Below are 57671 nucleotides of genomic sequence, written 5' to 3'. Positions count from 1 at the left end.
GTGTCCGTTTAGAAGATGCGATCCTCATGGTAACAGAGGCGTCCAGAGATATTTCCCTGCATGCTTCTGATATTGTAACCATTTATGAGAAAATGCCTATTTTTGAATATACTTATTTCTGTTTCTACGCTTATGATAGTGCAGCCTTATTCGAATTTATGCTCGGCATCGATCCCAAACAATATAACTCATTCTCACTGGATGCACCGGATTCTTTCTTCTATGCATTGTACGGCGGGATGGCAGCTTTATACGACGTAGCTAAACAACTTCATCCAGTTGAAATTTAAGCTTACGCTTCCGATGTGAGTTTTCACGAAGTTCAATCAGGAAGTGAGGCTACAAAACTTTTAGCTCATGCTTCCGATGTGAGTTTTGCGAAGTTCAATCAGGAAGTGAGGCTACAAAACTTTTAGGAGATGATGTGACATGGATCATACAGGACAGACGGTAGAGTTAGATGTTCGACCCTATTTACGTAAAAAGGTAGAGCCCTTTAAAGTTATTATGGATACAGTAAAAGCGTTAAATAAGGATGATATCTTTGTGCTACACGCTACTTTTAAACCGACGCCTCTCTTTGGATTAATGAAAACCAAGGGGTACACTCATAAAGTTGAGAAGATAGAGTCCGATCACTGGATCATCACATTTATACACAAAAATAGCGGACATGAACTAGATGCCATAGAAGACTACCAAGATGTACAGCAGTCTCACGATGCGCCTGAATGTCCGGCCGATTCTCCCCCTTCTCAAATCTATGAGTTGGATAATCGCGGATTGGAGCCTCCACAGCCTATGATACGTACTTTGAAGAAACTCGAAGAGGCATCACCCGGGGATGAGGTTATCATTCACAACGATCGAGTCCCTGTGTTTCTTATCGAAGAACTTAATACGTTAGGGTATGACTATGACGTTGAAGAGCAACCTGACGGATCAGCAAGAATTCATATTTACAAAAAGTAAGGTGGTGTTTGCCCATGTTTCGCCTGCCGTTTCTGTTCATTATTACCGGTCTCATCAGCTTCGCGCTATTCCAGCTATTTTCCTTATTCGATTTCGCAACATGGCTAACCATGTTTAGCGAGGAGCCTAGGTACCCAACTGGATGGTTCCGCGTCCATCTACTCGTGTTAGGTTGGGCAACGATGATTGCGATGGGCGCTGTGTATCAACTCACCCCTGTCGTACTGCAAAACCACAGCTTATTCAGTAGAACACTCGGTTATCTTCATTATGGTTTTTTTGCAGTCGGAACGGCAGGATTACTCATTGGCTTTCAATCGATGCAGGTGATGTGGATCGCGGGATTCGCCACCGTTGCTTTCATTGGTATTCTGTTGTTCGCCATTAATATCGGTGTGACGCTCGTTCGCGCTAGGAAATGGAGTACGATAACCGTAAGCCTTGCCTGTTCTGTCACCTATCTCGTACTTACCGGAATCTCAGGTATGCTCATGGGGTTAAACTTTTATTTCGATCAGTGGGGTGACTTCCACGAACAATTACTTGGCGCTCATATCTGTTTTGCAGCGTTTGGCTGGTTCGGAATGCTCATTACAGGCTTCAGCTATAAAATGTTCCCTATGTTCTATCTATCTCATGAATATCCAGAGTGGTTGCAAAAAGTCGTGATTGCGCTATGGAATGCAGGCGTACTTGTCGGCGCTTTATCATTTCTGTTTAATGGACCTGCATGGTTGAAATGGTCAGGGTTACTATTAGTTGTACTCGCCATGATCGCTTATTCCATTCATCTATCTCAAATTGTTAAGCATCGACACAAACCTAATCCTGGCATGGGTATGAAATGGACTCTTGCTCTAACACATTCTTTGACAGTGATTGGGATCTCCATCCTTATCCTCTCTCCTTTCATGCCAGACATGATGGTGCAATCCCGGATGGTCGTCATCCTTGGTTGGCTGTATTTATGGGGATGGGTCGGACTCACGCTTCTATCTTATTTATCCAAAATCGTTCCATTCCTATGGTGGACACATAAATATGGTCCTTTAATAGGCAAAAAGAAAATACCAACCATGTCCGATTTAATCAATGATCGTCATGTTCATATTGGATTAACCGTCATCGTCAGCTCATTATTTATACTTATGATAGGTCTGAGTTGGAATCAGCCGTGGGTCACATCCATCGGAGGAAGTATACTAGCTTTAAGTTCGCTCCTCTATATAAGTCTGATTGCCAGTGTATTTACGAAATAGGAGGGATTAAAGTGGAATTTATTAGAGAATGCCTCAAAGAGGTGTATGATCCGGAGCTTGGTGTCAACATCGTTGATCTTGGACTTATTTATGACCTTCAGTTCGTAGATGGAGTCGTGTCTGTCGTGATGACACTAACGACACCAGGCTGTCCTATGCACGATATGATCGTCGGTGGTGTGAAGAGGGCACTCGAAGTAGAGCCTGGGGTTCTATCTGTCGAAGTCGAGGTCGTATGGGAACCGGCTTGGTCGCCAAGTCTCATGTCCGATGAAGCGAAAGAAGACCTCGGATATATGTAATCTCAGATTGGAGGCTGTTTACAATGTTCAACTGGAAGTTGTATCTCATTGTTGTAATCGGATTTGCTATTATTATAACTGGCTTCTACGTCAATCCTGTACCTGTCCTTGAAGATGAAGACGAGTTTATTGTGGAAACAGTGAATCAGCCTCCAGTTGAGCCTGTTATCGTTCGCGAAGGCAATATCGTTCATATCGAAATGACTGCGCAAGTAACCGATGTGGAAATTTCTTCTGGTGTTTTCTATAATGCTTGGACATTCAATGGTACAGTACCCGGTCCTGTCCTTCGAGTGAAAGAAGGGGATACGCTTAACTTCACTCTGAATAATATCGACCCTACCATGCCACACTCCATGGACTTCCATGCTGTCCAGACTTCTCCTAGCACGAACTTCGTGGACATTATGCCACTTGAGCATGGTAGCTTTACTTACTCAGCTAATATGCCAGGTGTATTCATGTACCATTGTGGCACAGACCCGATGTTAGAACATATCGCCAATGGTATGTATGGTGTCATCATCGTTGAACCGAAAGATGGTTATCCGACGGATAATGAAGTCGATCGTGAGTATACTATTGTACAGAGTGAGTGGTATGCAGAACATGATTTCAATGCCTTTTTAGATGGTGCACCTGAGTATGTCGTATTTAACGGAGATGACTTTACCTTGAAGGAACATCCTTTACTGGCTAAGGTTGGGGATCGGGTTCGAATATATGTTAACAATGTCGGTCCCAATAAAGTATCCTCTTTCCACGTCGTCGGGGCCATTATGGATGTAGTGTATACGGACGGCAATCCGAAGAATATGTTATATGGTCTACAAACCGTCATGATCCCAGTTAGCGGCGGTGCCGTGGTAGAATTCGTCGTAAACGAAGTGGGGGATTACCCCATTGTAACCCATCAACTCAACGATGCTACCAAAGGAGCCATTGCCATTCTCCGAGTCACTTCCGACGGCTTGGATCCGGGAGAAACCCCGACGCCAAATTGAGATTGGTACACTGTAAGAAGTTGTTCAAAAGGTGACCTTTTGAAAACGCACTATAACCACTTTGTTCATAAAGAATATGGTGGTTTTTGTGTTTTATTGTGTTTTCAAGTCATTTTTCACATCTTTATCGTGATAAATGTCATTGCTAAATTCAGCTTGTTCACAATTTAGCAATTTTTCATGTGATGAAAAGCACACTTTCACCCCCGCCACTTCTATACGCTTTATAAGTAGCAAATATCTGATTGTAGGAAAGAGGTAATATATATGTTAGATCAACGTACCATTGAGATTATTAAATCAACCGTTCCTGTATTGCAGATTCATGGAACAACGATCACAACTGCCTTCTACGGTATGTTATTTGAGAACCATCCTGAACTATTAAATATATTCAATCATGCCAACCAACGCCAAGGCAAACAACAGACAGCCCTTGCCAATGCAGTATTAGCTGCGGCAGTAAATATTGATCAACTAGGAAATATTCTCCCTGTGGTGAAACAGATTGCAGAGAAGCACCGCGCATTGGGTGTATTACCTGAACATTATCCGATTGTCGGTGAAACCTTATTAGCTGCTATTGCCCAAGTTCTTGGTGATGCAGCGACTCCAGAAATTCTGAATGCTTGGGCTGAAGCCTATGGCGTAATTGCTGATGCATTCATCGGTGTTGAAGTAGAGAAGTATCGTGAAGCTGCGGAAGCACCAGGTGGCTGGAGCGGATTCAGAAACTTCGTTGTCAGTCAGAAAATAAAAGAAAGTGAATTTATTACTTCGTTCTATCTCACCCCTCAGGATGGAGGTGCTATTTCCTCTTATTTGCCGGGACAATATATCACCTTGCGTGTTCAACCAGAAGGTGAGAAATACACTCACATTCGTCACTATAGTCTGTCAACTGCATCGGGACAACCTTATTATCGCATCACCGTCAAACGAGAAGACGAAGCAGATAACAAGCCTGCGGGAGTCGTATCTACTTACCTCCACGAGGAAGTTAATGTAGGTACAGTACTGGAAGTGAGTGCTCCAGCTGGAGACTTCACACTAGATCGCAGTACCGATATCCCGGTAGTCCTGATTAGCGGCGGTGTCGGACTCACTCCAATGGTGAGTATGCTTGAGACGTTAGCAGCTGAACAACCACAACGTGAAGTAACATATATTCACGCCGCTATCAATGGTAGACTGCATGCTATGAAAGGATTAATTGAGGAATTGGAGCAATGCCATCCCCATCTGAAATCCTATGTGTGCTACGAATCTCCAAATGAAGAGGATGTCTGCCATAAATCTGGTTATATTGATCTCCCTTGGCTTCAAGGGGTCGTAGATCAACAAGCTGATTTCTATTTCTGCGGACCTACTCCTTTCATGAGTGCCATATTTAAGGCGCTATTAGAATGGAAAGTGCCAGCGGAAAGAATTCATTTTGAATTCTTCGGGCCTGCGGGTAGCTTGACAGATTAATACAGAGAGTCCGTTCCGCAATTGCGGTTGACCTCATCAAATACGAGGGACTAATCCTTAAGTCAATATTGACCTAAGGATTAGTCCCTCGCTGTATTACTCATTATTCATTATTTCAATCGCAACAAACGATTGACCGTCTCTCTCCGAACTCCGATCAATTGTCCAATCTCCTCTTGTGTCAACAATTCCGTCACATCCACTCCATGAGAGAAATCATCCAACCATTCCGTGAGTAGCTCCAAGCGCTCCGCCGGAGTACCAACGGTCAGATGATCCAGTCGCTGTTGCATAAACCGTAGCTTCGCCTGTAGTAATAGGGCTATCTCCATTGGCTTGTTAGGCTCCTCTTGCAATTGACGATACCATTCGTTAGCAGGTATAACTTCCACCTCACTACGCATCAATGCAATAGCTGTACCATGCATTTCTTTAGGCGTAATGAGTGAGTGATGCGGAACCGTTTCTCCCGAATATAAAATATTGAACAATACCATATTTCCATTCTCGTGCAGTCTAGTTACTTTAAATAGCCCGCTTTTAACATGGTATAGGTATTCCCCAGTATCTCCTTGACGGAATAAAATTTCCCCTTTATGTACAATCATTTCCGTTCCTCCATTATGTTATAGGCCTTCAAAGAAGCCTTGGCCAACCTCATTGAATCTATTATAACAGAAGATGATACCTTACTTCCAAGAAATACACTTGCATAACGAACCCATGTTCGGTATATAATACAATAAGAATATACGTTCTCATTGTGGTGGTGTGAAAGATGAGTATTAATCCAAGCTTAGAAACAGAAGAAGATATCCAAATTATTAAAGAGTATACCTTGCTACCCATTCTACTGGATATGTTAGCAAGGGATATCGATCATTTAACGATCTATCAAGATAAGATCATATACCATTATGTTATTCATCATCTGAAAGAGGTCGAGCAATCCATATATCCTGTATTACAGATTCTTAAGAATAGGATGAAACAACGACAGATTATCATCTTGAGCACGGACATGAATACGCTCGGTATTGAGGTTGAGTATAAAGTACGTGGTTATATCCACCATTTCAATATGTTACGAGGTCTAATAAAGGCAGAAATATACACCATGCTTATGAGCATACGCGGAGGTGATTGGCATGAACGGTAAACGAGAACGGGTTATTTTCCTAGCAGATTGCCAGAGTTTCTACGCCAGCGTCGAAAAGGCGGACTACCCACAATACAAGAATAAACCTCTTGTTGTGGCTGGGGACCCGGCGCGTCGCTCAGGTATTATTCTAGCAGCCTGTCCTCTAGCTAAGAACTTCGGAGTGACTACAGCAGAAAGATTAGGCGAGGCCTTGAGCAAGTGCCCTGACCTCATTGTCATGCGCCCCAGAATGCAGCATTATATTGATGTTTCGCTTATGATCACACAAATTTACAAGGAGTATACCGACCTCGTCGAGATATTTTCCATAGATGAACAATTTCTGGACGTATCCGGAAGTCTACGTATGTACGGAGATCCTATCACGATGGCACAATCCATACAACAGAAGGTCATTAAACAGACAGGCGTGAAAGTACGGGTAGGCATCAGCTCTAATAAAATACTTTCCAAAATTGCCACAGACATTTGGGCCAAAAAGAATGAGAATGGCATATTCACCTTACCTAAGTCGGAAGTTGAATCCTTATTATGGCCGCAGCCTGTAAACAAAATGTTCGGAGTAGGCTCTAAGATGACGGCACACTTCTCACGTCTCGGAATGCATACGATTGGTGATATCGCTAGAACGCCCTTACCCCGATTAAAGGAACGATTTCGAGCGCGTTTCGGCAAACAAAGCGATATTCAGGCCGAGGTGATGTGGAGAACGGCTAACGGTTGGGATGACTCCCCTGTTACACCGGGCACTTTTAACACAGCACCTAAATCAGTCGGTCATATGATCACATTGCCTAAAGATTATGTTGATGAAGATCAGATCAATACGATACTTCTGGAGCTCACAGAAGAGGTATGCCGCGATTGTCGTCGCAAGGGATATATGGGTTCTGTCATTTCAGTAAGTTGTACGTGTAGTCCTTACGAAGATCCTACGAGTTTCTCTCGGCAAATGAAGATGCCTGATCCAACTAATAACACCAACGTTGTCTACGAAGCAGCCAAGACACTCTTTTACCGTTACTGGAACACACTTCCTGTTCGTCGAATCGGATTAATCCTTAGCAACTTAGAGAATGATCAGGAATACCAGATGACACTGTTTGATGATCAGATTAAGTCCCGAGCTTTAGATAAAGTCACGGATACGATTAAAGAACGTTATGGTAGCATGGCTATCGTAAGAGCTTCATCTATCACCACTTCGGGCCAGGCATTAGAAAGATCACAAAAAATTGGAGGCCATTATAAATGAGTAAAAAACTAGAGGGCAATGGCTTATGGGAGTCCAGTCGAATGATGCTCCCCCAGCATAGAGAACAATCGTTATCCATGTCCATACACAATAGCGGCTCGCTTCAATCGAAAGAACCCCCGACAAGACAGGAGTTCGAAATGATGCGGGAATACATCCTTCTTCCGGTCATGCTCCATATTGTAGAGAAGAAAATCTTGGAGGTTGAGAGGTCTCCTCAAATGCTTAAGTTATTGTATTCCACAGCTGCAAAGGTACTGGCTAACCATATACGAGAGGACATGCAGAAATCCAAAAAGCTTCTTCACGAGAGAAATATTCGCGTATTCGAAGATACCAAGAATGATTCCGAACTCACGTATCTCTATACTTGCCGCGGCTGTGAGGATCAATTCACGATGACAAGAGACTTTATGCGGGCTGAGATCAGCGTGAGGATTGGGAGATATGTGGGAAGCTTGGCTGTGGATATGAAACTGGAGCTAGTATGAAGTAGTGGACACAAGATGGAGGACTGCTAAAATAATAATGAAAAGTTGTGTCCAGCTATGGGAGCTAAGCAAGGAAGATATAGTGATGAGTTCAAAACCATGATCGTTGAACTCCATCGTAAAGGGAAAACAGCTTGGAGAGGAAAACGAGATCCTAAAAAAAGCTATGACCATATTCGCCAAATGATAAGTAATCGTGAGGTTACGAATGTGGTCGTATCCCAGTCTGACAAACATAGCAAAAGAAAATTGTGTAAGATGCTAGGAATTGGGCGTAACAGCTACTATTACTGTACTCAAAAGCGTCCTAATGGTCGATATTATCATCACTCAATTCGTTCGGATTAGGCTAGTACATTGATCGTCCTCCCTAGATTGTTTTTCAATAGAACTTGATTTCTTCATAATCGATCATATCGATAAGATTCTCAATAGACTTGATCTGGTCTGGACTCAACCCCTGCATAAATTCAATGTAGTGTGTCTTCCATTCATCTTCGCTTCCGTCGTGGTCTGACACTATGATTTGAAAATCGAGGAAATCGCTCCGCAGTTCCTCGTAAAAAACAATCTTGGACAAGATCGCCAGCTCAATGTCCCCGAACAGGGCAAAAAGCGCACCATATTCGTCTCCGTAAAGGCTGTCAGATTCAAAAACATCCAAATAATCGTGAAGTGAATACAGTCGGGATTTGATAAGCTGAGCCTTGTCCTCTTTCTTATCAGTTTCCATAACTTCAGCTAGCAATTTCCGCAGTTCAATATCCCTCATACGATCTTCGGGATTCAAAGAAATTTCAACAGACTTTATTCTTTCTTCCTGCCGGATAATAATAACGGCATGAAGGCTACGGGATTTTGCCGCATTAACGATCCGCTGCACCAATTCAGTCTTGCATTGATCCATGTAATCTCTCATTTGAAGATCACTTATATTCAAATCATTCTGAAGACGCTCTATCGCTTCACCGACGATAAAATCAACTTTATCAGGAGTCGCCTGAGTCAATGCCCGCTCCAACTGCTCGAATTGATAAGACGAAATCTTGACTTGACCTACTTCCCCACCTGACAAAATCGAAAAAACCGCATTTTTTAACATCAATTCATAAATATTGAACAATTCGATTCTGTAATCAAACCTACATGCCTTTCCAAAGTTCACCAAAGTATCGAGAAGATCTTCGTGACTGAACAACTGACAAAATTTTGTTTCAATGTGAAGACGCTCTAAATATTGTCTAATATAAATGACGCCCTGAAGTCGCATATCATCAATCGCGAGAGGATAATCAATGCTGGCCATCGTATTATGAGCGTCAAAGATAATTCCATATTTTTTCATAAAAATAGGCAGGGATTCGTCAATGGTCATGTTGTAGGCATCTATAGGAACATCCAGCTTATTTTTTTTAACTTCATTATAAAGCTGTTTCGTTTCTTCAAAGCATGCATTTACAAACTGAACCCCTTTTTCATAGATATATTGAATATCATCCATTTTTAGCTGAATCAGCGCCTTCTCGGGTGTCTCCACGCTCTGAAAATAAACATCCACTGCATATAACATTGAGGTGAAGATACTTTCCGCTGTTTCCGAAGTAACCGATGAACTCTCTCCTTGTGTATAGCGCTTGATTAGGTTTTGCAAGACGAGCATCAGCTTATTTTGCATTCCGTAAACTTCCTGACTGTTCAACACCCCAGTACGAAGCCCTTCATTCATAAGAGATACCGTATACTGGTGTCGTTTGAGATTCTTTCTTTTAATGTTTCCTTGGGCAACCAGTGATTGAAAATCATCGTAGTCCGCTGTTCCCACTAGTCATCATCCCTTTCAAGTAAAGCCTCGTTCTGCTGTATCTCTCTTCGGAAGACCTCTGCATACTCTTCCAGCTTACTTTTCAGTAAATCTAGAGAACCTCCACAATCTTCGTCAAAGAGTTCCCTCATCTTTTCGATCAACTTGTAGTCACTGATTTTGTCCTCAGTTTCGTTTTTGAGATAGTAAAAAATCTCGTGCAACTCATTCAATATATAGGCATAATCATCTTCATGGGTGTAAGGGGACGCGGAAAAAACCTCAATTAAATCCTTGGTCACTTCAATACTCAGTTCCACGCGTCCATAGTTGTGAAGTACCTGATTTCTGGAAAGAATCATTTGCCTCACTTCTTCAGGAGACAACACCAGCCCATACTCTTTGGTCTTCTCATTCAGCTCAAGGATCTGGACCACAGCCTGTTCCTGCATCGAAGTATTCAAGGAGTTGAATATACGTGATAAAAACATAGGAGTTCCTCCCTCTCTCAACTTGTGCTATTTACCAGGGAAAAAGATGTTATCCTCAACATCCACCTCCCCCTTAAATAATTTCAACAATTCCGATAAACAACACTTGACTTCCAATATTTTATGTGGTATGATTATTAGTTGAGTGTATACTTTATAATTCAGATTCAATGATATATATTAATCCTTTTTTTGTCAAATAGATTTTGTTTTTTTCTGATATTGAAATTTAAAGCGGCCTTGCATATGCAAGAGCCGCTTTTTTATGCATCTACATAGAACTTGCAATATAAAATCTTCTTTCAGAGACGATCTAACGAATAGCCATATACATAGACTCAGCTTCCTCACTTCCCTCTTGCGCGGCCTTTTTTGACGATGCGGCAGGATTCTCTTCATGTTACGACCTGGTATGTTGCTCGCTTTGTCTGCGACAAAGACTTTTGTCGATACGCTTCTACGTACAGATTTCGCCATACGTAGGTATCCTAGCTACGAAGGTGGCTTGGCCTCTTCTTCGGTTGGACTTTCACCAACTAGATAATGCGTGTCTCTGGGCACGCTATACTAAAAAAGCCATCTTTTGCACAAGTAAATTGCACAAAAGATGACTCTGAACGAAATATAGTACTTGCAAAAAAAATGAATAAAGTTCGAAGTAGCGAAGAGGACGGAATTGGCCTGAAGAAGCGGTAGCGTTCGCCTACAAGCTTTCCTACGGAAAGCTACTTCGAAAGCATATGCTTTGCCCTCTGGTTTCAACCGCTATGTGGTATACAACCAAGAAATCAGAGGGCAACAGCGATCGTAAGGACAACCCGTTATCATAGCGGCATCCCACACACAAGTTTGCTAACTTATAGAACCCCCGGGGCATCCCCCGAGGGCTCTCCAACCTAAGTATGAACTACCGAAACATACCCCACAGCTTAATCAGATGGAAGGTATTGTTAGGATCAATACGCTGACCTAACACAAAACGGACGAATTTCTCTTCTTCTGCAGAAGTGAATTTCTCATTTAGCACTTTGGCTGTCGACCTAACCAAGCGCTGTACCTTGGGAGCATTTTGCAAGTCCTGTTTCGTGACACCGTCAACGAGGCCCTTGATACGCTCTTTGGTCGCTGGATTTTTCATTTTAAGTTTAATCCGCTCTACTAACTGCGGGCTGATTCCATACTGCTGATAACTCAACATCGGCACCTCCCGTCAAATACAATCTTCCTCAGTATATGACGCGAGAGTTGTCCAATGTGCCTAGTCAATCAAGTTTTCTTGAAAAATCTGCTCCTGTTGTAGATAATGCCGAAGTGGTTCATACGATATGGATGTCCAGAAGGTAGGCTCTGCAATCAGTTCTGAGACATCATCACGCGCTTGTTCTAACACTGCAAAGTCAGCCACCATGTCCGCCAATCGGAATTCAGGTAGACCACTCTGCTTCGTCCCGAAGAAATCTCCGGGCCCACGTAGTTCGAGGTCTCGACGTGATACCTCGAATCCATCATCTGTCTCCGTCATGACCCTCATCCGCTCTTGCCCAACCTCAGACTTCGGATCAGCAATCAACACACAATAAGAAGCATGTTGTCCTCGCCCGACACGCCCTCTTAGCTGGTGCAACTGCGACAGTCCGAATCGATCTGCATCCATAATGATCATGAGTGTAGCATTAGGAACGTCTACCCCTACTTCCACCACTGTAGTCGATACGAGTAGCTGCACTTCATTCCGGTTAAAAGCTTGCATCGCCTCTTCCTTCTCAGCTGGTGTCATTCGACCATGTAATAATCCCACACGATAGGTCGGAAAGGCTTGTTGCATCTGAATATGCAGATCAATCACATTTTGCACGTCTAGCTTCTCCGATTCCTCAATCAACGGGCAGATGAGATAAGCCTGCCTACCTTGATCTACTTCTTTGGAAATGAATCCAAGCACACGCTCCATCATACTATGTTTCACCCAGTACGTAGAGATCGGTATACGGCCCTTAGGACGCTCCGTGAGTGTAGAGACATCCATATCACCAAAAGCCGTTATAGCGAGCGTACGAGGTATCGGTGTCGCTGTCATCGTCAATACATCAGGATTGTAACCTTTACGGCGAAGCACACTTCGCTGATTGACTCCGAAGCGATGTTGCTCGTCCGTAACGACTAGTCCAAGATTGCGGAAGAATACCTCTTCTTGAATCAGAGCATGTGTACCGACAACGACGTCGATCATCCCCATCTGCAATGATGCCAGTAGATCCTTACGCTTACGTCCCGTCACACTACCTGTGAGTAAACCGACCGAGATGCCCAAAGGTTCAAACAAACGTACCAATGATCGCAAATGTTGTTCTGCTAATATCTCCGTAGGTACCATCAGCGCACCTTGAAATCCCGAGCGTACCGTTGCATAAAGAGCGATGGCCGCGACAATCGTTTTTCCAGATCCAACATCCCCTTGAAGCAATCGATTCATACAGTAAGACGCCCGCATATCGCGCAAAATTTCCAGTTCTACTTTCTTCTGGGCATCCGTCAGTTCAAAAGGAAGGCTTCTTACAAATTCACGGATCACGGAATTCTCTACGGTATGTATTACGCCATCCATACGTCCTCTACTCAAAGATCGGAACGCTTGCATTTTCAATTGAAATAGAAATAACTCTTCATACACCATCCGTTGTCTACCCCGTTGTCCTTCCTCGGTATCCTCTGGTTTATGAATGATAGTAATAGCTTTCTTACGCGATAAAAATTGATATTTCTTCAACAAGTCCTGCGGTAGTATTTCTGGGATCATCTCCCCATACTGCGTCAGTGCTTGTCCTATCGTCTTACGAATCCATGCCTGCGTAATCTTAGCTCCTACAGAATAGACAGGCTGCAGGGTACCTCCACGCTTTATACCTTGATCTGGGAACTCCGAATCAGACACCGTAAGTTGCATACGCCGTTGTTCCCACTTGCCATTCAGAATAATTTCACGACCTACTGTCAATTGATCACGGAGAAATTGGCGATTAAACCATGTCGCTGTAAACATCCACTCTTCCGCCATCATTTTACAACTCAGACGTGATTTAGTCCCATAGCGTTGCAACACAGGAACGCCAACAACTTTTGCCTGAATCGTAATCTTATCCCCACTCTTAACCTCACTCAAAGAACGAAGCCGATAATCCTCATAACGATAGGGATAATACTCCAGTAAATCTTTGACCGTAAAGATGCCAAAGGCGTGAAGCTCTCCTTCTTTAGGAGCACTCACGCCACGTACCTGTTTGACTGATATCTGATCCAGTGAAATGTTCATATTCATAATCTATACCTCAATTCAAGCAGGCCATATAAATACAGCAATAGTCCCTCTACCAACATGACTTCCTACGACAGGACCCACATTAGTTAATACGACTTCTTCCAGTTTGAAATGACCAGAAAGTTCTGCTAAGAAAGACTCGGCAGAAGCAGGATTTGCCGTATGACCCACCGCCACATTTATTTTTTCAATATTGCCAAGGTCCTGTTGGAATAACTCAATCATACGTGCAACAGCCTTATTACGACCTCTTACCTTCTCGACCGCGTATATAATACCTTCTGGATCAATAGAGAGAATCGGCTTAATATTAAGTAACGTACCGAATAATGCCGCTGCTTTGCCAATTCTTCCACCTTTTTGCAAATACTCTAATGTATCTACTAAGAAATAAAGTTTCCGTTCCTTACGCAATTGTTCAACAGCCACCACAATATCCTCTGCTGCCATACCTTCGCTAGCAAGACGCGCCGCATGTACAACAAGCAAGCCAAAACCATAAGAAGCTGAAAGAGAATCAACAACCGTAAGATCAAGATTCTCCTCCATCATCGATTTGGCAATGAGTGCTGATTGATATGTGCCGCTTAAACCCGAGGAAATATGAATGGATAGAATCGACGCGCCAGGATGCTCTTGTTGAATTTGCTCGTACACTACAACATAATCCGCAGGGGATGGCTGAGATGTAGTCGGTAGCACTGTAGCCTTATCCAACCGATCATAAAATTCCTTTGCCGAGATCTCAACACCATCCAGCAACGATTCCTCGCCAAACTGTAACCGCAACGGAATAACACGAATGCCATGCTTCTTCGCTAACTCTTCTGGAATATCAGCCGTACTGTCCGTAACTATAACGGTATGAGCCAAGGTAATCTCCCCTTACATGATCATTATTTAGGATTCAACTGCAAACAGATAATAATAAATCGGTTGTCCACCGTCATGAATCTCTATCTCTGCTTTTGGATACTGTTCTTGTAACCAAGCCTCAAGTTGGGCTGTCATCTCTGCGTCGGCCTCTTCACCTGCTAAGACAGTTACAATCTCATCTTGATTCACCAGCATTTGAGCTAGCAAACTCTGACAAGTTCCCAGTAAATCTTCATTAGCCGCTACAATATTGGAATTCTGAATACCAATATATTGTCCCGCCTTAATCTCAAGCTCATCAATAACGGTATCCCTAATCGCATGAGTTACCTGACCTGACTTCACATGTGCAATGGCTGCCAACATATTCTCAGTATTGTTAACTTCATTCTCTTCTTCCGCAAAAGCAAAAGCAGCAGCCATTCCTTGAGGAATACTCTTACTTGGGATAACCGTTACACTGCGTTCCCCCTCAAGCAATTCCCGCGCCTGCTGAGCTGCAAGTATAATGTTCGAGTTATTAGGTAGCAAATAAATATGTTGAGCAGAAATAGAGGAAATGGCGTTTACGAAGTCTTCCGTACTCGGATTCATCGTCTGTCCCCCAAAGAGAACAGCGTCAACACCTAAGCTTGTGAATATTTCCGTAATACCTTGTCCGGAAGAGACGGCAATGAAACCATATGGAGCCATTTCATCGGCAGGAGGTTCTGCTGTCGCTTGTGCCGTAATTCCAACACTCATCGGAATATCAGCGAACAATTCTGGCATAGGTGAACTATCTATTCCTGTAGAGAGTAGATCACGATGTTGTTCACGCATATTCAGAATATGAATTTGCGTAATTTCACCATATTTCAAAGCTAGATCCAGAACTTCACCTGGAGATTTAGAATGTACATGAACTTTGATAATCTCATCATCAGCAATAACGATGATTGAATCCCCATTGACTGACAACGACTTTCGAAATTGTTCTTCGTCGAACAAGCTAACATGAGCCTCTCCTATTTGACGATTAATGAAGAATTCCATATCATATAGGAACTCAATATCTTCAGTCACTAAGTTCGACTGAGCACTCATAGGAACTTGAGAGACAACCTTAGTTACCTGAAGTGGTGGTTGATTTGCCTTAGAAGCTGTTCCCGAAGAATATTGCTCTCCTGAACTTAGCCCAATTCCACCCTTTAAATGCTGTAGAAATCCTTCATAAATATACACAAGTCCTTGTCCACCCGAATCTACTACTCCTACCTGTTTAAGTATAGGTAGTAATTCTGGCGTATGAGCTAACGCTTCTTTAGCCTTTATAAGTACTTGTTCCATCAATTCTACAATGTCGCTACTCCGTCTAGAGACGTATAACGCATGCTTAGCAGCTTCCTTAGCTACCGTGAGAATTGTGCCTTCGACAGGCTTAACTACAGCCTTGTAAGCTGTATCTACCCCAAGCTGCAGCGCCGCAGCAAATTGCTGTGTGTTCAATTCTTCATTATTAGCTACGTAACGTCCAAACCCACGAAATAATTGCGATAGAATAACACCAGAGTTGCCTCGTGCTCCCATTAGAAGACCTTTAGACAATACACCGGCATTATGTCCAATAGATTCATTATTATTTCTCTTTAATTCAGTAACACCTGCTGTCATCGTTAAATTCATGTTTGTTCCCGTATCTCCATCAGGTACCGGAAATACGTTAAGAGCATTCACATGTTCTGCATGCTGTTGTAGTTGTTCCGCGCCAAGTATAACCATCGCGGTAAAATCTGTTCCATTCAAAGAACGCTTACTCAAGTGAAAATTCCCCTTCCTAGCTCGTTACACCAAGAACTAGCCTCGTTATTTATATTTCATAATACTACATTTACTATCAAAGAATCAGCTTATATTCCTACTTATTTTATATTAGTATAAGCTATACAACATTGTACTATAAGAATGAAAAGAAATAAATGTTTTTGCCGATGGTTGACTAAGCATTTTTTGCTGTGATACTATATATAAGTATTGTTTATGTAAGTGTATTGGAACAAGGAGGTGTAATCTATGTCTCGCAAATGTTATATAACAGGTAAAAAACCAGGCACTGGTAACCATGTATCTCACGCCAACAACCGCAATCGTCGGACTTGGGGCGTTAACGTTCAGAAAGTTCGTATTTTGGTGGATGGTAAGGTAAAACGTGTTTATGTTAGCACTCGTGCACTGAAATCAGGTAAAGTCGCTCGCGTATAATATCTACAACAGCATATAAGCAAAAAGCACCTTCTTTTCAGTAGGTGCTTTTTTGGCATCTCTGACCGGGTATTCTGAGCCTCGGTCAGAGTTTTTTTCGTAGACTACACACATAAGTACAAATGGTGTCAATTTTTATTAAATGTGTTAAGAATGGCTTTGACGAATCCCCCCAAGAACCTCGGTAACTTGAATGTGTAAAATTTCATGTCTCATCCTCCCCATCATTCTCATGCCTTTCCATATGAATCCAGTGAGCCTTCACTATGACTGGCAACCAAGCAGAAACGGGTATGCCATCCTTTTCCAAGGAGTTTACGCTTCCGATGCTAGCGATACTCCGTATCGCTTTGAGCTCCCCGTCTCTGCCGAAATATAAGAAATAGAGTATCGAGTGAAACGTATACTTTCTTATATTTAAAAAAGGCTACATGAAAATTCTGCTCATGTAACCATGTTTATGCGAAGACAGCATGCCCTATGACTTTTCAGAGGTTGTTCAAAACCCATAATTATAGAGGTGTTAATCCGCTTTGATAATATTGATAAACCGACACCATAAATATAAATAAGACAAAATAGAGTATCGCAAAAATAACGTAGCCAATTCTCAAGCCTCTCCGCTCAAAATGACGGAAGTAGTATATCGTTATAACTAACGCAATAAGTGATGTCAGCGCATTAAAAGGAGACTTGAGTAGTGCAAATGAACCTAGCATCAGTCCCGCACCCATACTAGCCAATGTAAGCCAGCAGGCTTCTTTGAAAGTCATACCCTTACACCCCTTCTATACTTCCTCTAATCTGAGAAATCGCTAGTGCTCTATCCTTATGTCCAAAGACGGCGTTACCAGCTACCAATACATCTGCACCCGCTTGAACTACTAATGGTGCAGTCTCCACTGTAACGCCACCATCCACCTCGATATGAACATCCAGCAATGAAGCTTCATTTAGAGCTTGACGCACTTCACGAATTTTTTGAAGAGTCCGTGGAATGAATGACTGCCCTCCAAAACCAGGGTTCACTGTCATAACTAATACTAGATCAAGATCTGGTAATACTTCCTTCAAGACCGAAGCAGGAGTTCCTGGATTGATCGCAACCCCAGCTTGTACGCCCATTTCCTTAATCATATGTACAACCCGATGTAGATGTGTACATGCCTCCGCATGCACAGTAATGACCTTAGCACCAGCCTTAACGAATTCGGCCACATAGCGCTCTGGTTGCTCAATCATAAGATGCACATCAAGAGGAAGCGTTGTATAGTGCTGGATAGCATTAACAATAGGCGGACCAAGCGTAATATTAGGGACGAAATGACCGTCCATCACATCAACATGAATCCAGTCTGCCCCGCCTGCTTCTGCTTCGGCAATCTCCATTCCTAATTTAGCAAAATCAGCTGACAATATAGACGGTGCAATTTTGATCATTTCTATCAATACCTCCGCTTTTTATCTTTCATTTCTGCATAGAAGTGCACATAATTATCATAGCGAATCTGTGCAATTTCACCTTTATTTACAGCTTCAGTCACCTTGCAGCCTGGCTCATGCAGATGACTACAGCCCCGGAACTTACACTGATCTGCAAAAGGTTTAAACTCCCTAAAGCATGAAGATAAATCTCCCACTTCCATCTCCAAGAAATCCAACTGACTAAATCCAGGGGTATCTGCAACAAATGCTCCATTATCCAATTCAATCAATTCCACATGACGGGTCGTATGTTTACCTCGACCAAGCTTCATGCTAATCTCATTCGTCTCCAATGCAAGACCAGGCATTAAGGCGTTGAGAAGAGAAGATTTACCCACTCCTGATTGTCCAGAGAAGACAGATATATGTCCCGCAAGCCGTTCACGCAACTGCTCTTGTCCCATCCCTGAACGCGAACTCGTTAGGATGACCTCGTAACCAATTTGTTCATAGAGTTCCTGTACAAAATGAATGGGGTCTTTCTCATCCAACTTTTTATTCTCTAGCAAGTCCTGCTTCGTCAGGCAAATTATGGCATCCAGTCCCGAATGTTCAATATGCACAAGGAACTTATCTAATAGCGGTAGATTTAAGTCTGGTTCACGCAACGAGAATACCAGAACTGCAAACTGCACATTGGCTACTGGCGGGCGAATTAACTGAGAGTGTCGTTGCTTAACTTCGGTTACGGTACCCTCATCATGATCAGACAATGTATATACGACATGATCTCCTACTAAGGGGGAAATCCCCCTTTCTCGGAATACTCCACGCGCCCTACATTGGATCGCTCGCTGCCCTTCTGTCGTTACCGCTCTGCCGTTAACGATTGGCTTAACGTAATAATATCCACTCAGCGCTTTTACGATTACACCATCTGGCATACTAGAATGGCCTCACTTTCCACATAACTACGGATGATTGTTCGATCATTCACTATCAATCACTTCTCCAGAATCCACATTAGGATCTGGAACATTTCCTAGATCAGGTATAACTTCTGGATCAACTTCACTTGTAGGATGTACTGGATCAGTCTGGGGAACATATACCTCTGGTACTGAGCCATTCTTAGCATCGCCATAAGAGATTGTATACGTGTCGAAGAACACGCCATCCCGGTAGAGAATTACAACGGCATCTTTATTAGGTGCAAGAACTAAATCAACTGGGAACACTTGTGTAGATTTAACAGTCTTTGTACCCCAATCTTTTTTCTCTCCGTCATCATTCCGCGCATCAGAATATTCAATTCTAATCTTCGTATTCTTACCTTCCTCCACGGGTGCTACTGGCAAATTAAACGTATAATTCAACGCTTCAGGAGGATATCCGGTGCTAACAAATATTTTCACCTCTTCACCAACAAATACAGAGGCTCCAGCATCTTGAGGCCACTGTTTCGTAACCTTGCCTTCCTCAATCTTAAAGCTGGTTTCTTCCTCGACTTCCAATAGCTTCAAGCCTAATCTCTTAACTTCGCTTTCGGCTTTACTTCGCGTCATATTTACTAAATCTGGCATATCAAACGTTTCTTTGCCCTTGCTGACTGTTAATATAACTTCAACCGTTTCCGCATTGAATTTAGTATCGGCTTCAGGTTCTTGTCCAATGACCGTACCAGCAGGCTCATCACTATATGCAGAATCCTCTGATATGTTATCCTTGTTCACCTTCATAACGATCAATACATCGGAAGCCTCTTTAAAAGTCTTCTTCTTTAAATCAGGCATAACCTCAGGTGGCTTAGCTGTGCCCACGAACAGTCTAATAACAGATCCTGCCTTAACCACTGTACCTTCTTTCTTACTCTGGTCATATACTTCTCCTTCTTCATAACCCTCTTTATAAGTACGAACGATCGGATCCTCAATCTCAATCCCAAGTTCAGTCAAATCAGATATAGCAATGTCTTCTTGTAAGTTAATGACGTTGGGAATAGTTACTTCTGGAACGACCAGTTTATTATTCACATACCAGATAACGCCAGCCATACTTACTAATATGAACAAAGTCAAGGCGATCCATAGTGTAGGCTTCACCCACCTTTTATTGCGTTTATCCTCTATTGTGTTGTTGTTGTCGTCATCCTCATCAAACAGTTTATTTGCTCTGCTATACGATGCTTCTCTATTCATAGATTTAATCGCCGGCATAGCTCGTGTCTGATCCACATCAGCGTCTGCGAACTGAAGCTTAGGTTCATTCCGACGTTCAGATAACAGACAAGTATCAAGATCCTTAAGCATCTCTTTCGCAGAATGATAGCGCTCACTCGGATTTTTACGCATCGATTTCAGAATAATATTTTCCACACTTTGTGGTATAAGTGGATTTACACCTTTCGGATCATCAAATTCTTCTTGTAAATGTTTCAAAGCCACACTAATTGGACTTTCACCCAAGAAGGGCAAAGTTGCTGTCAACATTTGATATAATACAATGCCTAGAGAATATAAGTCCGACTTCTCTCCAGTCAGCACACCCTTAGCATGTTCAGGAGAGAAATAATGAACGGATCCAAGAACAGACCCTGTCTGGGTAATCGTTGTTGACGTTACCGCACGAGCAATTCCAAAGTCAGTTACTTTCACGCGGCCATTCCGACCAATAAGAATATTATGTGGCTTAATATCTCTGTGAATAATTTGATTCTGATGAGCATGATCAAGTGCATCACAGATTTGTGCAGCAATCCGAATGGACTCTTCCACTTGTAACGGAGCTCGTTCCTTAATAATTTCATTCAAATTAAATCCTTCAATATATTCCATAACGATATAATGAATTTCATCTTCCTGTCCCACATCGTATATACTTACCACATTCGGGTGTGACAGAGAAGCAGCAGATTGTGCCTCCCGACGGAAACGTCGAATAAACTCTTCATCATCCACAAACTGTTGGCGCAATACTTTAATGGCAACGTTGCGGCCCAATAGAATATCATGGGCTTTATATACGAGTGCCATGCCACCTCCGCCGATTCGCTCTATAATTTCATACCGACCGCCCAATTCGTGTCCGATCATGAATCCCACTCCTTTATGCTTGACACTACGACTTCATCTTGAAGTTCAAACAGGGCGATAGTAATATTATCATCGCCTCCTGCGAGAAGCGCTAGTTGCAATAGACGATCTGCACGTTCTTCTAGTGATACTTCCTGCATTCCTGCAATTTGTCCCAGTTCATTGCAATTCACCATATTACTAAGACCATCGCTACATAGAAGTAGTACTTCTTGCTGAGCAATTGTCACTTGATCGAATTCCGCAGTCACTTCGATATCTGTTCCCAATGCCTTAGTAAGAACATTCCGCCGTGGATGGGTTTCTAATTCAGACTGCGTGATCTGCCCATTTTTGTACAATTCATTAACGAGTGTATGATCTTCCGTCAGCTGTACAGCCTTACCCTCAGACACTTTATAGGCACGACTATCTCCTATATGTCCAATCCAACCTGATTGTCCATCTATCAACAATGCAACGATAGTAGTTCCCATATTGTGATACTGTTCATTATTGGCAGCTTCACGATAAATGACATCATTTGCATGAAGAATAGCATCGCTGAGAGCTGCTTGTAGACCTTCAGACGACATTCCTTTCTCAAGTGCAGATAAATCCGCTAATACCGTTTCTACAGCAAGCTCGCTTGCTTTCTCTCCAGCCTGATGCCCGCCCATTCCATCAGCAAGGACCCCAAGTGTATAACCAACATCTGTTCGACATACACTCACAGCATCTTCATTTACCGAGCGAACGTTTCCGATATGGCTAACATGAACGTACTTGATCACAATTATCTCACCTCAGCTCCATATGCTTGGCCCGTAGCTGTCCACAGGCGGCCGCGATATCGTGGCCCTGTTCACGGCGAATCGTTACATTCACTCCGTTATCTGCAAGAATCTTTTGAAATTGAAAAATATCACTACGTGATGTGCGTACATATTTACGCTCAGGCACATGGTTGACTGGAATTAGATTGACATGACACAGCATATCTTTAATGACATCCGCTAGTTCTTGAGCATGTTCAGGCTGATCATTAACGCCCCCTATTAAGGCATACTCGAATGAAATTCTGCGACCCGTCTTCGCTAAATAATACCTCAAAGACTCCATGACGTCAGCAAAAGGAAAACGGCGATTAACTGGCATTAGCTTAGAGCGCAGCTTATCGTTCGGTGCATGGATGGAAATCGCCAGATTAATCTGTGTGTTCTCATCAGCAAATTTGTAGATATTCGGAACAATTCCACTAGTGGATACCGTAATATGACGCTGACCAATATTCAAACCTTTCTCATGAATCATGATTCTTAAAAATTTCATCGAAGCATCATAGTTTTCAAAAGGTTCGCCTGTGCCCATAATAACGATACTGCTGACACGTTCATTTCTAGTATCCAATATTTTTTGAGCTTGGACAACCTGTGCAACAATTTCACCAGCTGTTAAATCCCGCTTCAATCCACCTAATGTAGATGCGCAGAAAGTACAGCCCACTCGACAACCTACTTGGGTCGTCACACAAACGCTATTCCCATAATTATGTTTCATAATAACAGTCTCAATGGCATGATCATCATGTAGTCCAAATAAGAATTTAACCGTTCCATCTTTCGATTCGAACTTTGTAATCTCACTCAAAGTTACAAATTGGAATTGATCCTCCAACTTTTGGCGTAACTCTTTAGATAAGTTACTCATTTCTTCAAAATTATTCACTCTTTTTACATATACCCAATCAAAAATTTGGCCACCACGAAAAGCTGGTTCGCCGTTCTCTTTAGCCCATTCTTGTAGTTCTTCTAGGCTGTAATCATATATAAATGGTTTCATTCTTTTCCCACCCGCTTGTTTTATTCATATGCATATCATTTCTCATTCTTCCTATTTTAACACAAATAAAAGGGACAATAAAAGAGAAAACCCGCTAAACCTTGTGGCTAGCGGGTTATGAGCAGTTAAATCACTAGAAATCAATCATAATATACTAGGAGATTCGTTTTATTCGAGCGATAAAAAATCCATCACTTTTGAAATCCTGTGGTAAAATTTGTAACCACCCATCACAAGATTTAGCATTTCGATGTCGTTCAGACCACGAAGATGGATGATCCGTTGCCAGTTCGAATTGGGAATGGTTATCCAAGAATCGTCTCACCATCTCTTCATTCTCTTGTGGTTCTATAGTACATGTACTATACACTAGAATGCCTCCCACTTGCAGCAGTGGAGATATCGTCTCCAGCAACTCATACTGCAAGCTTGCAATTTCTTCGATATCCGCTTGCGTCTTACTCCATTTCAGATCAGGTTTCCGACGTATAACACCTAGTCCTGAGCACGGAGCGTCTAGTAAAATACGATCAAAGGAAGCCGCTGGGTATTTCCCCTTTAATTCCAAGGCATCTCCCACAATCGTCTCAATCGAGGAAAGCCCCAAACGTTCCGCTTGTTCACGGATCAGCTTTTCTTTGTGAGGATGCAGATCGTTAGCTACAATCCGTCCGTCATCTCTCATTAACTCTGCCATATGGACAGTCTTACCACCTGGGGCAGCGCAACAATCTAGAACCTTCATTCCAGGCTTCGGTCCGACAGCTTCAGCGACTAGCATGGAGCTCTCATCCTGTACAGATAAGATCCCATCACGATACCAGTCTGTTAAAGCCATGTTCCCCCCACTCATGACGAGAATTCCTTCCGATGTTAAAGGGGACGGGATCGCTACGACACCTTGCTCCTCCATATCCTGAAGCAATTTCTCACGGCTAATCACCATTGTATTCACACGCACACTGATCGAAGGTGGTTCATTGTTCGCAGCGCAGATATCTTCTGCCGTCTGTTCCCCATACTGTTCTATCCAACGCTTAACCAACCATTTCGGATGCGAATGTTGTAATGATATCCTTTTAGCTGGGGCAAGCCCTTCTGGTAAGGTCAGCTCATCTTTAGTACGTAATATGCTGCGTAATACACCATTTACCATACCAGAGATCCCTTGATGCCCCCTGCTCTTGGCGATATTCACAGCTTCATTCACTACGGCATGAGGTGGAATTCGGTCTAAATACATGAACTGATACAGACTCATTCGCAACAGATTACGTACCCAAGGCTGAAGCTTATCCATCCCTTTCGTCACATAGCGACTCAAGAAATAGTCCAAAGTGTTCAGACGTGCTATCGTACCATATACCAATTCCGTTGCTAATGCAGCATCCTCTCGGATGAGCGAAGCCCTTTGTAGTCCCGCATTTAGCTGTAAGTTACTATATGCGCCTTCTTGTTCCACCTTCGTTAATACATCCATCGCCAATTCGCGCGCGGTTAGTTTATGGCCTTTAGATGGCTTGCGATCGTTACTCATGACAGCACCGTTCCTTTAACCATACTGGTTCCTCTGATGAAAGCTTCAACCTCCAGCACTTTCTTCCCACTTGGCTGAACTTTAGTCAGCCATATCGACCCGTCCCCTGTCTTGACTTCAATTCCACGTTCGCTAAGTTGGAGAACTGTACCCGCAACTACGGAATCATTAGGTGAGGAGTCAGAAGACGAAGATGCCGCCCATACTTTGAATACTTCACCATCCCAGATCGTAAAGGCTCCAGAGAAAGGAACCAACCCTCTAACCTGATTGTAAATATCTCGAGAACTACGATTCCAATCTATTTGCTCATCCTCACGCTTGAGATTAGGTGAATAGGATGCTTCAAGGTCATTCTGTGGTGTTCTATCTACTTCTCCAGCGAGAAGATTCGGTAACTGTGCTTGAAGCAATGATGCACCCACCACACTTAATTTCTCGAACATCGTTCCAGAAGTATCTTCTTCCTCAATAACGACCTCTATCTGCGCAATCATGTCCCCTGTGTCCAGACCTTCAGCCATATACATCAGTGTAACACCAGTGACTGCTTCTCCATTCATGATAGAACGTTGAATAGGCGCCCCACCCCGATACTTGGGTAACAACGAACCGTGGATATTCACACACCCACGGGAAGGTAGGTCCAGCACCGCTTTGGGAAGAATCTGCCCATAAGCTGCCGTCACGATTAGATCCGGTTGATAAGCCGCCAGTTGCTCCACAGCTTCTGTGTTACGCATACGTTCAGGCTGTAACACAGGTATTCCATATTCAAGAGCAACTTCCTTCACAGGTGTTGGCGTAAGCACTCGCTTGCGACCTTGCGGGCGATCAGGCTGTGTCACAACGGCAACAACCTTATGTCCTTCTTCAAGCAGCATGCGCAGACTAGGAACCGCAAAGGCAGGTGTCCCCATAAATATAATATTCATGAAGCTGTCATTCCTTTCCAAGCCGTTCTGAGGTGACTTCAAGCCGTTCTGCCGTAACTTCATATACATTTTCCGCAATGTCCGTGAAGATCACACCATTTAGATGATCAATTTCATGTAGGAATGCGCGTGCTAGAAGTCCGCTTCCCGTTATTGTGATTTCCTTGCCGTCCGGATCAAGTCCCTTAACTGTGACGGTCTCAGCACGTCGCACATCCCCATTTACCCCGGGAATACTTAGACATCCTTCAGGACCAAACTGCTCACCTTCTGAAGAGACTAACTCAGGATTAATCATTTGGATCAGTCCGGTCTCATCTCCAACATCAATCACAATTAATCGTTTCAAAATACCAACTTGGGGTGCAGCCAGACCTACGCCTTCTGCGTCATACATCGTATCGGCCATATCATTCAGCAATTTCTGCACGTTTGGCGTAATTTTCTTTACTTCTTTCGCTATTTGGTGAAGCACATCATCAGGTTCCAAAACAATAATACGTATAGACATGAATCTAACACCTTCCTCTTAAAAAATTCTTATATATTATAGTTACCTACATTAACATTTGGGGATCGATGTCTATACTGATCTGAAAATTCTTATCCTGAACTGAATCTTCAATCTGTTCTGCTGACTCTAAGACAAGCCCGATCGCGTCGATGTTCCCACGCCATTTTATCATACATTGGAATCGGTATCTATTTTTAATCCTAGGAATAGATGAAGCTACGGGCCCAAGAATATCTAGCACATCCGCCGTTAGCCGATCAAGACTACCCAACCAACCACGTTGTCTAGCCTTACCTTGTATCGTAATCGCCATATTCTCAGCCATCCTTAGCAAGAGCGGAAGCTGCTCATGGGACATCGTTACTAGAATTAACCGACAATACGGTGGATAATGAAGCCCTTTGCGGTGTCGGAATTCTTCTCTTACGAATGACGTATAATCATGACCACTCGCATGAATGATAGAATAATGCTCAGGGGTATAGGACTGGATGAATACCTCACCTGGTAGATGATGTCTCCCTGCACGTCCCGCTACCTGAGTTAATAGCTGAAACGTCTTCTCTGCGGCACGGAAATCCGGAAGATTAAGCGCAGAATCCGCAGTAATGACCCCAACTAATGTAACATCGGGGAAGTCCAAACCTTTAGCTACCATTTGAGTCCCTAGAAGCACGTCAGCTTTTCTATCGCCGAACTGTTTCAATAGCTTCTCATGTGAACCCTTCTCCGTTGTCGTATCTACATCCATTCGGATCACCCGAATTCCTGGAAATAGCTTCGCTAGTTCCTCCTCAACACGCTGTGTACCCGTACCAAAAAAGCGAATATGCTCGCTACCACACTCTGGGCACACTTGAGGTGCCGCTTCTGCATGACCACAGTAGTGGCAACGTAAATTATTCGATTTCTGATGAAATGTCAGCGAGATATCACATTCCGAACAACCGGCAACATACCCACAGCTACGACACATAACAAAGGTAGAATATCCCCGTCTATTAAGCAATAGTACGATCTGTTCTTTCTTTTCTAACCGTGTAATAATCGCTTCATGCAGCGCACGACTGAACATCGATCGATTGCCAACACGCAATTCCTCGCGCATATCTACAATTTGTACCTCAGGCAATCTATTTCCTAATGCACGTGTAGGCATCTCAAGTAACCACGGTGAGAAATCAGGGTTTGCTTTGGATTTAGCCGCATGGTATGTCTCCAGAGAGGGAGTAGCTGAACCTAGAATAACCGCTGCACCAAGCTGCTGCGCACGATGCACAGCGACGTTTCGAGCATGGTATTTCGGGCTTTCCTCTTGCTTATACGATGTTTCATGTTCTTCATCCACAATGATCAATCCTAAGTTTGTAAAAGGGGCAAACACGGCAGAGCGAGCACCTACTACGACCGACGCTTTACCTTCACGAATTTTGCGCCATTCATCGTACCGCTCTCCGCCAGATAAACGACTGTGCATTACAGCGACCAAATTACCAAAGCGACCTTTGAAGCGCTCAACCATTTGAGGAGTCAATGAAATCTCAGGCACGAGTACTATCGCCTGTCTTCCTTGTTCCAAACAACGCTGTATACTTTGTAAATAAATTTCCGTCTTTCCACTACCCGTCACCCCATGAAGCAGAAATACATCATGTTTACGGTCATCCAGCGTATGAATAATCCGATCATAAGCGAGCTTTTGTTCTTCCGTTAAGACAAGGGGTGCCGTTGGCTTGAAATGACGACCCTGGTAAGGATCTCGTAATACTTCGACATCCTCGACACTCACATAGCCTTTATCAACGAGACTCTTCACAGTTCCTGATGTGACCTGTAGCGCTGAAATAATTGTTTTCATAGGGAGTGGAAGCAGATCTTTTGAGTCCAATATGAATTGAAGTACTTCCTTTTGGCGTATTGCCTTCGCTGGAAATTGATCAATAATATGTTGAGCTTCATCACTACTCACTATTAAATGGACAGCTTTGAGCGTTTTCTTCTGCAATTTATCTTTAATATACTGATTTTCCTGTAAAATGCCACTTCTTAGTAAAGATTTCAACAGGATAGCATGATCTGGAAAAGCATTGCTGAGTTGTTGCATCGTCACTTCGACCTTCCGCTCAACGAAACGAATAATATCCTCTTCATCTTGATCTACTAAAGATCCTTGTGTGAAGATCGTATCACTAGACTCGCCCAGAGAAATATACCGTTCAGCCTTTCCTTTTAAAGCGGTGGGAACCATAACCTGTAATGCCGTAATAAAGCGACAAGCATATTGCTGACTCATCCACTCTGCCAACGCCACCAACTCTTCGGAAAGAGGAGGGATTATATCTAACACTTCTTTTATAGGTTTCATTTTAAACGATTCTGTCTGCAACTGCGGTTGTATCGATACTACAAATCCTTGAACGGTACGATGCCCAAAAGGTACTCCCACCCGGCTTCCAACTTCTATCCAAGCCCGCATCGATTCCGGAATTAGATAATCAAACGGACGGTCCGTGTTCTTAACGGGTACATCGACGATAACCTTCGCTATTTCCATCAAGATTGAACTCCACCTATACGTGCTGCTGTAATGGTAAGTAAGCGGTGGGCCACTTCCTCTTTGGATAGCATCGGTAATTGTTCAACAAGTCCGAAAGCATCATAGATTTGCACAATATTCGTGTCCGACCGAAATCCTGCACCTTCTGATGTCACATCATTAGCCACCATCAAATCGCAGTTTTTACGAGCAAGCTTCTCACGTGTATATGTTTCCACATTATTCGTCTCTGCTGCAAATCCGATTAGAAATTGTGATTTCTTCTGTAACCCAAGTTGCTCCAAAATATCTACCGTTTTCACTAATTCAAGGCTCATCGTATCCCCAGACTTCTTCATCTTGCGATCAGCCACGACTAGAGGTCGGTAATCTGCCACTGCCGCCGCTTTAATCACGACATCACTGTCTTCCCATAGTTCCAATACAGCATCATACATATCTTGTGCGGATTGAACCCGTACCACATCAATATCTGTTGGAGGCGCAACATCAATATGTCCTGCTACAAGAACCACGTCTGCACCCATATCATGGGCCGCCTTAGCAATAGCAACACCCATTTTACCTGACGAATCATTCGTAATGTAACGGACAGGATCAATCCTTTCAACCGTCCCACCTGCGGTAACTATAATCTTCCTTCCTTCTAGAAGCCGAGGTGTATTTGGTGTAGTTTCAGAAAAGAACTGTTCAACGATTTCAACGATACTCTCAGGCTCTTCCATACGTCCTTTGCCAACATAACCGCAAGCTAATAGGCCTTCACCCGGTTCGATAAAGGATACCCCACGCGAGCTAAGGATTCTCATATTCTCAATGACAGCCGGGTGTTCATACATATGCACATTCATAGCTGGTGCTACCATGATCGGCGCTGTCGTTGCTAACAACGTTGTGGACAGCATATCATCGGCAAGTCCATGTGCCATTTTGGCAATCATATTAGCCGTCGCTGGTGCAACGATCACTAGATCAGCTAGATCGGCTAAATGAATATGCGAAACGACCGAAGGTTCTCGCTCGTCGAAAGTATCACTGTACACAGGATTTTTAGATAGAGACTGTAATGTTAGTTCCGTTATGAATTGCTGTGCCGAAGTTGTCATGATGACATGTACATCCGCACCCTTCTGTACAAGTTTACTAACTAGCGTTGCTGATTTGTATGCGGCAATTCCACCCGTAACACCGAGCACTATTGTCTTACCGTTCAGCATGTATACCCCACCTTTCATCTGGAACAGATAACATATAAAAAAACAACAACCTTACGGTTGTTGGGTGATGTGACTTCTTGTGTTGCTATACAACAACTCGTAAATCTAGACTATTCATCAATATTATTTGTTGTTTTCTTCCTCAGTACCAGGTGTAATAACGATCAGATCAGCGTATATTTCTTCAAGCGCAACGCCAACATGTTTATGCGACTTTGCATCTTTAAGTATCGTTTTTCCACCTTCACGCAATTGTCTTGCACGACGCGAAGATGCTACAACTAACGAATACTTACTGTCGACTTTGTTCATCATTTCATCAATGGAAGGATATAACATGGTAGGACACCTCTTCTTTTATATTGAAGTTCTATGGTAGCAGGACTTTTAGTTACCACTGCTTCTAACCTTACAATGTTCGGCAATCATAATAGATTCTATTCGTTTACACGCTTCATCAATCTGATCATTAACTACCGCATAGTGATAATGCTCTACTAGATCGATTTCATCAAGCGCAACTGCAAGCCTGTTATCAATCGTAGCCTGGTTCTCCGTACCGCGACCCTTAATGCGATCTTCTAGCACATCTAGCGATGGTGGAAGCAAGAAAATAAAGATACCTTCTGGAAACTTCTCTTTCACTTTGAGTGCACCTTGCACCTCAATTTCCAGAATAATATCTTTGCCGCTCCGAAGCGTCTTCTCCACGAAATCACGAGGTGTTCCATAGTAATTACCAACGTACTCAGCATATTCAAGCAACTGCTCATTCTCTATCATAGACTCGAACTGCTCACGAGTCTTGAAGAAATAGTTCACTTCGTCCACTTCACCTAAGCGCGGAAGACGTGTAGTGGCAGATACCGAATATACTAAATTGTCCATTTTACCTCGAAGTGCATTACATACCGTTCCCTTACCTACTCCCGAAGGACCAGATAAAACAATTAATAATCCTCTAGACATTCTATTCTCCATCTTATTCGTCATTATCATCATCTTTACTGGATAGACGATGAGCTACAGTCTCCGGTTGTACCGCTGACAATATAACATGATCACTGTCTGTAATAATAACAGCTCGCGTCCGGCGCCCGTAGGTCGCATCGATCAGCATATGCCGGTCTCTTGCTTCCTGAATGATACGTTTAATAGGTGCAGATTCCGGGCTAACAATCGAAATAATACGATTGGCAGACACAATATTTCCGAAGCCGATATTAATGAGTTTGATTGCCATTGCCATATCTCAGTTCTTCCCCCTATACATTTGACACAATGCTGTCCGTAAATGCACACTCACTTACTCAATATTTGCTACTTGCTCTCGAATTTTCTCTATTTCCGCTTTCATTTCAACAACACGGGTTACTAGAGACAAATGATTTGCTTTCGATCCGATCGTATTCACTTCCCTGTTCATTTCCTGAATAAGAAAGTCTAACTTCCGGCCGATCGCTTCATCCGCAAGAAGCAATTCCTTACATTGCATGAAATGGCTCCCCAGTCGAATTAGTTCTTCATCAATATTAGAACGATCCGCGTAGAGAGCGATCTCCATCCCGAACTTAGACTCATCCAAAGTAAATGAATTATCCTGTAATTCAGATAACCTTTGTCTGAGCTTGACCCGATGTTCCTCCACCACATGTGGTGCTAAGGTAATCATCTCATCATGTATAACCTGTAATCGCCCTAATCGTTGTTCAACATCCTGCACTAAATGTAGCCCTTCTTTAGAACGCATCAGCAGAAGGCTTTCTAAAGCCTTCTGAAGTCCTTGCTGAAGAACTTCACCCCACTGCTCCATATCCACGTCAGCAACAGCAGGAAGTTGTTCGGAAGACAGTAGAACATCTGGAAGAGCGAGTACGTCCTTCACTGTCAATGTGCCTTCCAGACCGTATTCGACGTTTAGTACATCAACAGCTTGCAAATACGCCTTAACGGCGGAATGATTCAATGTAGCAAAAGCCGCATTTTCCAATTCCGCCTCTTTATTAATGTAAATATCAATCCTTCCGCGCTTCACGTACTGCTGTACCGTTCTTCTCAGAATATCCTCGAAACACGTCCATTCTCGTGGCAATCTGAGTACAACTTCACAATAACGATGATTGACGGATTTGATCTCAATTTCAACCTTATATCCTGCATATTGTAGGCTAGATTGACCGTATCCGGTCATACTGAATGACATCGGCACCACATCCATTTACCTATTGTAATTGATAATTATGATCGAAACAAGGGGGACAACTCCCGACCCGACCTCTTCCATACATACTCTGTCAATTGAACACTCATCTCATAAAACAAAAAAGGAGTAATAATATAGATACCATTAAAATATTCCATCGCTACATCAATCAATTCTGTCGCAATCCTAACACCCATAGCTCTTCCTTCTTCCCCTTCTAGACCAGACATCCGTGTAAGCACTTCTTCGGATAACTGTATACCGGGAACCTCATTGTGTAGGTATTGAGCATTTCTACCACTTGCGAGTGGCATGATGCCTAGAAAAATGGGTATATCCAAATGAGCTGTCGCTTCTTTTATAGCAACAATTAACTTCGGATCATAGACAGGCTGGGTCATAATATAGTCTGCACCCGCAGCAATCTTCTTCTCTAATCGCTGTACAGCCTTATCAAGATGTTTCACATTGGGATTAAAAGCCGCCCCTACCATAAATTTAGCTTTCTGCTTTAGTGGTTTTCCAGAGAACGCTATTCCATCATTAAGTTGTTTAATCATACGTATAATTTCGAAAGAAGTTAGATCGTATACAGAACTCGACCCTGGCAAATCTCCGAACTTCGCAGGATCTCCCGTTACCGCGAGGACATGATCAATGCCAAGTGCATCAAAACCCATCAGATGAGATTGAGTACCAATCAAATTGCGATCCCGACAAGCAATATGAATTAATGGAAGCATTCCAACTTTATCTTGAACGAGATGCCCTAATGCCATGTTACTCATTCGAGTCACCGCAAGCGAGTTATCCGCTAATGTCAATGCATCGCATCCGGATTTCTTCAGCGCCTCAGCACCGAGCATAAATTTTTTAATATCTAAATCACGCGGAGGATCAAGCTCAACAATAACCGTATGCCGTTGCTTGACAAGATCAACAAGCGTCGGCTCATTATCTCCAGTGCCCTTCTCTGAATGCTCATGCATGATTGCTGGTGTATCAGCTTCAAATATAACATTTCGATCAATAGGTCTCGGAACGTAACCGTTAAGAGCCTCTGATATCGCTTTAATATGTTCAGGAGTTGTTCCACAACATCCCCCAATAATTCGGGCTCCCATATCCGCAAACTGCAAGGACATTTCCCCGAAATACTTCGGTGTTGCTGTATAACGAATCTCCCCATCCACGAAGTCCGCTACGCCTGCATTCGGGAAGACGGAGACAGGCACTGCTAATTGACCGCTAAGGCTCTCAACCGCCTTCATAATTCCATTGGGACCGGTGCGGCAATTAAAACCAATGATATCAGCGCCTTCTTGCTGTAATATTTGGAAAGCTTCTCGCATCGTATAGCCATCCAATGTCCGCGCTACATCTTCAACAGCAAACTGGCAAATAACAGGTACATCACTAAGCTTACGCACCCTAGACAGCGCAATAAGCAACTCTTCGACATCATAGAATGTTTCGAGCAATATGCCGTCTACGCCTTCATCGAGAAGGATAGAAATTTGCTGTTCAAAATGTTTCTTCAGTTCTTTCGTAGAGACATTCGTTCGTTTCCCTCCACGAATAGAGCCCACAGCACCTACTACATATCCATCAGGACCCGCTGCAGATCGAGCAATTTGAACTCCCGCACGATTAATCTCTTCCACTTTGGATTCTAGCCCATACTTGGACAATTTATCGTAATTAGCAGAAAACGTATTTGACTCTAACACTTGCGCCCCTGCAGCTACATAACGGCGATGAACATCCGCAACAACCTCAGGTGAAGTCAGATTTAGTTCTTCATAAGAAATTCCCACAGGAAAACCCAATTGGTATAAGAAAGTACCCATTGCACCGTCACCGACTAGCACATTATTCTCCAATACTTCCCTCAAATCCGGTTTCATCATTGCCCTCCACCTTCAACAGCAGTTTCGTATAAATGTATCATATATCACTAGTAAAGATAAGTATTGTATATGAAAATATAATAGAAATAGTTACTTTCATATGTTTTCAACAAAAAGCCTATGGTCCAAGTATCTTTCGATACCCGGACCATAGGCTTCCATTGTCACGCTGAAATCTTTGTGCTTTTCGCTACAATTCGTTGTGAACCGTTGCGTTTAAGTCTTCTTCCACCCCACACGCTACCCGCTCCCATTAGAAACGTAGGAATCCCCGCTGCTACGAGTGTAAGCGCCCATTCACGCATTCCGAGCGGCACGGTTTTGAATATTGGCTGAAGAGGTTCGATGTAGAACACACCTAGCATCAATAGTACGGAAGAAAGAACCGCGACAATCAAATATTTATTCTGAAATGGGTTACGGTGAAATACAGATCGTGAGCTACGGCAGTCGAACACATGGAATAACTGGGCCATAACTAATGTCGCAAACGCAACGGACTGTGCTTTCAGTAACTGTCCGGGTTGATCTGGAGCAACCCGTAACGTGAGCCAGAATGCAACTAAGGTACACATACCTATCAGAAAACCACGACTAATAATTTTCCACCCAAGACGACGGGCAAATATATTTTCTTTGGCACCACGTGGCTTGTGCTCCATCAGATCTTTCTCGGGTTGATCTACCCCTAGCGCCATTGCGGGTAACCCATCGGTTACAAGATTGACCCATAGTATCTGAATCGGCAGAAGCGGTAGCGGAAGTGCCAGCATCATTGCAAAGAGCATCGTTAGGATTTCTCCTACATTTGAAGCGAGTAAATAACGGATAAATTTACGAATATTCTCATAGATGTTACGCCCTTCTTCGATCGCAGCGACAATGGTTGAGAAATTGTCGTCGCTGAGAATTAATGAAGATGCTTCCTTGGTTACATCCGTTCCTGTAATACCCATCGCTATACCAATGTCCGCAGCCTTTATGGCAGGGGCATCATTCACTCCATCACCCGTCATAGCCACCACATGCCCTTTACGTTGCAGTGATTTGACGATGCGGAGTTTATGTTCTGGAGATACGCGGGCATATACATAAATATGATCAACCTTAGCATCAAGCTGATCATCGCTAAGCTTTGTCAATTCCTGCCCACTGAGAGAATGACCACCTCGTGGAAGAATACCAAGTTGATGAGCTATAGCTTCAGCAGTCGTGCCGTGATCCCCTGTAATCATCACCGTCTTAATACCTGCGCGGCGACATGTCGCTATCGCATCTCGAACTTCACGTCGCGGTGGATCAATCATTCCTGCAAGCCCTACAAAGATCAGTTGCGATTCCGCTTCCCCTTCACTTTCCACTCTGTCCTGCGATCGTAACTCCCGATAGGCTGTACCAAGAACTCGCAACGCCCCCGAAGCCATTTCTTCATTCGCAGTTAACACCTGCTGCCGTATCATACCTGTAAGTGGAACAATCTTCCCGCCCCACACTATATACGAACATTGGTTTAGTAGTACATCTGGTGCTCCCTTCGTATACAGGAGCCTTCCTCCTTGGTGAGTTACAATAACGGACATGAGCTTGCGTTCTGAATCGAAAGGAAACTCTCGCTCTCGTGAATACAGACTACCTAACGAGTGCGCTGACATCCCCATCTTGGATGAAAGAGCTGCCAGTGCCCCTTCGGTCGGGTCGCCTTTCAAATCCCAAGAGGAAACTCCTGTCTCCCCTTTCAACTTTTTCTTACCTTGTATCTCATCCATCGAAGTTTCTACAATCTCAGAGTTATTACACAATGCTCCGATCTGAAGTAAGCGACGCAATCCTTGATCGTTCTTAAGGTCAACGGGACGTTTCTTCTCTAATATTTGACCTATCGGTGCATACCCATCTCCAGTAACCTCCAGTTGTCGTCCTCCAACCCATACGGAAGTGACAGTCATCTTATTCTGAGTCAACGTTCCTGTCTTATCTGAACAGATTACGGATGCACACCCAAGCGTTTCCACAGAGGGAAGTTTACGAACAATCGCTTTACGCTTGATCATCCGTTGCACCCCAAGAGCCAAGGCAACAGTAACAATAGCTGGCAGTCCTTCTGGTATAGCCGCAACAGCTAAACTAACTCCAGCCATCAGCATGCCCATGACAGGCTGTCCGTGCAAAATACCTGCAACAACAACCATAATGGTGAGTGCTAATGATAGTATGATCAGTATTTTTCCAAGTTGTTCTAATCTGTGCTGCAATGGTGTTTCCTGTGACTCCGTACTTTGAATCAGATCGGCAATCTTACCCATTTCCGTGTCCATACCTATGCGTATAACGATACCCTTCGCCGTACCTCTAGTCATCATCGTTCCCATAAAACCAATATTCTTCTGATCTCCCAGCGGCACGTCATCTTCGCGAATCATTTGACAATGTTTCGTTACAGGCAAAGATTCACCCGTCAGAGCAGATTCCTCAACACTACAAATATTAGTCTCAATCCAACGAACATCGGCCGGAATGCGATCTCCACTTTCCATTAGAACAACATCCCCTGGGACAAGTAGCCTTGTTGAGATAACATCCAACTTACCTCCGCGCAGTACCTTTGCGCTTGGGGCTGACAATTTCTTCAGTGCCCGTAATGAACGCTCTGCTCGAAACTCCTGAATAAACCCAAGTATTCCATTCAAAAGAATAATAGCTATAATCGTAATCGCGTCTAGATATTCGCCCAATAACCCTGATAATAGCGTTGCTGCCATTAATACAACAACCATGAAATCTTTGAACTGGTTCAAAAAAAGAATAATGGGAGAAACTCGCTTCCCTTCGCTCAATTCATTCAAACCACTCTTTGTCCTAATTTGCGCTACTTCTTCTTCGGTAAGGCCTTGCTGCGGTTGAACACCTATGACATGTTGTAGCTCTTCCACATCCATCTGATGCCACTTTTTCAATTCCATGCTACCCGTTCCCTCCCGATCTATCTGCATTTTTAGCGACACGACAGCTTTTCCACCTCGTATAACGTAATGATATTCGGACAGGTGTTAAATTATCACAGACACTCGCTTAAGTTTTTGCCTAAACTATGGCATCATAGAGAGTAGAATCATATTCAAACATAGTAGATGGGAGATATAGATCATGGCATTAGACGGTATCGTAACAAGGGCCATTGTACAGGAACTACAAATATACAAAGGTGCCCGTATTAGCAAAATATATCAACCTAACACTCACGATATCCTTTTTAATATGCGCTCTAGAGAAGGGAACTCTAAGTTATTACTATCAGCCAATCCAACTTTTCCACGTGTCCAGTTAACGGAGAAGAGCTTTCTTAACCCTCAGGAAGCACCGATGTTCTGTATGCTCATGCGTAAACATTGTGAGAGCGGTACGATAGAGGATATACAACAAGTGGGTATGGAGCGGATCATTCACATTTCCATTCGGCAACGTGATGAACTCGGTGATGTATCTTTGAAAAAGATTATTATTGAATTGATGGGTCGGCACAGCAACATCATTCTGATGGATGCTTCAACTGGTATCATTCTAGATGGAATCCATCATGTCACCCCTGCAATCAGTAGCTTCCGCATTGTCATGCCAGGTGCCATGTACACAGAACCTCCTGAGCAACATAAACGAAATCCCCTTGATGTGGATCAAGCTGCATTCATCGAATCCTATATGGCGACTGAGCAAGAACCGATCTCTTGGATTGTCGATTCTTTCAGTGGTCTAAGCCCATTAGTAGCACAAGAGATTGTATTTCGCGCTAACCAAGAACGAGATCCCGATATAGAAGAAGATCGAATTAGCGCCTCACCTCTATGGAGTGCCTTCTCACATGTAATGGAACTCGTTGCGAAGCACGAATATCAACCGGCGATCGGAATCAATGCCAAAGGCAAGACCGTTTTCTCTGCGATATCACTCACGATGCTTCACAGTGAAACGACTCACTATCATTCTATAAGCGAGTGTTTAGAAGAGTTCTATGGGGATAAGGCGGAACGGGATACCGTTAAACAGAAAGTAAGTGACCTACTTCGTTTCCTACACAATGAACGTGCCAAGAATCTGAAGAAGCTCGATCATCTCCATGAGGATATACTCGAGGCCGGTGATGCAGATCAGTACCGTATCTGGGGTGAGTTAATCTTCGCTTCCCTTCATATGATCCATAAAGGTGACAAAACCGTTGAATTAACCAATTTCTATGATGAAGAACAAGCGATGATCACCGTTCCACTCGATCCACTGATAAGCCCAACCGAAAACGCACAACGATATTTCAAGAAATATAACAAATACAAAAACAGTCTAGTCGTCATAGATCAACAACTGATCAAAACTCGTGAGGAAATTCGCTATATGGATGATCTATTACAACAACTCTCCTACGCGTCTATGAACGATATTGAAGAAATTCGCGAGGAATTAATTCAACAACAATACTTACGAGATCGAAGTAAAAAGTCCCGTAAGAAAAAAGTCAAGAAAAAGACTGCCCGTCCAACACTTCATGTATTCACATCATCAGAGGGAATAGACATTTATGTCGGCAAAAATAATTTGCAGAATGAATATGTCACCAACCGTTTAGCTAGCCCTAATGACACTTGGCTGCATACGAAGGATATCCCTGGGTCCCATGTGATCATCCGCAGTGAAACATTCGGAGAAGCTACGCTAGAGGATGCCGCACAGCTTGCAGCTTATTTCAGTCAAGCCAAGGAATCAAGTAGCGTTCCTGTCGATACCACGTTAATTCGTCATGTACGTAAACCTAGCGGATCGAAACCTGGATTTGTCATCTATGACCATCAGAAGACGTTATTCGTCACTCCTGATGAACGACAGATCAAAGCCATGCCCTACATCATTAAAAATTAAGCCTTTAACCAACAAGAAAGGCGCCTTTCGGCGCCCATTGTTGGGGGAGTTTATGTACCTTCGATAATCAATATTAGTTACAAATCTGTCCTCTAAATCCACCACTATTCATGTTTCCCCCACTTTAGTTGCTCTAACACATCTACGGAAACCGTGACACTTCCGATATCACCATGGAACACAACCCCTTGCCTTGCCCCATGGAAATCTGATCCTCCAGTTACAATCAGATCGTATTCTAATGCCATCGCTAGATAACGAGATTGTTCCTCTTCCCTATGATCAGAATGGTAGACTTCAATCCCCGCTAGATCAGCTCTTGTTATAATATCTCGAACAAGAGTATCATCCCCGTATAGGCCTGGATGAGCTAGTACTGGTGAACCTCCCGCTTCCCTAATCCACGAACACGCATCCTCTGGAGAAATTCGCGGTTCGGATACGAAAGCCTGTGCTCCTTCAGCTAAATAACGATCGAACGCATCTCGCATATCAGAAGCATATCCTTTATGAACCAATACATCTGCTATATGGGGCCGTCCAAGGCTCTCATCAGGTAATAACGGACGGCCTAGTCCAACGATCACTTCATCCAACGTGATGTTGACGCCTAACCCTTGCAATTTATCAATGATTCGACCATTCCTTAACTGCCGAGTTTCGCGTAGCTTCTCAAGCCTTTGTAGAAACAGTTCATCTTTATAATCTACGTAATATCCAAGTATATGAATATCTTTGCCCCCTGATCGGGTACTGATTTCAACACCTGGCACAACGACTATTCGATATTTCTCACCCGCAGCTAATGCTTCTTCAATGCCAGCTACGGTATCATGATCTGTAATGCTTATGGCAGATAGCCCCTTATCTTTAGCGAGCACAACATTGACCGAAGGTGCTTGCATTCCATCGGAAGCTTGCGTATGAGTATGAAGATCACACTTTCCTTCCCCTTTGCCCATCTATACTTCCCCCTCTAATTTTAGATTAGCACTTCAGAATTCATTCTTCACTCTTGCTCTTGTTGCTGAGCTTACTTTTGTTGCTTTAGAAAAGTGAGAAAAGTAACCGCTGAAATAGGGAGTAACGTGGATTTTAAATGTATAGCATAGAACTGCCTTTTAAACTCCACATCACGGATATCAATCATCTTCACAAGCCCCAGTGCTATTTCATGCTTAACTGACGAAGGAGACAACATCGTGATTCCAAGTCCTGCCTCAACCGCTGACTTCACAGCTCCTGTGCTTCCTAGCTCCATGATCACCTGAAGTTGATCCAGATTAATTCCTTTATTAAGAAATTGATGTTCCATAACTTGTCGTGTTCCCGATCCCTGTTCACGCAACACAAATGGGTATTCAAGTACATCTTCCAGATTCACCACATCTTGCTCAGCCAACGGATGGTCCGCAGGTACGATCAGCTTTAGCTCATCCTGCATAACTACATCGATAACCATGTCGGGGTGCTGAATGGGAGCTTCAATGAGTCCGAAATTAAGTTGGTGCTTACATATTTCATCTATAATCTGTGTCGTATTCATCACTTTCATGACGATATTAATCTGAGGATATTGTTGTCCGAATGGACCTAGCAACCTTGGCAATACATATTCACCAATCGTTAGGCTAGCTCCAAGTTGTAACCTCCCTTGTAACATATGTGTGAAGGTGGACATCGCAACATCCGCTTCTCTCATAATATCAATACTTCGCTGAGCATAAGGAAAAAGAGTCATTCCAGCTTCCGTTAATTCAATTTTTTTGGTCGAACGATTTAGTAACTTCGTCCCAAAATAATCCTCAAGTGCTTGAACCTGCATCGTTACAGCCGGTTGAGTCATATGTAGCATCTGAGCTGCTGAAGAGAAGCTCCCACGTTCAGCAACGGTATGGAATATATGGAGTTGGTGAAAATTCATAGTTGCCCTCCCCTTTCTTCGTGATCAAAAGATGACTTTTTGAACTTCCCCTAATAGTATTAAAAAAACGGTCCATAAGGACCGTATCGTTGTCATATTGAGCTAGTACAAGCTGTCTTGGTGCGCGATTCTAGTGACCATAGTAGCTTGTTTTATCCGGGATATCACTGCTATATTCAGTCTGAATTTCATTACGATAGGATCGCTCAATCTTACGAACATAAGAAAGTCTACGAATATTTTTGGTCGTTTCTTCTGCACGATCACCATTTACATACATCACTACATAATGCATTTTTTTGGAGATATAATGAACCGTACCGTACTTATCCAGGTTCCGAGCTGCTTTAATATCATTCACCCAAATAATATAACCTGTTCGTTCCGCAAACATCTGCTTGCCACCTCTCTTTTAACAACTTCTCAAGCAGAAACGGCTATGCCGTCCTTTTAAAGGACGGTATCCGTCTCTGCCGAAATATAAGAAATAGAGTATCAAGTGAAACTTATACTTTCTTATATTTTAAATTAACCACAAGAACAATTACCCCCGCTACCGCATCCCTTAGGCTGTGGATCATTACTAGGCACTTTAATACTATCTGACACCGAGAACGCAATCGTCTCAGACATCTGGTGTAACATATCATCCAATCTCTTCTCAGCCCATTTGAAATTACGAACTTCCTCATAAGATTCCAGTTCCAATTCCACGTTATGCACAGCATCTTGAGCAGAATGATAGTCAGGATGGAAATGCCCGAAACGCTCTGTTTCATAAAACAATTCTTTCTTTGCAGCTAATTTCTTAACCAAGGCTTGGATCCCCTCATGGGCATCTACTTGCCGCTTCCAATATAGATAATCTGACACATCGACAGACTGATTGATCAAATCGCCTAATTCATAGGCGTACGTCAACACTTCTGCCATGTCAAACGTTTGTAATTCTGATACGCTCATGAACTTCATCCTCTATTCTTATTGAAGATTTGCTACTATTTATCATGTAGACTATTTTATCATAACATATCCATCACAGCTTATGAAGAGGTTTTCATGTCGTGAAATAGGTTCATATTAGGTAAATTTAGGAACTATCAATCTTATTTCCTGCCAATCACTACAAGTTAATTCAATCATTTCATACTGTTGTATTGTAGGGTTGAATATTTCCCCTGAAATTATATCACAGTTATTGGAACACTTTAAAGGGATGAAATCCACCTGATGCCCTTGAAAAGATAACTTCACCTTAGTGTTCCACGAAATAGCTTGTTCTATCATTTGTTTAACCGTAGACAAGTGATAGCTTCTGAATTCCTTTCTCCATCTGAGGGGAATTTGCTCAAGATTAGGAAATAATGATTGCGGTATTGGAAGCTCATCGTCCACATCATATGGATACCGATCAAGATCTCCTACAATTGAATTGTACCCTCCAACACCATCTAACTCTTGATCATCATCTACTAATATATTCTCAAGACAACTATGACTTGAAGTTTGAGATACATTGTCATTGTCCTCATCTCGCTTCATCTCTGCATCCCATTTCTGCAGTGTCAATAACACATGAGCAGGCACTTCCGATTCACCATTAGTAGATAAGCAAGAAATAATATCCCATACCTCAATCCCCCTTTGTATCGCTCGAGTAACGCTCTCCTCCGTTAGTTTATATATAGATGTACGATCACTTATAAGAAGACTTGTGAACATCGATAATTTAAAGCGTAATAGATTGGGTACATCCGGTAATATTATGATCTCAAATTCAGGTTGTACATAAAATGAGTTTGTTGAGACAGATTCCAATTCCGATGCCCGACAGATCATAGTGTCATAGAACAACGCATTCAGAACTTGATCGCTTGAGATCATCCAGCGGAAACAGCTCCGATGATCTGCAATCATTCCCACATCCATCCATCCCAAACTAGCAAGAACTGATACCCAACCTGTTGTACGCTCGATCATCTGATCTGTTCGTGAACGATCAAGTAGTTGTTGCTCAACCAGCTCATCGACAAGAAGTTCAATTTCAACCCACTGACCTGACAACAAAGTAGGTTGAGAAATCAAACAGTACAGATGCTGCATATCAGAGTCATAAGAGCAATATCGCTCACTTACTATTTTTACAAGAACGCTCGTCATTTGTTCCGTACTCATCTTTAACCAGGTCGACAAAGCTTGCTCTTGGACAACGATGTTCCTACTATTCCTATGTATAAGTTTTAAACAATCAAGCAAATCTAACAGAAACGCAATATGTAATGGGACAACCTCAGCATCTCGTAATTGTAATGATAGCTGACTTAAGTCCTCTGCCCGCAGATGTACTCTTTCCTCCATCTTTTGAATACTTTTCTTATGTATAACCCCTTTTGTACTAAGTAAAAGTCTACCCTGTGCAATAAACACAAGCATTTGGAACAGATCAAACACCAATCCAGGTTTGGCTTCCTTTACAATTCGGAATTCTTCTTTCACTTCCTGCGGATCATACCCACACAATTCATTGTGAAGTCGTGGCAATTGTTCAATCGGGATATAGTACAACCGCTCTCCCCATGATTTCATAACAGCCCGTATCCTGCCTTTGTTTCTTAATGAGATAAGCGATAGCAGGTGCTCTGCCCCGCTCATTCCGAGCATTCTTAGTTTCATGAATTGGGTATCATTGAATAATTGCCCTGCGAAACTGACATAGATGACTCTCAACAACTCTCGTTCACCTGAATGCAATCCGCCTAAAATAGACTGATCTTCGCCGTTGAATTCATCAACTATTTTCATTAGAGCATCTGCCCCTTTATGTCATCATCTGAATAGCATATTCATATCCTTGTTCATACAGAAACATTTGGCGCCGGATCGCGAAATCCTCCTCTTTACTGTCCTTGGAGACTAGCGTGTAGAAATAGGCTTTATTGTCTAGCGATTTGGGACGCAAAATTCTACCAAGCCTCTGAGCCTCCTCCTGACGCGATCCGAAGCTACCCGACACTTCAATAGCTACAGAGGCTTCCGGTAGATCCACGGCAAAGTTAGCCACTTTAGACACGACAAGAACATTGACCTCCCCTTTTCTAAATGAATCATATAATTGATTTCGCTCCTGCTGTGGCATCTTCCCACTAATGAGCGGAGCTTCGAGAGAGGAAGCAATAAACTCTAATTGGTCTAGATATTGTCCTATAATTAGAATGCCAGCATCTGCATGTCGTTGCACTATGCGATGAATCACAGGTATTTTACCTGGATTCTCCGCCGCAATCCGAAATTTATGTTTACCTTCAGCATGATGATATTGTTCCTTCAATTCAATCGTCATCGGCACCCTGATCTCCACACAATCAACTTTTGCGATCCATCCCTTGGTCTCTAGCTGTCTCCATGGAATATCAATCCTTTTCGGCCCCACCAATGAAAAAACATCCTGCTCACAACCATCCTCACGTACCAATGTAGCTGTTAGTCCCAACCGTCGTGTCGCCTGGATCTCAGCAGTCGCACGGAATATAGGCGCAGGTAATAGATGAACCTCATCGTAAATAATAAGTCCCCATCGCCGTTCATTAAAGAGCTTCATATGCTCAAATTCACTTTCTTTATTCCGCCGATGCGTAAGGATTTGGTACGTAGCTACGGTTACAGGTTTAACTTCTTTCTTTTGCCCCGAATACTCACCGATTTCAGCAGATAATAGCGTTGTTTTGAGTTTCAGTTCATCCATCCACTGCCTCACAGATGTTGTGTTTGAGGTTAAGATCAATGTTTCACATTGCAATTGGGCCATAATAGCTATTCCAATCACTGTCTTACCAGATCCACACGGGAGAACTACCACCCCACTACCACCGCTACCAGGTAAGCCTTCGAACGCTTTGACTGCATCCTTCTGATAATCTCGCAATTGTACTAATGGTTCGCCGCCCTTGCACTTCCAAGATAGCAACAGGGGCTGACCATCATCATAACCAGCCAAATCTAGAACAGGATATCCGAACCTAGTTAATTCTTGTTTCAGTAACCCCCGAGAAGCTGTATTTAAAGTCATCTCTGTTAAGGAGGTACGTTGCAAGCCGACACTGAGTTTGCCTACCCACTGAATTACTTCATCCATTAGCTGCGATTCTGAACTTCTCAGAATAAGCTGATGTGGAATGATAGCATCTACTTCAAGAGTCAGCTTCCCATAGCGAGAAACAATCTCATCTATGTCCTGCACCATGCCTGATGGAACATCCCATCGTGACAAAGACTTTAGACTATCTGTCACCATCGTAGCTGACCAACCTAAAGAGGCCGCGTTCCATAGCGATAGCGGCGTTATCCGATAGGTATGGAAAGTAGAGGGGCTCTTCATTAATTCTGCATAACAGAAAAGCTGTTCTCGAGCTTCTTCAAATGCCTCATGCCCACATTCTAATAATATCGTTCGATCATGCTGTACAATGCACGCTCTACTGTTACCCATAATGACCTCCCTCTCAATTGAGAGATAGCTTTCCCCAATTCAAGAGAGAGTATTCTTTATTTCAACTATTTGAATTATGGGAATCCACCATAGCAATGAAAAGTGTAAGTCCGTTACGCAACGCCTCTTCATCAAAGTCAAAAAGCGGATGATGATGGGGATACATCATCGCTTTGTCACTGTTTCCTGCTCCTACAAACATGAAACATCCCGGTATTTGTTGAACATAATAAGCGAAGTCTTCTGCTGGCATAAGCTTAGGCAGCGACAGAATACGATCACTTTCAAATGTCTTCTCAGCTACAGTAAAGAATCGCTCCACTTCTAATTCGTCATTCACAAGCGGTGGGTAACCCATAACATAGTCAACAACAGCTGTCGCACCGTAAGCTTGAGCCGTATGTGATGCCATCGATTCAATTCGTTGCCGAATCATTTGCCTCGTGTCTTCATCGAATGTACGGACTGTCCCTGTTATTCTACATTTCTCTGAAATAACATTCTGGGCTCTCCCTCCTTCAATCGTGCCTACTGTCACCACAGCAGGTTGAAGCGGGTCTACCGAACGACTCACAATGCTTTGCAGTTGCATTACAAGTGCTGATCCAGCTACGATGCTATCAATCGTCACATGGGGAATTCCGCCATGCCCACCTCTTCCAATGATATCAATAAAGAATTCATCAGCTGCCGCCATAAGTGCACCTGAAGCACTCCCTACACTTCCAATCGGAAGTGGCGTCCATAGGTGTAACCCATAGATGACGTCTACTCCATTCAATACACCACTCTTAATCATCCCTTGAGCTCCACCAGGACACACCTCTTCTGCAGGTTGAAATATAAAAATAATTCCCCCCCGAAGCTTGCTTCGATGATGACTGAAATAGGTAGCAACCCCTAACAGTATAGACGTATGACCATCATGACCGCAGGCATGCATGACACCCTTCACCTCGGAAGCGTATTCACACATTTTCTCATCTTGAATCGGAAGTGCATCCATATCTGCACGAAGAGCGATTGTCTTACCTGGGAGTGTCCCTTTGAGGGAGGCAACCACTCCGTAACCTCCACCGAATGCCGTCTGAACCTCTAATCCAAGCTCGCGCAATATCGTCGCTATGAATATAGCTGTATTCTCTTCCCGATAAGACAACTCCGGGTTTTTGTGTAAATACCTTCTCCACTGTATCATCTTAAGATGTATTTCATTGAGCAATAATTTCTCTATCATAACAATCCGCTCCGTTTCAGGATGTTAACCTAATATATATTTAAATCATATAGCCAATGAATCAAAGATGTTGACACAACAATATATTGCATCTATTGTATCAGAAACCGCATAATAGTGGCTATTCATCACGACGCTCTTGCTTGCAGAAGTTCCCGAAACATAATATCATGAATAAAAGAAGTTTAGAGATTGACGAATAAGGAGATGAATGGGCGATGATTTTTGATAACACAGGTTTAGATGGCCTTAAATGTGATTTGGCTTATATGGACGAAACGGCAGAGAAAGCAGGGTTCTTCCGTTGGCAATGGGAATATTATCGTGCAACTTACGAATATAAGATTGAGGACAAGAGTAACAAGGATGAGTATTTCGTACGAATCAATACGAGAGCCGTTGAAGGGAAGCTAGAAGACCCTGAAACCATTCTTGAAGTAGAAGGCGTATACATGGGCAAAGCGACATTTCCTCATGGTTTAGATTATGAGACAGCCATTCCGGGTCCTATCTTAATTATTGCGAACAAGAAGTTAGAACAATTCAAAACTATGCTTGAAGCTTAGCGTGAACATAATATGATGAAAGAAAACAATCCCCTTCCCAAAAGGGGGGCCCCGGATTTCCAGTTACTTATCCTTACTTTACTACTTGTAGGGTTTGGACTAGTTATGGTTTTTAGTGCTAGCTCAAGCTTAACCGTCGCCAGCGAGAAATTTAATTATGATGCTCTTTACTTCACGAAGCGTCAATTTGTTTCTGTTGCACTAGGTGTTTTTTTAATGTTTATTGCTATGAATATTCCTTATAATAAATACAAAGTGTTATTTATCCCTTTTTTCATGATTACGATTATAATGCTTATTCTAGTCCCTTACTTTGGAGATGTAACGAATGGCGCTCGCAGTTGGTTCCGCCTCGGCCAACTCAGTATTCAACCCACGGAGTTCGCTAAACTTGCAACAATTCTGTATCTTGCCGCATTAATCACCAAAAAAGGTGAGCGAATGCGCGATCTCAAGAAAGGCTTCATCCCCGTTATCATGATTGCCGGAGCCGTCGCTGGACTCATTATGATGCAACCTGATTTAGGCTCTTGTTTAATACTAGTAGCAACCTGTTGTATCATTATTTATGCAGGTGGAGCTAGCATGAAGCATATTATGGGTTCGATCGTACTTCTTGTTCTAGGTGCAGGTCTTGTGCTTGGAATGAGTGCACTTATTAGTTCATTTTCTCCTACTGATGCTTCAGCCACTGTAGATCAGAGCTATAAAAAAGATCGCATATCTGCCTTTTTCGACCCCTTTGCAGACGCGGAAGGGTCAGGATACAACCTGATCCAATCACTGACTGCAATTGGACAAGGGGGCATCACCGGATCAGGGTTCGGGCAAAGCATTCAGAAACTTCATTACCTCCCAAATGCTTACAATGACTTTATATTCGCTGTTATTGGGGAGGAGTTCGGATTTATTGGCACTTCACTTTTCCTTTTGATTTACTTATATTTCATCTGGCGCGGCATCATTGTTTCACTCCGATGTCCAGACCCCTTTGGTACGTTAGTAGGGATCGGTATTATGGGTCTCGTTGCTATTCAAGCTTTTATTAACATCGGAGGAGTTACTCAGACCATTCCACTTACTGGAGTTACCTTGCCCTTCATAAGTGCTGGTGGTTCATCTACGCTGGTCATGATGATGAGCATGGGAATTCTCCTGAGCATTTCACGTGAGAGTAATAAGCCTATCGTACAAGAGCGCATTACATCAAAAAAAGACTACCGGGGAAGTTTATCCCGCTAGTCTTTTTTCTAGGTCATTCATTAATGGACATGTAATCTACTTATTACGAATAACTAAATCCTCAATCTCATCGTCCTTGAAGGCAACACCTTCAACTTTGACATTAACCTCAACTACATGTAGACCTGACATACTTTCAATAGCTTCACGGACATTCTGCTGCAGCATACGACATACTTCATGTATAGGAGTTTCGTAAAGTACAATAATTCGCAAATCAATCGCTGCCTCTCGCTGGCCCACTTCGACTGTAACACCCTTTTGTACATTCTTACCACTAAGACGTTTAGCCCATCCTTCGGATAGTCCTCCAGACATTGCAGCAATACCGGGTGTCTCAAGCGCTGCCATGCCGGCAATCTTCGAGACGACATCATTCGAAATTCGTACACTTCCATTTTCATGCTGAAGTTGTTCCGTCATGCCCATCCCCCCCCTTATACCTCATTATTGGTAATTGTAAATCCAAAAGGAATGAAAAGCAAATACTCTTCTAAAAAAAAATGCATACCCCAGAATCGGCATGCATTTGCATTCTATCTATGCCTATAGTTCACAGGCTACTCCTTGTTGTTCAACGCTTCATAGAGAATGGCTAATTTACGCTCAAGTTGGCTAACTAATTGTCTTCCCGTAAATACATCTAGGAGATCTAAACGTACCGCGAAGTCAACTTCTTTAGAGAAGCCATACATTTGAGTGTCCAGTACTTCCTCATAGAGAGGGCAATAACGCGTTGCCAAGTTCTCCATCTGAACTTCAATAAGTTTTTGAATTTTATCTGCATCTTCTTGTAGAAGATTGATCGCTTTGAGATTCAAATGTTCCTGTGTATCAGACGAAGTCATGTCTCTTCCCCCTATGTCCAAAAGTTAACGAATTAATTCTAACCTTAATATTAGTCGAAAATACACATCAATACAAGAACCCGAAAAAAAAAGCCCCCTTACTTGTACAAGTAAGGGGGCTTTTGCTCACATTATTCAGTGATGATGGCTATTTGTAAGTTATGTTTAGCAAATACTTCTTGCATAGCTACTTTAGCTGCGTCCGCATCTGGTCCATGAACATGTAGCTCATAACCCTGATGACTTACCAACGTAGTAAATAAGCCCAAAATACTTTTTACATCGATGTACTTATTCTCTGCTTGAAGGACGATGGAAGATGTGAACTTACCTGCCGTTTGAGCAATTTCTACAACTGCTGCATTATTACTTGACATAGGATCCCTCCGTAACTTCTAATTGGTTTTATTTTATATTATACCACACAATGATACCTTGAATACGCTTTTTGATGCAAGTCATTTCTATCTCATTTTAAATGGTCAGGATTTAGCCCTTCTAACTCGGGGATAACAAATATTCCGTCCTTACGTATAAGCACATCATCAAAGTAAATTTCGCCACCACCGTAATCTGGACGTTGAATCAACACTAAATCCCAATGGATCGAAGATTGGTTACCATTATCCGCAACATCATATGCTTGACCTGGTGTGAAATGAAGACTTCCTGCAATTTTCTCATCGAATAGAATATCTTTCATCGGGTGAAGGATATATGGATTGAAGCCTATCGCAAACTCTCCAATGTAACGTGCACCTTCGTCAGAATCTAGAATATTGTTTAGCCGCGCTGTATCGTTACTTGTAGCTTCTATAATTTGTCCATCTTTAAATGTAAACTTTATATTCTCGAAAGATACACCATTATAAACGGTCGGTGTATTATAATGAATTGTACCATTCACCGAGTTACGTACGGGTGCGCTGTATACCTCGCCGTCAGGTATATTCTTTTGTCCTGAACATTTCTCAGCGCCTATTCCCTTAATTGAGAAGCTAAGATCGGTCCCTGGGCCCGTAATACGCACCTTGTCTGTTCTTCTCATAAGTTCTGCAAGGGGGTCTTGAGCAATATCCATCTTCCCGTAATCAAGATTACATACATCGAAATAGAAGTCTTCAAAAGCCTCTGTGCTCTTATTCGCCAATTGTGCCATACTAGCATTCGGATATCGAAGAACTACCCATTTGGTATGGTTTACCCGTTGCTGACTATGTACCTTATGATTATAGATCGAATTGTAAAGTTTCATTTTCTCTTCAGGCACATCAGAAAGGTCATTCACATTCTCACCTGCACGAATACCGATATAACAATCCATTTTCTTCATTCGTTCCAAATCAATTTCAGCCCAAGTCTTCATTTGTTCTTCAGTTGCATAAGTAAATAACGTACGTTGAACAGACTTATCCGTATGTTGAACGAAAGAGTTACCACCTTTTTTAGATACTTCTTCTATAATAGCTTTCATTAAATCTTGTTCACTACCGATCATTTCGATCAATACATTTTCACCCGGTTGCACATCTACAGAATATCCAACTAGATTTTCTGCTAACTTTTGAATTCTAGGATCACGCATGCATATTTCTCCTCCTTGATTGTCTATATTACTTTTTGAACACTGGTTAATTCATCAATCATTATATCATGTTTCATAGGTGATGCTTACATTTGAAAAACAACATCATTCACCATCGTTTCATTCTGTTCATTTCCTTCTAAATCCAAATAGAATATTTTGCTTTCGGAAGTTAGTCTTAATGGAAAGTTACTTTTACGATCTATAGTCAAATGATACACGGTATCTACTTTAGCCTCTTTCAACATCGTCTGCAATTGCTCTTCCCCCTGCCTCCAAATCGCTTCTATTTTTGTTTCCGTCTCCGACGAGTATGTTGCATTCTCTTCATAGTATGCTGTTCTTAGAACTTCCATTTCGCCACTCAATTGATGGTTTAACCATTTCAAAGCATCCTCCGATTTCAGTTCAATACGAAGTATCCGTGTCCCCCTAGAAGCGCTTGTCTCCTCTTGGACACTCTTATTCAGTCCAGCAACACCTTCCAGCTGACTTAGTGGGTTAAACCTTTCAAGGAGCTTATCCACACTGTTATCTACACCTGCAGTATTCAACCAACCTCCATTGAATCGTCGCAAATCTGCAGAAATCAGTCTTATCCCGCCCTCTTCTTGCACTTTATTTACTGTTTTAGCCGATGTGCTCTGAGTAGGTTCTTTTGTTTGTATTCTCAATAAATCATGGTTCGTCAATTGACCTTCATATGCGAATTGTTGCTCAAACCATCGTTGTTCATTTCTTCTTAGTGCGGCTTCACCGGTAAAAGTTAACGTCTCAATCCCAGCTAGACCACCTAACGAGAGTTGAAACTGTTCTTCTGGTGATTTATTCGCAGTCATAAAATTACAACTAGACAATAACCCACTTAAACTTATTATAATCGCCCCAGTACAGATCCTTCGCATACAGTATCTCATCTCGATCTACTCCTCATGGATGCATAGTCCTTTTCAAAAAAGTCAATACCTATATCGTTCCCATTCAAGGCTTTAATATAAATATGGGTCAAGAAAAAAAGCACCCTCAACATTCAGGTGCTTCATCCACTACTTCTATCTTCAACTTGTATCTGATTACGTCCATTATTCTTTGCTCTGTAAAGCGCCATATCTGCTGAATAAAATAATGAATCCACACTGACTTGCTCATCCAACCAATTCCATTCAGAAATACCACATGATACGGTCACAGGCGGGTCCGTCTCTACTTCAACAAGTTTACGAATTCTTTCTGCAATGACAATTGCCTGGTTCAATCCTAATAAAGGTAAGTATATGGCAAGTTCCTCACCACCCCACCTTGCCGCAAGATCACCTAATCGTATTGATGACTTAATAATTTCACTGACCTTCTTAAGGACTTTGTCACCTTTTTGATGCCCATAAGTATCATTGACCTGTTTGAATTCATCGATATCAACTACGATTAACGCTCCACAATAATCGTTTTCCTGCCTTTTCTTGATAACTTCATCAAGATAGTGACGAGCATACAGATTGGTTAGCATATCTCGATTAGCCATTCTCTTAACCTGGGCATGTAACAATGCATTACTTACAGAAATTCCAATATGATTAGACAATGCTTGCAGCAATCTATAATCATTATAAGTGAAGAAATGCGATCCTCGATGTGACATCAGAATAGCGCCGGTAACTTCTCCATTTACGATGAGAGGTGCTGCAATCAGTGACTTCGAACTACTTTTCTCCATAAATACAGAAGAAATATTCATCTTCGCTATATAATCCGATAATATTACCGGCTCGCCTTTTTCAAATACCAGTCCACCAAAACCGTAATCTTTTTCAAAAACTTTCTTCGACATGGTTGGTAAATTACAAGACACAACCTCTAAACCATTCAATTCCCTATTGAATTGCAGAATACAACAATAATCTGCTTTAAATATGTTCAACAACTCTTCACTCGAAAATCGATAAATCTCTGACAATCGCAAACTTTGATTCACGCGTCGTGTAAGTTCGTTAATTAATCGCAGTTCTCGAATAAGTGAGTTAGACTGCTCGTATAACTTAGCATTCTCAAATAGAGTTCCTGCTGTATCCACTAGAGTCGAAACAAACTGTAATTCTTGTTCAGTAATAGAATCCTTCCCAACAAGCAAATGAAGTACACCATATACCCCCTGTTTACCCCCAAGCGGGAATCCTATTTCTTTCTTATACTCACCATTCTCCAGCTTCGTTTCCTGAGTAGTCAACCGTCCGTCCATAAATGTTCGCACACTTATATCATCCATTGTTGCCTGAAGAATAAGCGGCTTAACCCGTGGGTTTTCACTTTGATGATCTTGTGACATAAATAGTTGTAAGGTTGTTTCAGGACACAGTATTGCTATACTATCCAATACTTCAGTTAGAACCATATCAATATCAGTATAGCTTTGCATCCGCTGTACCATTTGATACAACATCGCTCTCCGACTTGCTTCATCATTGATCTTCTTTTGTTCACTCATCATATCATCCACAAATATATATTCGAAATTTTTGTAGAAGCAGCTATGAAAGAGCATTGGCATGAAGGAGATGGCATTCTTCACGACACTTTCAACCTTCTTCTGTGGGAGCACACACACCATCACTGCATAAATCTCCTTAAGCCCACGAGTGAGTTGAGGAAACAAGTAAACGGAGTATTGCTCCCTATTGGTATCCACTTCCGCATTCCATGACGCAATAATTTCAGTTTTATTAGCCAGACAACGTTCAAGGTGAATACGACCTTCGTCTTTACAATAATCTGAAATCATGGAACTTCCAGCAATAAAGAAACCATCGAATTGAAAAAGTCCCCACATTGAATATTCCATGATAGGCATTGAGTAGGATAACTTCTGCCAATCCACAAAACTATCGGACAATAAGCCATGAATATATGGTAAGTCATATGTTATAACATCTAAATTACCTAACCAGAAACGAACAGAATCCAAAGCTCTTGGCGGTCCACTCTCTTTAAGTAATCTCTCATGCTTTGAAATGATACTTTTATATTCTGACATTACATATAGCTCCTTTTCATTATTTTAAAAAGATGCTCTGCCCGCCTATCACAAATATATACAATAACCATATTCTACTCTTCAAAACTAAAATTTGCACCAAAAATTAATGATTTGTCCCTACTTTTTTAGTTCTAAAGTCCTATCGACAACTTTCGACAGCTTTAGTTTTAATATTAAACTTGACTTACATATACTTTATCGTATAAAATTAGTCGTTGAGCAGGTGGTGTTTATCAACTGCTTCTGGGCGTAACGTTGTGTCACCCTCACGTATTTTGTTACTGACAAGACAGCGGCTGAACTTTCATGTCAGTTGTGCTTTGAGCCCATGAGCTGCAGCACATGAAACAATCTACGGCACAAATAGAACCCTACCTAAATTTCACTTATAAAAGGAGTCTACTATAAAATGGCACGTTACACTGGTCCTAAATTTAAATTAAGTCGCCGTCTCGGCATCTCTCTAAGCGGTAATGGTAAAGATTTGAAGCGTCCTTTCCCTCCGGGTCAACATGGCGCTAACCAACGCAGAAAAATCAGCAACTACGGTATGCAATTACTAGAGAAACAAAAACTTCGTCACATGTACGGTTTGGGCGAAAAACAATTTAAGACACTCTTCAATAAAGCTCAAAAAATGCAAGGTATCGCTGGTGAGAACTTCATGATCTTGCTTGAATGCCGCCTAGACAACTTGGTTTACCGTCTTGGTTTTGCTAATTCTCGCGCTGGTGCTCGTCAATTGGTATCTCATGGTCATATCACTGTAAATGGTAAGAAAGTCAACATTGCTTCTTACAGATTGAATACAGGTGACGTTATCGGTCTTCGTGAAAAGAGTCTTGGTCTATCTTCCATAAAGGAAGCTATTGCGAACCGCAATCACCTTCAAGCTTATATGGAATTCAATGATACGACTCTAGAAGGTAAGTTCATTCGCTTTCCTGAGCGTTCTGAATTGTCTCAAGATATCGATGAAAAGCAAATCGTCGAATTCTACAACCGTTAAGATTAAAATTCGAAGCCTGGAACAATTGTTCCAGGCTTTTTTCATTTCATACATTGGAAAATTTCAACCAATTATAGTAGTCTATTTAGGATAAAGCAATTCAAAAGTCTCTTTTTATGCTATAATAATCCCGTTAAAAGGAGGATCTAAAACGAATGGTTGATACAAATAAAAAGAAATCGCAAGAGAAGCGCACACCAAAGAAATCCATTGGACGAATACTAGGGACAACGTTACTTTGGCTCGTTTTTTTCGGGTTCTTAGGGGCCCTGTTTGTAGGTGGTGCCGGAATCGGCTACGTTTCATCTATTGTTCAAGATGAGCCTGTACGTCCAAGAGCTGAAATCGAAAAAAAGATGAGTCAGAATTCGATTACCGGCTTTGCCTATTTTAACGATGGTACACAAATTGGGCAACTACGTACCGATGAAGACCGACGACCTGTCGAGTTCGAGAAAATTCCTGCAATCATCAAGGAAGCTGTTATCGCGATTGAGGATAACGACTTCTCAACCCATATTGGAATTGACTTCAAAGGTACGCTTCGTGCAGTCAAGCAAAGAGTACTGAACGAATCCATACAAACAGGTGGAAGTACGCTCACACAACAACTTGCCAGACGTGTATTTCTCAACCTTGATCGGACAGACAACCGCAAAATTAAAGAAATGCTACTCTCTTTAAGGTTGGAACGGATACTATCCAAAGACCAAATATTCGCAGCGTATTTAAACAAGGTACCTTTCGGTAACGGTTCGAATGGCTATAATGTATATGGTATTAAAGCTGCGGCCAAAGGAATATTCAATATAAGTGATTTGGATACAGTGAATATTGCCCAAGCTGCATATTTAGCAGGCTTACCTCAGCTTCCATCTAAGTACTCGGCCTTTAATGGGAAAGGCGAGTTCAATCCTACTGCATTTAATCGTGCAATGGATCGACAAAAGTTAGTGTTGCGTCGCATGCTTGAAGAGGGCAAAATTACGAATGGCGAGTATAATGAAGCACTTGCATTCGATATTCAGTCAACGCTAGCTACACAAACAGAAAAGGCATATTCCACATATCCTTATCTTATGATGGAAACCGAGCGTAAAGCTGCGGAAATTCTCTTATCTTTGGATACATCCTCTTCTCTAAATAATGAACAAACAGAGAAAGATAAAAGCGATCTTATGGAAGATGCTACACTGCAACTAACTACTGGCGGTTATCGTGTCTATACGACCATTAATAAAGTTATTTACAGTGCGATGCACAACATTGCCGAGAATGATAAAAACTTCAATCCGGACAGTACATCGAAGGGAATGGAGCAAACGGCAGCTATGCTGTTAGATAACAAAACAGGCGCTATTCTCGGAATGATTGAAGGTCGTGACTTTTACGAGGAGCAAATGAACTATGCAACTCAAATGGTACGTCAACCGGGTTCAGCTATGAAACCAATTGCAGCGTATTTACCTGCACTCGACTCAGGAGCTATCCAGCCTGCTAGTATCGTTGATGATGCACCGATTATTTTGAAAGATGGTCAGAAGGGATTTCATATCCCTAAAAACGCATCCAGAGGTTACGAAGGATTAGTTACTGCCCGATACGCTTTCAATATGTCTAAAAATACGATTGCCCTGAAGTTATTTAATAATGTGATATCGATTGATAAAGCATGGGAATTCTCTAAAAGACTAGGGATTACAACGATTCAAGAAGCAGACTATGCTGCCACAACAGGTGTGCTCGGCGGTCTAAAATATGGTGTATCCGTTGAAGAACTGACGAATGCCTATAGTGCAATTGCTAACCATGGAGAATTTCTTGATGCCTACATGATAGAGAAAATTACGGATTCAAATGGTAATATCATCTATCAGCATACACCTGAACCTGACAACGTCTTCTCTGAACAGACTGCTTATCTCATGACTGATATGTTGCGTACAGTTATTACTCAAGGTACCGCAAGTACAGTCAAGCAGAATTATAAACATTTTAAAGAGGTTCCCATCGTTGGTAAGACGGGTTCGACACAGAATTATGCTGACGTGTGGTTTATGGGCTATTCTCCAGATGTCACTCTCGGAGTCTGGGTTGGATATAAAGAGTCTGTTAACCTGCTCGAAGGCAACCAGAGAAAGAATGCACAGAACATATGGACACTCATTATGAATGATTTGGTAGAAAAGAAACCTGAACTCTTCGTTACCCCAACATTTGAGAAGCCATCTGGAATTACATCGAAGACGGTGTCCGCTTATAGTGGAAAACTACCTTCTTCATTGACAGATAAATATGTGACCGATTTATTTAATTCCAAATACGTCCCTATGGATAGTGATGATGGCATCGCGAAAGCGAAATACATTACGTATAATGGTGTGAATTATATACCTCAGGATACGACACCAGAAGATATGCTGAAAGAAAAGATCGTCATTAAACGCGAGTATCCTATTCAGGATCTGATCAAAGATCTTCAAAATGCTTTCACAGTCATGAAAAAACATGAATCTTTGGAATTCTACCTGCCTAAAGACGCAACTAGCGATATGCCTACACAAATTGATCCAAGAATCGATGACGGTGGCGCACCTACAACAGCTAAAGATGTGAGCCTCTCCATGGAGAATGGAGCTGCACAGATCAGCTTCACACGTAGTGGGTCTCAGGACGTCGTAGGCTACCGTCTGTACCGTTCATTGAGTGGCAATGGCTTTCAACATCAGGGGCATGTTATACGAAGTGATGAGCCTTTCGTATTTAATTTTAATACTTCTGCCAATTATACGTATGATTTCTATATCACAGCAGTCGATGTAGCAGGTCATGAGTCAGAACCAAGTGCGATCGTCGGTAATTCCAGTAACCAGGCACCTCATCCGCCGGATGAGACTATACCAGAACTCCCTGGCGATGGCGGCACCACCGATCTAGATCAAGACATTACTATTGATGATATCATTACACCTCCGATTGGAGAG

General features: G+C 42.4%; 54 protein-coding genes (2 of these 54 cut by a window edge). 16 read left to right on the top strand and 38 right to left on the bottom strand.

Annotation, left to right across the window (positions count from 1 at the left end; translation table 11 throughout):
• From AC1TO8_RS06705 to hmpA, 6 genes are all read left to right on the top strand, one after another.
• Nucleotides 1-290: the 3' portion of a hypothetical protein gene (locus AC1TO8_RS06705; RefSeq protein ID WP_482054813.1), read on the top strand. It extends 43 nt beyond the left edge of the window; 290 of the gene's 333 nt are visible here — the last part of the coding sequence; its start codon lies off the left edge, out of view; the stop codon is at nucleotides 288-290.
• A gap of 139 nt (nucleotides 291-429) precedes the next feature.
• The gene (locus AC1TO8_RS06700) at nucleotides 430-972 is read left to right on the top strand and encodes a DUF2249 domain-containing protein (protein WP_482054812.1); all 543 of its coding nucleotides are present in this window, start codon (nucleotides 430-432) and stop codon (nucleotides 970-972) included.
• Between the two features lie 14 nt (nucleotides 973-986).
• Nucleotides 987-2231, top strand: a complete 1245-nt coding sequence (locus tag AC1TO8_RS06695; protein WP_482054811.1) for a hypothetical protein — start codon at nucleotides 987-989, stop codon at nucleotides 2229-2231.
• Nucleotides 2232-2236: 5 nt separating this feature from the next.
• Nucleotides 2237-2533, top strand: coding sequence for a metal-sulfur cluster assembly factor (locus AC1TO8_RS06690; RefSeq protein ID WP_482055244.1), 297 nt, complete (start codon nucleotides 2237-2239; stop codon nucleotides 2531-2533).
• A 23-nt stretch (nucleotides 2534-2556) separates the two neighbouring features.
• Complete coding sequence (locus tag AC1TO8_RS06685; protein ID WP_482054810.1) at nucleotides 2557-3537, top strand: multicopper oxidase domain-containing protein; 981 nt, start codon at nucleotides 2557-2559, stop codon at nucleotides 3535-3537.
• A gap of 267 nt (nucleotides 3538-3804) precedes the next feature.
• Nucleotides 3805-5010 (top strand): NO-inducible flavohemoprotein, encoded by a 1206-nt coding sequence (gene hmpA, locus AC1TO8_RS06680; protein WP_482054809.1) that lies wholly within the window; start codon nucleotides 3805-3807, stop codon nucleotides 5008-5010.
• 110 nt (nucleotides 5011-5120) lie between these two features.
• Here the strand turns inward: hmpA and AC1TO8_RS06675 are convergent, their stop codons facing one another.
• Complete coding sequence (locus tag AC1TO8_RS06675; RefSeq protein ID WP_482054808.1) at nucleotides 5121-5618, bottom strand: Crp/Fnr family transcriptional regulator; 498 nt, start codon at nucleotides 5616-5618, stop codon at nucleotides 5121-5123.
• A 170-nt stretch (nucleotides 5619-5788) separates the two neighbouring features.
• Here AC1TO8_RS06675 and AC1TO8_RS06670 point away from each other — a divergent pair, with 170 nt between their 5' ends.
• From AC1TO8_RS06670 to AC1TO8_RS06655, 4 genes are read left to right on the top strand one after another with little or no spacing between them, the layout of a single operon-like run.
• Nucleotides 5789-6169, top strand: coding sequence for a YhjD family protein (locus AC1TO8_RS06670; protein WP_482054807.1), 381 nt, complete (start codon nucleotides 5789-5791; stop codon nucleotides 6167-6169).
• Nucleotides 6159-7427: a DNA polymerase IV gene (locus tag AC1TO8_RS06665; RefSeq protein WP_482054806.1), complete on the top strand. Its 1269-nt coding sequence runs from the start codon at nucleotides 6159-6161 to the stop codon at nucleotides 7425-7427. The genes AC1TO8_RS06670 and AC1TO8_RS06665 overlap by 11 nt, the downstream gene beginning before the upstream one ends.
• Nucleotides 7424-7918, top strand: coding sequence for a YhjD family protein (locus tag AC1TO8_RS06660; RefSeq protein ID WP_482054805.1), 495 nt, complete (start codon nucleotides 7424-7426; stop codon nucleotides 7916-7918). The genes AC1TO8_RS06665 and AC1TO8_RS06660 overlap by 4 nt, the downstream gene beginning before the upstream one ends.
• A gap of 57 nt (nucleotides 7919-7975) precedes the next feature.
• Nucleotides 7976-8266 carry a hypothetical protein gene (locus AC1TO8_RS06655; RefSeq protein WP_482054804.1) on the top strand — a complete coding sequence of 97 codons (291 nt, stop codon included), beginning with the start codon at nucleotides 7976-7978 and terminating at the stop codon, nucleotides 8264-8266.
• Between the two features lie 34 nt (nucleotides 8267-8300).
• On the opposite strand, the gene AC1TO8_RS06650 is transcribed toward AC1TO8_RS06655, so the two are convergent.
• The 6 genes from AC1TO8_RS06650 to AC1TO8_RS06625 form a co-directional block, all read right to left on the bottom strand.
• The gene (locus AC1TO8_RS06650) at nucleotides 8301-9740 is read right to left on the bottom strand and encodes a DUF6179 domain-containing protein (protein WP_482054803.1); all 1440 of its coding nucleotides are present in this window, start codon (nucleotides 9738-9740) and stop codon (nucleotides 8301-8303) included.
• Complete coding sequence (locus AC1TO8_RS06645) at nucleotides 9740-10210, bottom strand: DUF6323 family protein (RefSeq protein WP_482054802.1); 471 nt, start codon at nucleotides 10208-10210, stop codon at nucleotides 9740-9742. The genes AC1TO8_RS06650 and AC1TO8_RS06645 overlap by 1 nt, the downstream gene beginning before the upstream one ends.
• Nucleotides 10211-11117: 907 nt before the next feature.
• Nucleotides 11118-11405 (bottom strand): stage VI sporulation protein F, encoded by a 288-nt coding sequence (locus tag AC1TO8_RS06640; protein WP_482055243.1) that lies wholly within the window; start codon nucleotides 11403-11405, stop codon nucleotides 11118-11120.
• A gap of 63 nt (nucleotides 11406-11468) precedes the next feature.
• Nucleotides 11469-13520, bottom strand: coding sequence for an ATP-dependent DNA helicase RecG (gene recG, locus AC1TO8_RS06635; RefSeq protein WP_482055242.1), 2052 nt, complete (start codon nucleotides 13518-13520; stop codon nucleotides 11469-11471).
• Between the two features lie 21 nt (nucleotides 13521-13541).
• On the bottom strand, nucleotides 13542-14399 hold the full coding sequence (locus AC1TO8_RS06630) for a DegV family protein (RefSeq protein ID WP_482054801.1): 858 nt from the start codon (nucleotides 14397-14399) through the stop codon (nucleotides 13542-13544).
• Nucleotides 14400-14426: 27 nt separating this feature from the next.
• Entirely contained in the window at nucleotides 14427-16202 is a 1776-nt protein-coding gene (locus AC1TO8_RS06625) for a DAK2 domain-containing protein (protein ID WP_482054800.1), read from the bottom strand.
• Nucleotides 16203-16454: 252 nt separating this feature from the next.
• On the opposite strand from AC1TO8_RS06625, the gene rpmB reads away from it, so the two are divergent.
• Nucleotides 16455-16643, top strand: coding sequence for a 50S ribosomal protein L28 (gene rpmB, locus AC1TO8_RS06620; RefSeq protein ID WP_438351464.1), 189 nt, complete (start codon nucleotides 16455-16457; stop codon nucleotides 16641-16643).
• A gap of 128 nt (nucleotides 16644-16771) precedes the next feature.
• Here the strand turns inward: rpmB and spoVM are convergent, their stop codons facing one another.
• The 18 genes from spoVM to AC1TO8_RS06530 form a co-directional block, all read right to left on the bottom strand.
• Nucleotides 16772-16852 (bottom strand): stage V sporulation protein SpoVM, encoded by an 81-nt coding sequence (gene spoVM / locus AC1TO8_RS06615; RefSeq protein ID WP_068659829.1) that lies wholly within the window; start codon nucleotides 16850-16852, stop codon nucleotides 16772-16774.
• 303 nt (nucleotides 16853-17155) lie between these two features.
• Nucleotides 17156-17416: a hypothetical protein gene (locus AC1TO8_RS06610; protein ID WP_482054799.1), complete on the bottom strand. Its 261-nt coding sequence runs from the start codon at nucleotides 17414-17416 to the stop codon at nucleotides 17156-17158.
• A gap of 4 nt (nucleotides 17417-17420) precedes the next feature.
• Complete coding sequence (gene rpe, locus AC1TO8_RS06605) at nucleotides 17421-18083, bottom strand: ribulose-phosphate 3-epimerase (protein WP_482054798.1); 663 nt, start codon at nucleotides 18081-18083, stop codon at nucleotides 17421-17423.
• A gap of 5 nt (nucleotides 18084-18088) precedes the next feature.
• Nucleotides 18089-19012, bottom strand: a complete 924-nt coding sequence (rsgA, locus tag AC1TO8_RS06600; RefSeq protein WP_482054797.1) for a ribosome small subunit-dependent GTPase A — start codon at nucleotides 19010-19012, stop codon at nucleotides 18089-18091.
• Nucleotides 19013-19057: 45 nt separating this feature from the next.
• Nucleotides 19058-21160: a Stk1 family PASTA domain-containing Ser/Thr kinase gene (gene pknB / locus AC1TO8_RS06595; protein ID WP_482054796.1), complete on the bottom strand. Its 2103-nt coding sequence runs from the start codon at nucleotides 21158-21160 to the stop codon at nucleotides 19058-19060.
• Nucleotides 21157-21933 carry a Stp1/IreP family PP2C-type Ser/Thr phosphatase gene (locus AC1TO8_RS06590; protein ID WP_482054795.1) on the bottom strand — a complete coding sequence of 259 codons (777 nt, stop codon included), beginning with the start codon at nucleotides 21931-21933 and terminating at the stop codon, nucleotides 21157-21159. Before AC1TO8_RS06590 ends, pknB begins: the two co-directional genes overlap by 4 nt.
• Nucleotides 21934-21940: 7 nt before the next feature.
• Complete coding sequence (rlmN, locus tag AC1TO8_RS06585) at nucleotides 21941-22981, bottom strand: dual-specificity RNA methyltransferase RlmN (protein ID WP_482054794.1); 1041 nt, start codon at nucleotides 22979-22981, stop codon at nucleotides 21941-21943.
• Nucleotides 22982-23135: 154 nt separating this feature from the next.
• Entirely contained in the window at nucleotides 23136-24518 is a 1383-nt protein-coding gene (gene rsmB / locus AC1TO8_RS06580) for a 16S rRNA (cytosine(967)-C(5))-methyltransferase RsmB (RefSeq protein WP_482054793.1), read from the bottom strand.
• The gene (fmt, locus tag AC1TO8_RS06575; protein ID WP_482054792.1) at nucleotides 24515-25453 is read right to left on the bottom strand and encodes a methionyl-tRNA formyltransferase; all 939 of its coding nucleotides are present in this window, start codon (nucleotides 25451-25453) and stop codon (nucleotides 24515-24517) included. The genes rsmB and fmt overlap by 4 nt, the downstream gene beginning before the upstream one ends.
• Nucleotides 25454-25460: 7 nt before the next feature.
• Nucleotides 25461-25964 carry a peptide deformylase gene (gene def, locus AC1TO8_RS06570; RefSeq protein WP_482054791.1) on the bottom strand — a complete coding sequence of 168 codons (504 nt, stop codon included), beginning with the start codon at nucleotides 25962-25964 and terminating at the stop codon, nucleotides 25461-25463.
• Nucleotides 25965-26010: 46 nt separating this feature from the next.
• On the bottom strand, nucleotides 26011-28521 hold the full coding sequence (gene priA / locus AC1TO8_RS06565; RefSeq protein WP_482055241.1) for a primosomal protein N': 2511 nt from the start codon (nucleotides 28519-28521) through the stop codon (nucleotides 26011-26013).
• Nucleotides 28521-29741 (bottom strand): bifunctional phosphopantothenoylcysteine decarboxylase/phosphopantothenate--cysteine ligase CoaBC, encoded by a 1221-nt coding sequence (gene coaBC / locus AC1TO8_RS06560; RefSeq protein WP_482054790.1) that lies wholly within the window; start codon nucleotides 29739-29741, stop codon nucleotides 28521-28523. Before coaBC ends, priA begins: the two co-directional genes overlap by 1 nt.
• Nucleotides 29742-29864: 123 nt before the next feature.
• Nucleotides 29865-30080 carry a DNA-directed RNA polymerase subunit omega gene (gene rpoZ, locus AC1TO8_RS06555; protein WP_482054789.1) on the bottom strand — a complete coding sequence of 72 codons (216 nt, stop codon included), beginning with the start codon at nucleotides 30078-30080 and terminating at the stop codon, nucleotides 29865-29867.
• A gap of 48 nt (nucleotides 30081-30128) precedes the next feature.
• On the bottom strand, nucleotides 30129-30710 hold the full coding sequence (gene gmk / locus AC1TO8_RS06550; RefSeq protein WP_482054788.1) for a guanylate kinase: 582 nt from the start codon (nucleotides 30708-30710) through the stop codon (nucleotides 30129-30131).
• A 13-nt stretch (nucleotides 30711-30723) separates the two neighbouring features.
• The gene (remA, locus tag AC1TO8_RS06545; RefSeq protein WP_006209218.1) at nucleotides 30724-30984 is read right to left on the bottom strand and encodes an extracellular matrix/biofilm regulator RemA; all 261 of its coding nucleotides are present in this window, start codon (nucleotides 30982-30984) and stop codon (nucleotides 30724-30726) included.
• Nucleotides 30985-31047: 63 nt separating this feature from the next.
• The gene (locus AC1TO8_RS06540; RefSeq protein WP_482054787.1) at nucleotides 31048-31944 is read right to left on the bottom strand and encodes a YicC/YloC family endoribonuclease; all 897 of its coding nucleotides are present in this window, start codon (nucleotides 31942-31944) and stop codon (nucleotides 31048-31050) included.
• Nucleotides 31945-31979: 35 nt separating this feature from the next.
• Complete coding sequence (locus tag AC1TO8_RS06535) at nucleotides 31980-33851, bottom strand: bifunctional homocysteine S-methyltransferase/methylenetetrahydrofolate reductase (protein WP_482055240.1); 1872 nt, start codon at nucleotides 33849-33851, stop codon at nucleotides 31980-31982.
• A gap of 167 nt (nucleotides 33852-34018) precedes the next feature.
• Nucleotides 34019-36814: a calcium-translocating P-type ATPase, SERCA-type gene (locus tag AC1TO8_RS06530; RefSeq protein ID WP_482055239.1), complete on the bottom strand. Its 2796-nt coding sequence runs from the start codon at nucleotides 36812-36814 to the stop codon at nucleotides 34019-34021.
• A gap of 184 nt (nucleotides 36815-36998) precedes the next feature.
• Between AC1TO8_RS06530 and AC1TO8_RS06525 the strand changes: the two genes are divergently transcribed.
• On the top strand, nucleotides 36999-38759 hold the full coding sequence (locus tag AC1TO8_RS06525; RefSeq protein ID WP_482054786.1) for an Rqc2 family fibronectin-binding protein: 1761 nt from the start codon (nucleotides 36999-37001) through the stop codon (nucleotides 38757-38759).
• A 104-nt stretch (nucleotides 38760-38863) separates the two neighbouring features.
• Here AC1TO8_RS06525 and AC1TO8_RS06520 read toward each other — a convergent pair whose 3' ends face one another.
• The 7 genes from AC1TO8_RS06520 to AC1TO8_RS06490 all read right to left on the bottom strand — a co-directional run bounded on the left by AC1TO8_RS06520 (nucleotide 38864) and on the right by AC1TO8_RS06490 (nucleotide 46406).
• Nucleotides 38864-39721 carry a PHP domain-containing protein gene (locus tag AC1TO8_RS06520; protein ID WP_482054785.1) on the bottom strand — a complete coding sequence of 286 codons (858 nt, stop codon included), beginning with the start codon at nucleotides 39719-39721 and terminating at the stop codon, nucleotides 38864-38866.
• Between the two features lie 71 nt (nucleotides 39722-39792).
• The gene (locus tag AC1TO8_RS06515; RefSeq protein WP_482054784.1) at nucleotides 39793-40683 is read right to left on the bottom strand and encodes a selenium metabolism-associated LysR family transcriptional regulator; all 891 of its coding nucleotides are present in this window, start codon (nucleotides 40681-40683) and stop codon (nucleotides 39793-39795) included.
• Nucleotides 40684-40813: 130 nt separating this feature from the next.
• Nucleotides 40814-41077 (bottom strand): YlbG family protein, encoded by a 264-nt coding sequence (locus tag AC1TO8_RS06510; protein ID WP_482054783.1) that lies wholly within the window; start codon nucleotides 41075-41077, stop codon nucleotides 40814-40816.
• Between the two features lie 134 nt (nucleotides 41078-41211).
• On the bottom strand, nucleotides 41212-41646 hold the full coding sequence (locus tag AC1TO8_RS06505; protein ID WP_482054782.1) for a YlbF/YmcA family competence regulator: 435 nt from the start codon (nucleotides 41644-41646) through the stop codon (nucleotides 41212-41214).
• Between the two features lie 117 nt (nucleotides 41647-41763).
• Nucleotides 41764-43485, bottom strand: coding sequence for a hypothetical protein (locus AC1TO8_RS06500; protein WP_482054781.1), 1722 nt, complete (start codon nucleotides 43483-43485; stop codon nucleotides 41764-41766).
• 16 nt (nucleotides 43486-43501) lie between these two features.
• A complete protein-coding gene (locus AC1TO8_RS06495) occupies nucleotides 43502-45169 on the bottom strand; it encodes a DNA repair helicase XPB (protein WP_482054780.1) in 1668 nt (555 codons plus the stop codon).
• A 61-nt stretch (nucleotides 45170-45230) separates the two neighbouring features.
• Nucleotides 45231-46406: an amidohydrolase gene (locus tag AC1TO8_RS06490; RefSeq protein ID WP_482054779.1), complete on the bottom strand. Its 1176-nt coding sequence runs from the start codon at nucleotides 46404-46406 to the stop codon at nucleotides 45231-45233.
• A 218-nt stretch (nucleotides 46407-46624) separates the two neighbouring features.
• Between AC1TO8_RS06490 and AC1TO8_RS06485 the strand changes: the two genes are divergently transcribed.
• The gene (locus AC1TO8_RS06485) at nucleotides 46625-46972 is read left to right on the top strand and encodes a YugN family protein (RefSeq protein ID WP_482054778.1); all 348 of its coding nucleotides are present in this window, start codon (nucleotides 46625-46627) and stop codon (nucleotides 46970-46972) included.
• Between the two features lie 15 nt (nucleotides 46973-46987).
• Nucleotides 46988-48214 (top strand): putative lipid II flippase FtsW, encoded by a 1227-nt coding sequence (gene ftsW / locus AC1TO8_RS06480; RefSeq protein WP_482055238.1) that lies wholly within the window; start codon nucleotides 46988-46990, stop codon nucleotides 48212-48214.
• Nucleotides 48215-48250: 36 nt separating this feature from the next.
• On the opposite strand, the gene AC1TO8_RS06475 is transcribed toward ftsW, so the two are convergent.
• From AC1TO8_RS06475 to AC1TO8_RS06450, 6 genes are all read right to left on the bottom strand, one after another.
• Nucleotides 48251-48637: an Asp23/Gls24 family envelope stress response protein gene (locus tag AC1TO8_RS06475; protein WP_482054777.1), complete on the bottom strand. Its 387-nt coding sequence runs from the start codon at nucleotides 48635-48637 to the stop codon at nucleotides 48251-48253.
• 137 nt (nucleotides 48638-48774) lie between these two features.
• On the bottom strand, nucleotides 48775-49062 hold the full coding sequence (locus AC1TO8_RS06470) for an Fpa/YlaN family protein (RefSeq protein ID WP_438351491.1): 288 nt from the start codon (nucleotides 49060-49062) through the stop codon (nucleotides 48775-48777).
• Between the two features lie 131 nt (nucleotides 49063-49193).
• Nucleotides 49194-49439, bottom strand: coding sequence for an HPr family phosphocarrier protein (locus AC1TO8_RS06465; protein WP_482054776.1), 246 nt, complete (start codon nucleotides 49437-49439; stop codon nucleotides 49194-49196).
• 92 nt (nucleotides 49440-49531) lie between these two features.
• The gene (locus tag AC1TO8_RS06460) at nucleotides 49532-50647 is read right to left on the bottom strand and encodes an aminopeptidase (RefSeq protein WP_482054775.1); all 1116 of its coding nucleotides are present in this window, start codon (nucleotides 50645-50647) and stop codon (nucleotides 49532-49534) included.
• Nucleotides 50648-50733: 86 nt separating this feature from the next.
• On the bottom strand, nucleotides 50734-51564 hold the full coding sequence (locus tag AC1TO8_RS06455) for a hypothetical protein (protein ID WP_482054774.1): 831 nt from the start codon (nucleotides 51562-51564) through the stop codon (nucleotides 50734-50736).
• A gap of 122 nt (nucleotides 51565-51686) precedes the next feature.
• Complete coding sequence (locus tag AC1TO8_RS06450; protein WP_482054773.1) at nucleotides 51687-53675, bottom strand: sensor domain-containing diguanylate cyclase; 1989 nt, start codon at nucleotides 53673-53675, stop codon at nucleotides 51687-51689.
• A 412-nt stretch (nucleotides 53676-54087) separates the two neighbouring features.
• Between AC1TO8_RS06450 and rpsD the strand changes: the two genes are divergently transcribed.
• Entirely contained in the window at nucleotides 54088-54687 is a 600-nt protein-coding gene (gene rpsD, locus AC1TO8_RS06445) for a 30S ribosomal protein S4 (RefSeq protein WP_482054772.1), read from the top strand.
• Between the two features lie 155 nt (nucleotides 54688-54842).
• Nucleotides 54843-57671, top strand: the 5' portion of a protein-coding gene (locus AC1TO8_RS06440) for a transglycosylase domain-containing protein (RefSeq protein ID WP_482054771.1). It continues 282 nt past the right edge of the window; only the first 2829 of its 3111 coding nucleotides appear in the window; the start codon lies at nucleotides 54843-54845; its stop codon lies off the right edge, out of view.

The organism is Paenibacillus sp. Y859, assembly GCF_056786405.1.
Note: the sequence above shows the minus strand (reverse complement) of the source record. Positions and strands in the feature narration are given on the sequence as shown.

Excerpts from the sequence above, each read along its gene's own strand:
- gmk (WP_482054788.1), bottom strand. The coding sequence starts at position 30,710 with ATGTCTAGAGGATTATTAATTGTTTTATCTGGTCCTTCGGGAGTAGGT.
- rpmB (WP_438351464.1), top strand. The coding sequence starts at position 16,455 with ATGTCTCGCAAATGTTATATAACAGGTAAAAAACCAGGCACTGGTAAC.
- remA (WP_006209218.1), bottom strand. The coding sequence starts at position 30,984 with ATGGCAATCAAACTCATTAATATCGGCTTCGGAAATATTGTGTCTGCC.
- AC1TO8_RS06505 (WP_482054782.1), bottom strand. The coding sequence starts at position 41,646 with ATGAGCGTATCAGAATTACAAACGTTTGACATGGCAGAAGTGTTGACG.
- AC1TO8_RS06660 (WP_482054805.1), top strand. The coding sequence starts at position 7,424 with ATGAGTAAAAAACTAGAGGGCAATGGCTTATGGGAGTCCAGTCGAATG.
- AC1TO8_RS06500 (WP_482054781.1), bottom strand. The coding sequence starts at position 43,485 with ATGAAAATAGTTGATGAATTCAACGGCGAAGATCAGTCTATTTTAGGC.
- pknB (WP_482054796.1), bottom strand. The coding sequence starts at position 21,160 with ATGATCGGACACGAATTGGGCGGTCGGTATGAAATTATAGAGCGAATC.
- AC1TO8_RS06520 (WP_482054785.1), bottom strand. The coding sequence starts at position 39,721 with ATGGGCAAAGGGGAAGGAAAGTGTGATCTTCATACTCATACGCAAGCT.
- AC1TO8_RS06535 (WP_482055240.1), bottom strand. The coding sequence starts at position 33,851 with ATGAAACCGGATTTGAGGGAAGTATTGGAGAATAATGTGCTAGTCGGT.
- rpsD (WP_482054772.1), top strand. The coding sequence starts at position 54,088 with ATGGCACGTTACACTGGTCCTAAATTTAAATTAAGTCGCCGTCTCGGC.
- coaBC (WP_482054790.1), bottom strand. The coding sequence starts at position 29,741 with ATGCTGAACGGTAAGACAATAGTGCTCGGTGTTACGGGTGGAATTGCC.
- def (WP_482054791.1), bottom strand. The coding sequence starts at position 25,964 with ATGTCTATACGTATTATTGTTTTGGAACCTGATGATGTGCTTCACCAA.
- rlmN (WP_482054794.1), bottom strand. The coding sequence starts at position 22,981 with ATGAAACCATTTATATATGATTACAGCCTAGAAGAACTACAAGAATGG.
- AC1TO8_RS06490 (WP_482054779.1), bottom strand. The coding sequence starts at position 46,406 with ATGATAGAGAAATTATTGCTCAATGAAATACATCTTAAGATGATACAG.
- rsmB (WP_482054793.1), bottom strand. The coding sequence starts at position 24,518 with ATGAGTAACGATCGCAAGCCATCTAAAGGCCATAAACTAACCGCGCGC.
- rpe (WP_482054798.1), bottom strand. The coding sequence starts at position 18,083 with ATGATCAAAATTGCACCGTCTATATTGTCAGCTGATTTTGCTAAATTA.
- AC1TO8_RS06475 (WP_482054777.1), bottom strand. The coding sequence starts at position 48,637 with ATGACGGAACAACTTCAGCATGAAAATGGAAGTGTACGAATTTCGAAT.
- AC1TO8_RS06525 (WP_482054786.1), top strand. The coding sequence starts at position 36,999 with ATGGCATTAGACGGTATCGTAACAAGGGCCATTGTACAGGAACTACAA.
- AC1TO8_RS06700 (WP_482054812.1), top strand. The coding sequence starts at position 430 with ATGGATCATACAGGACAGACGGTAGAGTTAGATGTTCGACCCTATTTA.
- AC1TO8_RS06610 (WP_482054799.1), bottom strand. The coding sequence starts at position 17,416 with ATGACTTTCAAAGAAGCCTGCTGGCTTACATTGGCTAGTATGGGTGCG.
- AC1TO8_RS06470 (WP_438351491.1), bottom strand. The coding sequence starts at position 49,062 with ATGACTTCGTCTGATACACAGGAACATTTGAATCTCAAAGCGATCAAT.
- rpoZ (WP_482054789.1), bottom strand. The coding sequence starts at position 30,080 with ATGTTATATCCTTCCATTGATGAAATGATGAACAAAGTCGACAGTAAG.
- AC1TO8_RS06510 (WP_482054783.1), bottom strand. The coding sequence starts at position 41,077 with ATGTTTGCGGAACGAACAGGTTATATTATTTGGGTGAATGATATTAAA.
- AC1TO8_RS06655 (WP_482054804.1), top strand. The coding sequence starts at position 7,976 with ATGGGAGCTAAGCAAGGAAGATATAGTGATGAGTTCAAAACCATGATC.
- rsgA (WP_482054797.1), bottom strand. The coding sequence starts at position 19,012 with ATGCCAGATGGTGTAATCGTAAAAGCGCTGAGTGGATATTATTACGTT.
- AC1TO8_RS06675 (WP_482054808.1), bottom strand. The coding sequence starts at position 5,618 with ATGATTGTACATAAAGGGGAAATTTTATTCCGTCAAGGAGATACTGGG.
- ftsW (WP_482055238.1), top strand. The coding sequence starts at position 46,988 with ATGAAAGAAAACAATCCCCTTCCCAAAAGGGGGGCCCCGGATTTCCAG.
- AC1TO8_RS06515 (WP_482054784.1), bottom strand. The coding sequence starts at position 40,683 with ATGAATTTTCACCAACTCCATATATTCCATACCGTTGCTGAACGTGGG.
- AC1TO8_RS06670 (WP_482054807.1), top strand. The coding sequence starts at position 5,789 with ATGAGTATTAATCCAAGCTTAGAAACAGAAGAAGATATCCAAATTATT.
- priA (WP_482055241.1), bottom strand. The coding sequence starts at position 28,521 with ATGGAAATAGCGAAGGTTATCGTCGATGTACCCGTTAAGAACACGGAC.
- AC1TO8_RS06460 (WP_482054775.1), bottom strand. The coding sequence starts at position 50,647 with ATGCGTGATCCTAGAATTCAAAAGTTAGCAGAAAATCTAGTTGGATAT.
- recG (WP_482055242.1), bottom strand. The coding sequence starts at position 13,520 with ATGAACATTTCACTGGATCAGATATCAGTCAAACAGGTACGTGGCGTG.
- hmpA (WP_482054809.1), top strand. The coding sequence starts at position 3,805 with ATGTTAGATCAACGTACCATTGAGATTATTAAATCAACCGTTCCTGTA.
- AC1TO8_RS06645 (WP_482054802.1), bottom strand. The coding sequence starts at position 10,210 with ATGTTTTTATCACGTATATTCAACTCCTTGAATACTTCGATGCAGGAA.
- AC1TO8_RS06465 (WP_482054776.1), bottom strand. The coding sequence starts at position 49,439 with ATGTCAAGTAATAATGCAGCAGTTGTAGAAATTGCTCAAACGGCAGGT.
- AC1TO8_RS06665 (WP_482054806.1), top strand. The coding sequence starts at position 6,159 with ATGAACGGTAAACGAGAACGGGTTATTTTCCTAGCAGATTGCCAGAGT.
- AC1TO8_RS06455 (WP_482054774.1), bottom strand. The coding sequence starts at position 51,564 with ATGAGATACTGTATGCGAAGGATCTGTACTGGGGCGATTATAATAAGT.
- AC1TO8_RS06450 (WP_482054773.1), bottom strand. The coding sequence starts at position 53,675 with ATGTCAGAATATAAAAGTATCATTTCAAAGCATGAGAGATTACTTAAA.
- AC1TO8_RS06485 (WP_482054778.1), top strand. The coding sequence starts at position 46,625 with ATGATTTTTGATAACACAGGTTTAGATGGCCTTAAATGTGATTTGGCT.
- AC1TO8_RS06530 (WP_482055239.1), bottom strand. The coding sequence starts at position 36,814 with ATGGAATTGAAAAAGTGGCATCAGATGGATGTGGAAGAGCTACAACAT.
- AC1TO8_RS06685 (WP_482054810.1), top strand. The coding sequence starts at position 2,557 with ATGTTCAACTGGAAGTTGTATCTCATTGTTGTAATCGGATTTGCTATT.
- AC1TO8_RS06495 (WP_482054780.1), bottom strand. The coding sequence starts at position 45,169 with ATGGGTAACAGTAGAGCGTGCATTGTACAGCATGATCGAACGATATTA.
- AC1TO8_RS06695 (WP_482054811.1), top strand. The coding sequence starts at position 987 with ATGTTTCGCCTGCCGTTTCTGTTCATTATTACCGGTCTCATCAGCTTC.
- fmt (WP_482054792.1), bottom strand. The coding sequence starts at position 25,453 with ATGAATATTATATTTATGGGGACACCTGCCTTTGCGGTTCCTAGTCTG.
- AC1TO8_RS06540 (WP_482054787.1), bottom strand. The coding sequence starts at position 31,944 with ATGTCATTCAGTATGACCGGATACGGTCAATCTAGCCTACAATATGCA.
- spoVM (WP_068659829.1), bottom strand. The coding sequence starts at position 16,852 with ATGAAATTTTACACATTCAAGTTACCGAGGTTCTTGGGGGGATTCGTC.